This is a genomic window from Agromyces molybdatiresistens, assembly GCF_052748445.2.
Genome location: NZ_CM188258.1, coordinates 2,323,534 through 2,381,204, shown reverse-complemented (window position 1 = coordinate 2,381,204; position 57,671 = coordinate 2,323,534). Strand labels below are relative to the sequence as shown.

General features: G+C 73.0%; 48 protein-coding genes (2 of these 48 only partly in view). 34 read left to right on the top strand and 14 right to left on the bottom strand.

The window, feature by feature from the left end; genetic code table 11:
* The 13 genes from ACULK2_RS10995 to ACULK2_RS10935 all read left to right on the top strand — a co-directional run.
* Nucleotides 1-131: the final stretch of a serine/threonine-protein kinase gene (locus ACULK2_RS10995; protein ID WP_445967283.1), read on the top strand. The gene continues 1,642 nt to the left of window position 1, outside the view; the window shows 131 of its 1,773 coding nt (coding positions 1,643-1,773); its start codon lies beyond the left edge, outside the window; the stop codon is at nucleotides 129-131.
* Nucleotides 128-841, top strand: coding sequence for an FHA domain-containing protein (locus ACULK2_RS10990; RefSeq protein ID WP_445967282.1), 714 nt, complete (start codon nucleotides 128-130; stop codon nucleotides 839-841). Before ACULK2_RS10995 ends, ACULK2_RS10990 begins: the two co-directional genes overlap by 4 nt.
* A gap of 202 nt (nucleotides 842-1,043) precedes the next feature.
* Nucleotides 1,044-6,356, top strand: coding sequence for an Ig-like domain-containing protein (locus ACULK2_RS10985; RefSeq protein ID WP_445967281.1), 5,313 nt, complete (start codon nucleotides 1,044-1,046; stop codon nucleotides 6,354-6,356).
* Nucleotides 6,357-6,399: 43 nt separating this feature from the next.
* Nucleotides 6,400-7,368 carry an AAA family ATPase gene (locus tag ACULK2_RS10980; RefSeq protein ID WP_445967280.1) on the top strand — a complete coding sequence of 323 codons (969 nt, stop codon included), beginning with the start codon at nucleotides 6,400-6,402 and terminating at the stop codon, nucleotides 7,366-7,368.
* The gene (locus ACULK2_RS10975) at nucleotides 7,365-8,726 is read left to right on the top strand and encodes a DUF58 domain-containing protein (RefSeq protein WP_445967279.1); all 1,362 of its coding nucleotides are present in this window, start codon (nucleotides 7,365-7,367) and stop codon (nucleotides 8,724-8,726) included. The genes ACULK2_RS10980 and ACULK2_RS10975 overlap by 4 nt, the downstream gene beginning before the upstream one ends.
* Nucleotides 8,723-11,017: a transglutaminase TgpA family protein gene (locus ACULK2_RS10970; RefSeq protein WP_445967278.1), complete on the top strand. Its 2,295-nt coding sequence runs from the start codon at nucleotides 8,723-8,725 to the stop codon at nucleotides 11,015-11,017. The genes ACULK2_RS10975 and ACULK2_RS10970 overlap by 4 nt, the downstream gene beginning before the upstream one ends.
* Nucleotides 11,018-11,102: 85 nt before the next feature.
* The gene (locus ACULK2_RS10965; RefSeq protein ID WP_445967277.1) at nucleotides 11,103-11,705 is read left to right on the top strand and encodes an FHA domain-containing protein; all 603 of its coding nucleotides are present in this window, start codon (nucleotides 11,103-11,105) and stop codon (nucleotides 11,703-11,705) included.
* 121 nt (nucleotides 11,706-11,826) lie between these two features.
* Nucleotides 11,827-13,320 carry a 3-isopropylmalate dehydratase large subunit gene (gene leuC / locus ACULK2_RS10960; protein ID WP_445967276.1) on the top strand — a complete coding sequence of 498 codons (1,494 nt, stop codon included), beginning with the start codon at nucleotides 11,827-11,829 and terminating at the stop codon, nucleotides 13,318-13,320.
* 2 nt (nucleotides 13,321-13,322) lie between these two features.
* A complete protein-coding gene (leuD, locus tag ACULK2_RS10955) occupies nucleotides 13,323-13,940 on the top strand; it encodes a 3-isopropylmalate dehydratase small subunit (RefSeq protein ID WP_445967275.1) in 618 nt (205 codons plus the stop codon).
* Complete coding sequence (gene murA, locus ACULK2_RS10950) at nucleotides 13,941-15,311, top strand: UDP-N-acetylglucosamine 1-carboxyvinyltransferase (RefSeq protein ID WP_445967274.1); 1,371 nt, start codon at nucleotides 13,941-13,943, stop codon at nucleotides 15,309-15,311. It abuts the gene before it with no gap.
* Between the two features lie 7 nt (nucleotides 15,312-15,318).
* On the top strand, nucleotides 15,319-16,095 hold the full coding sequence (locus ACULK2_RS10945) for a lysophospholipid acyltransferase family protein (RefSeq protein WP_445967273.1): 777 nt from the start codon (nucleotides 15,319-15,321) through the stop codon (nucleotides 16,093-16,095).
* Nucleotides 16,088-17,224 carry an NAD(P)H-dependent glycerol-3-phosphate dehydrogenase gene (locus ACULK2_RS10940; protein ID WP_445967272.1) on the top strand — a complete coding sequence of 379 codons (1,137 nt, stop codon included), beginning with the start codon at nucleotides 16,088-16,090 and terminating at the stop codon, nucleotides 17,222-17,224. Before ACULK2_RS10945 ends, ACULK2_RS10940 begins: the two co-directional genes overlap by 8 nt.
* Nucleotides 17,124-18,224 (top strand): D-alanine--D-alanine ligase family protein, encoded by a 1,101-nt coding sequence (locus tag ACULK2_RS10935; protein WP_445967271.1) that lies wholly within the window; start codon nucleotides 17,124-17,126, stop codon nucleotides 18,222-18,224. Before ACULK2_RS10940 ends, ACULK2_RS10935 begins: the two co-directional genes overlap by 101 nt.
* A 66-nt stretch (nucleotides 18,225-18,290) precedes the next feature.
* On the opposite strand, the gene ACULK2_RS10930 is transcribed toward ACULK2_RS10935, so the two are convergent.
* Complete coding sequence (locus tag ACULK2_RS10930) at nucleotides 18,291-18,821, bottom strand: DUF3515 family protein (RefSeq protein ID WP_445967270.1); 531 nt, start codon at nucleotides 18,819-18,821, stop codon at nucleotides 18,291-18,293.
* A 25-nt stretch (nucleotides 18,822-18,846) separates the two neighbouring features.
* On the opposite strand from ACULK2_RS10930, the gene thiL reads away from it, so the two are divergent.
* On the top strand, nucleotides 18,847-19,845 hold the full coding sequence (thiL, locus tag ACULK2_RS10925; protein ID WP_445967269.1) for a thiamine-phosphate kinase: 999 nt from the start codon (nucleotides 18,847-18,849) through the stop codon (nucleotides 19,843-19,845).
* Here thiL and rsmD read toward each other — a convergent pair.
* Entirely contained in the window at nucleotides 19,815-20,417 is a 603-nt protein-coding gene (gene rsmD / locus ACULK2_RS10920; protein ID WP_445967268.1) for a 16S rRNA (guanine(966)-N(2))-methyltransferase RsmD, read from the bottom strand. The genes thiL and rsmD overlap by 31 nt on opposite strands.
* 48 nt (nucleotides 20,418-20,465) lie before the next feature.
* Between rsmD and ACULK2_RS10915 the strand changes: the two genes are divergently transcribed.
* The 10 genes from ACULK2_RS10915 to mutM all read left to right on the top strand — a co-directional run bounded on the left by ACULK2_RS10915 (nucleotide 20,466) and on the right by mutM (nucleotide 31,399).
* Nucleotides 20,466-21,347: a hypothetical protein gene (locus ACULK2_RS10915; protein ID WP_445967267.1), complete on the top strand. Its 882-nt coding sequence runs from the start codon at nucleotides 20,466-20,468 to the stop codon at nucleotides 21,345-21,347.
* Nucleotides 21,344-23,536 carry an ATP-dependent DNA helicase RecG gene (locus tag ACULK2_RS10910; protein WP_445967266.1) on the top strand — a complete coding sequence of 731 codons (2,193 nt, stop codon included), beginning with the start codon at nucleotides 21,344-21,346 and terminating at the stop codon, nucleotides 23,534-23,536. The genes ACULK2_RS10915 and ACULK2_RS10910 overlap by 4 nt, the downstream gene beginning before the upstream one ends.
* A gap of 51 nt (nucleotides 23,537-23,587) precedes the next feature.
* Nucleotides 23,588-24,079, top strand: a complete 492-nt coding sequence (gene coaD, locus ACULK2_RS10905; protein ID WP_400999166.1) for a pantetheine-phosphate adenylyltransferase — start codon at nucleotides 23,588-23,590, stop codon at nucleotides 24,077-24,079.
* A 35-nt stretch (nucleotides 24,080-24,114) separates the two neighbouring features.
* Nucleotides 24,115-25,089 (top strand): AAA family ATPase, encoded by a 975-nt coding sequence (locus ACULK2_RS10900; protein ID WP_445967588.1) that lies wholly within the window; start codon nucleotides 24,115-24,117, stop codon nucleotides 25,087-25,089.
* Between the two features lie 5 nt (nucleotides 25,090-25,094).
* Nucleotides 25,095-26,459: a DUF58 domain-containing protein gene (locus ACULK2_RS10895; protein ID WP_445967265.1), complete on the top strand. Its 1,365-nt coding sequence runs from the start codon at nucleotides 25,095-25,097 to the stop codon at nucleotides 26,457-26,459.
* Nucleotides 26,449-28,887, top strand: a complete 2,439-nt coding sequence (locus ACULK2_RS10890; protein ID WP_445967264.1) for a transglutaminase TgpA family protein — start codon at nucleotides 26,449-26,451, stop codon at nucleotides 28,885-28,887. The genes ACULK2_RS10895 and ACULK2_RS10890 overlap by 11 nt, the downstream gene beginning before the upstream one ends.
* An 11-nt stretch (nucleotides 28,888-28,898) precedes the next feature.
* Nucleotides 28,899-29,462 (top strand): YceD family protein, encoded by a 564-nt coding sequence (locus tag ACULK2_RS10885; RefSeq protein ID WP_445967263.1) that lies wholly within the window; start codon nucleotides 28,899-28,901, stop codon nucleotides 29,460-29,462.
* A gap of 9 nt (nucleotides 29,463-29,471) precedes the next feature.
* Nucleotides 29,472-29,675 (top strand): 50S ribosomal protein L32, encoded by a 204-nt coding sequence (gene rpmF, locus ACULK2_RS10880; protein ID WP_092669520.1) that lies wholly within the window; start codon nucleotides 29,472-29,474, stop codon nucleotides 29,673-29,675.
* A 76-nt stretch (nucleotides 29,676-29,751) separates the two neighbouring features.
* A complete protein-coding gene (gene rnc / locus ACULK2_RS10875) occupies nucleotides 29,752-30,414 on the top strand; it encodes a ribonuclease III (RefSeq protein ID WP_445967587.1) in 663 nt (220 codons plus the stop codon).
* Between the two features lies 1 nt (nucleotide 30,415).
* Entirely contained in the window at nucleotides 30,416-31,399 is a 984-nt protein-coding gene (mutM, locus tag ACULK2_RS10870) for a bifunctional DNA-formamidopyrimidine glycosylase/DNA-(apurinic or apyrimidinic site) lyase (RefSeq protein ID WP_445967262.1), read from the top strand.
* Here the strand turns inward: mutM and ACULK2_RS10865 are convergent.
* Together ACULK2_RS10865 and ACULK2_RS10860 are read right to left on the bottom strand one after the other, a co-directional pair.
* Nucleotides 31,341-32,426 carry a GNAT family N-acetyltransferase gene (locus ACULK2_RS10865; protein WP_445967261.1) on the bottom strand — a complete coding sequence of 362 codons (1,086 nt, stop codon included), beginning with the start codon at nucleotides 32,424-32,426 and terminating at the stop codon, nucleotides 31,341-31,343. The genes mutM and ACULK2_RS10865 overlap by 59 nt on opposite strands.
* On the bottom strand, nucleotides 32,423-33,526 hold the full coding sequence (locus ACULK2_RS10860) for a GNAT family N-acetyltransferase (RefSeq protein WP_445967260.1): 1,104 nt from the start codon (nucleotides 33,524-33,526) through the stop codon (nucleotides 32,423-32,425). Before ACULK2_RS10860 ends, ACULK2_RS10865 begins: the two co-directional genes overlap by 4 nt.
* A 195-nt stretch (nucleotides 33,527-33,721) precedes the next feature.
* Between ACULK2_RS10860 and smc the strand changes: the two genes are divergently transcribed.
* Nucleotides 33,722-37,258 carry a chromosome segregation protein SMC gene (gene smc, locus ACULK2_RS10855; RefSeq protein ID WP_445967259.1) on the top strand — a complete coding sequence of 1,179 codons (3,537 nt, stop codon included), beginning with the start codon at nucleotides 33,722-33,724 and terminating at the stop codon, nucleotides 37,256-37,258.
* A gap of 27 nt (nucleotides 37,259-37,285) precedes the next feature.
* On the opposite strand, the gene ACULK2_RS10850 is transcribed toward smc, so the two are convergent.
* Nucleotides 37,286-38,950, bottom strand: a complete 1,665-nt coding sequence (locus ACULK2_RS10850) for an alpha-amylase family protein (protein WP_445967258.1) — start codon at nucleotides 38,948-38,950, stop codon at nucleotides 37,286-37,288.
* A gap of 4 nt (nucleotides 38,951-38,954) precedes the next feature.
* Nucleotides 38,955-39,941, bottom strand: a complete 987-nt coding sequence (locus tag ACULK2_RS10845; protein ID WP_445967257.1) for a TIGR03885 family FMN-dependent LLM class oxidoreductase — start codon at nucleotides 39,939-39,941, stop codon at nucleotides 38,955-38,957.
* A 155-nt stretch (nucleotides 39,942-40,096) separates the two neighbouring features.
* On the opposite strand from ACULK2_RS10845, the gene ftsY reads away from it, so the two are divergent.
* From ftsY to ACULK2_RS10825, 4 genes are all read left to right on the top strand, one after another.
* Entirely contained in the window at nucleotides 40,097-40,972 is an 876-nt protein-coding gene (gene ftsY, locus ACULK2_RS10840) for a signal recognition particle-docking protein FtsY (protein ID WP_445967256.1), read from the top strand.
* A 16-nt stretch (nucleotides 40,973-40,988) separates the two neighbouring features.
* Nucleotides 40,989-41,477, top strand: a complete 489-nt coding sequence (locus tag ACULK2_RS10835; protein ID WP_445967255.1) for a DUF2004 domain-containing protein — start codon at nucleotides 40,989-40,991, stop codon at nucleotides 41,475-41,477.
* A gap of 67 nt (nucleotides 41,478-41,544) precedes the next feature.
* A complete protein-coding gene (ffh, locus tag ACULK2_RS10830) occupies nucleotides 41,545-43,128 on the top strand; it encodes a signal recognition particle protein (RefSeq protein WP_445967254.1) in 1,584 nt (527 codons plus the stop codon).
* Between the two features lie 88 nt (nucleotides 43,129-43,216).
* Nucleotides 43,217-44,650, top strand: coding sequence for a GH1 family beta-glucosidase (locus tag ACULK2_RS10825; protein ID WP_445967253.1), 1,434 nt, complete (start codon nucleotides 43,217-43,219; stop codon nucleotides 44,648-44,650).
* Nucleotides 44,651-44,704: 54 nt separating this feature from the next.
* On the opposite strand, the gene ACULK2_RS10820 is transcribed toward ACULK2_RS10825, so the two are convergent.
* The 3 genes from ACULK2_RS10820 to ACULK2_RS10810 form a co-directional block, all read right to left on the bottom strand.
* Nucleotides 44,705-45,856: a glutamate--cysteine ligase gene (locus ACULK2_RS10820; protein ID WP_445967252.1), complete on the bottom strand. Its 1,152-nt coding sequence runs from the start codon at nucleotides 45,854-45,856 to the stop codon at nucleotides 44,705-44,707.
* 69 nt (nucleotides 45,857-45,925) lie between these two features.
* Entirely contained in the window at nucleotides 45,926-46,909 is a 984-nt protein-coding gene (locus ACULK2_RS10815) for a proline racemase family protein (protein WP_501044917.1), read from the bottom strand.
* A complete protein-coding gene (locus ACULK2_RS10810) occupies nucleotides 46,909-47,865 on the bottom strand; it encodes an ornithine cyclodeaminase family protein (protein ID WP_445967250.1) in 957 nt (318 codons plus the stop codon). Before ACULK2_RS10810 ends, ACULK2_RS10815 begins: the two co-directional genes overlap by 1 nt.
* A gap of 254 nt (nucleotides 47,866-48,119) precedes the next feature.
* Between ACULK2_RS10810 and rpsP the strand changes: the two genes are divergently transcribed.
* The 5 genes from rpsP to ACULK2_RS10785 all read left to right on the top strand — a co-directional run bounded on the left by rpsP (nucleotide 48,120) and on the right by ACULK2_RS10785 (nucleotide 51,017).
* Nucleotides 48,120-48,533 (top strand): 30S ribosomal protein S16, encoded by a 414-nt coding sequence (rpsP, locus tag ACULK2_RS10805; RefSeq protein ID WP_445967249.1) that lies wholly within the window; start codon nucleotides 48,120-48,122, stop codon nucleotides 48,531-48,533.
* Between the two features lie 3 nt (nucleotides 48,534-48,536).
* The gene (locus tag ACULK2_RS10800) at nucleotides 48,537-48,773 is read left to right on the top strand and encodes an RNA-binding protein (RefSeq protein ID WP_092669556.1); all 237 of its coding nucleotides are present in this window, start codon (nucleotides 48,537-48,539) and stop codon (nucleotides 48,771-48,773) included.
* Nucleotide 48,774: 1 nt separating this feature from the next.
* Nucleotides 48,775-49,389, top strand: a complete 615-nt coding sequence (rimM, locus tag ACULK2_RS10795) for a ribosome maturation factor RimM (RefSeq protein WP_445967248.1) — start codon at nucleotides 48,775-48,777, stop codon at nucleotides 49,387-49,389.
* 9 nt (nucleotides 49,390-49,398) lie between these two features.
* Nucleotides 49,399-50,121 carry a tRNA (guanosine(37)-N1)-methyltransferase TrmD gene (trmD, locus tag ACULK2_RS10790; RefSeq protein ID WP_445967247.1) on the top strand — a complete coding sequence of 241 codons (723 nt, stop codon included), beginning with the start codon at nucleotides 49,399-49,401 and terminating at the stop codon, nucleotides 50,119-50,121.
* A gap of 161 nt (nucleotides 50,122-50,282) precedes the next feature.
* The gene (locus ACULK2_RS10785) at nucleotides 50,283-51,017 is read left to right on the top strand and encodes a sirohydrochlorin chelatase (RefSeq protein ID WP_445967246.1); all 735 of its coding nucleotides are present in this window, start codon (nucleotides 50,283-50,285) and stop codon (nucleotides 51,015-51,017) included.
* 78 nt (nucleotides 51,018-51,095) lie between these two features.
* Here ACULK2_RS10785 and ACULK2_RS10780 read toward each other — a convergent pair whose 3' ends face one another.
* The 5 genes from ACULK2_RS10780 to cobA all read right to left on the bottom strand — a co-directional run.
* Nucleotides 51,096-52,703, bottom strand: a complete 1,608-nt coding sequence (locus tag ACULK2_RS10780) for an NAD(P)/FAD-dependent oxidoreductase (protein WP_445967245.1) — start codon at nucleotides 52,701-52,703, stop codon at nucleotides 51,096-51,098.
* On the bottom strand, nucleotides 52,700-54,835 hold the full coding sequence (locus ACULK2_RS10775; RefSeq protein WP_445967244.1) for a molybdopterin oxidoreductase family protein: 2,136 nt from the start codon (nucleotides 54,833-54,835) through the stop codon (nucleotides 52,700-52,702). The genes ACULK2_RS10780 and ACULK2_RS10775 overlap by 4 nt, the downstream gene beginning before the upstream one ends.
* A 74-nt stretch (nucleotides 54,836-54,909) precedes the next feature.
* Nucleotides 54,910-56,352: an MFS transporter gene (locus ACULK2_RS10770; protein ID WP_445967243.1), complete on the bottom strand. Its 1,443-nt coding sequence runs from the start codon at nucleotides 56,350-56,352 to the stop codon at nucleotides 54,910-54,912.
* A 139-nt stretch (nucleotides 56,353-56,491) separates the two neighbouring features.
* Nucleotides 56,492-57,622, bottom strand: a complete 1,131-nt coding sequence (locus tag ACULK2_RS10765) for a uroporphyrinogen-III synthase (RefSeq protein WP_445967242.1) — start codon at nucleotides 57,620-57,622, stop codon at nucleotides 56,492-56,494.
* On the bottom strand, nucleotides 57,619-57,671 hold the 3' end of the coding sequence (gene cobA, locus ACULK2_RS10760; RefSeq protein WP_445967241.1) for a uroporphyrinogen-III C-methyltransferase. The gene runs 724 nt beyond the window's last position; only the last 53 of its 777 coding nucleotides appear in the window; the start codon falls outside the window, past its right edge — the gene reads right to left on this strand; its stop codon occupies nucleotides 57,619-57,621. Before cobA ends, ACULK2_RS10765 begins: the two co-directional genes overlap by 4 nt.

Genomic DNA, 57,671 nt, shown 5'->3' with positions numbered 1-57,671 from the left:
GGTCCACCGCGGTGGCCGACGGGCCCGAGATCGTCGTCGACGGCGTGGCCGCCGGGCAGAAGGTGTGCATCGAGGTGCAGGTGCAGCGGGGCAGCAAGACGTCCGAACCGGTGACGGGGTGCACGTCGTGAGGCCGCTGCGCGTCGAGTACTGCGGCGAGTGGTACACGGTCGAGGCGGGGAGCACGTTCACCATCGGCCGCGAGTCCGACCTCACGATCGACGACAACCCGTACCTGCACCGCACCTTCCTCACGCTCTCGAGCGAGTTCGGCCTGTGGTGGCTCGCCAACGTCGGCCAGCTGCTCTCGGCGACGGTGTCGGATGCCACGGGCAGCGTGCAGTCCTGGGTGGCGCCGGGCGCCAAGCTCCCGCTGGTGTTCAAGACGGTCCACGTCATGTTCAGCGCGGGCGCGACGACCTACGACTTCACGGTGCACGCCGAGGAGGACTTCTACAACACCTCGCTCACCGCGGCGCCCGTCGACGGCGGCACGACGATCCTCCCGGTGACGCTCACGACGAGCCAGCGCCTGCTCATCGTCGCGCTCGCCGAGCACGTGCTCTCGCAGCCGAGCGCCGGGCGTGCGACCGTGCCGTCCTCGGCCGAGGCCGCGGCGCGACTCGGCTGGAGCATGACGACCTTCAACCGCAAGCTCGACAACGTGTGCGAGAAGCTCGACAAGATCGGCGTCGACGGGCTCCGCGGCGGTCGCGGTCGTCTCGCCGTGAACCGGCGGGCCCGGCTGGTGGAGTACGCGGTGGCGACGCGCCTCGTGAGCGTCGACGACCTCGCGCTGCTCGAGGGCGACGACTCGGTCGTCGCTCGACACGACGCCTGACGGGCCGTCCCCGCGCCGGAGGCCGATCTCCGATTCGCCGCCCGACACGACGGGGGATCGACTCCGGATCGTGACGCGGTGGGTACTCCTCCCCATTTCGGGGGCCCTGAACGCGCGTGTTAGCGTATGCCCGACCCGCCGGTCTCTCCGGCGGTGAAATCCGACGCCCTACCGACGGAACGCACCCGGGGGAGACGAATCTGTGGTCACGTTGAGGTCCTGGGCGCGGTCGCGCCGGAACGTCGCGTCGGCCGCCGCGCTCGCCGTGCTCGCGGGTGTTCCCGTCGGACTCGCGGTGGCGCACCAGGGCTTCCCGGTGACCGACCCCGACCTGCGGGCGCGCGAGGTCTGGGTCACGAACGCCGAGGAACTCCTCGCGGGCCGGCTGAACCGGCAGATCGAGGAGTTCGACGCGGCCGTCGCGACGGCGTCGAACGAGATCGACGTGTTCCAGGACGGCGAGGACGCCTTCCTCTTCGACCCGAGCGTCGGCACGATCGAGCGCATCGACCCGTCGTTCACCACGCTCGTGCAGCGCATCGACGTGCCCCCGGCCTCCGAGGTCGCGTACGGCGGCGACGTGCTCGCCGTCCTGTCGCCCGAGGGCGAGCTCTGGCGCGTGAACGCCGACGGCGACCTCTCATTCGACTACCGCGGCACCGATCCCCTCGCCGAGCTCGGCACGGGCGCGCAGGTCGCTGTGACGACCGAGGGCACCATCATCGCGACCGCGCCGGGCGACGGCCGGCTCGTCACGCTCGAGCGCGAGGCCTCCGAGCCGACGACCGCCGAGCTGTCGACGGGTCTCGGCGAACACCAGCTCGCCGCGGTGGGCGAGCGCGCCGTGGTGTTCGACGCGGAGGGCGGGCGCGTCCTCGTCGGGGATCGCGCGATCGAGCTGCCGGAGACGGCGCTGCGCATCCAGCAGTCCGGGCCCGAGCACGACGAGGTGATGCTCGCGACCGCGACGGGCCTCCTCGCCGTTCCGCTCGGCGGCGGAGCGGTCCGGACCGTGCCGAACGGCGGCGACGCCGCGGCGACGGAGGCCGGCGAGATCGCCGCTCCCGTCAGGCTCGGCTCGTGCGCGCACGGCGCGTGGGGCGGTGCCGCCGGGCGCTACCTGCTCGCGTGCGACGACGCCGAACCGCAGTCGACGGCGATCGAGCAGCCGACGGCGGGCTCGCGCCTCGAGTTCCGCGTGAACCGCGACGTGATCGTGCTGAACGACCTGACGAACGGCAACGCCTGGCTCGTCGACTCCGACCTCCGGCTCGTCGACAACTGGGAGGAGGTCACGCCGCCCGAGGAGAGCGACGAGCTCGAGGGCGACGAGAAGTCGGCCCAGCAGACCTTCGAGGACACCCTCGCCGAACGCACCGACGTGAACCGCCCGCCGGTGGCGCGCGACGACGACTACGGCGTGCGCCCCGGGCGCACCACCATCCTCGAGTCGCTCGAGAACGACACCGATCCCGACGGCGACGTGCTCACCATCGCGAGCACGACCGAGGTCTCCGAGGCGGCCGGCCGGCTGGAGTCCATCGACGGCGGCCGGGCGCTCCAGTTCACGCCCGCCGAGGGGGCGGCGGGGAGCGTGTCCTTCCGCTACGGCGTCGACGACGGCCGCGGCGGCGTCTCGGAGGCATCCGTGAACGTGCGGATCGTGCCGGAGAGCGAGAACACGGCACCCGCGGCGCTCCGCCAGGCGGCGATCAGCGTCGAGCAGGGCCAGCAGCTCGCATACAACCTGCTCGCCGACTGGAACGACCCCGACGGCGACGACCTCTACCTCGTGAACGCCTCGCCCACCGGCGGCGACGCCGTGCGGTCGAGCCCCGACGGCCTGATCACCTTCGAGCACCGCTCGGCCGAGCTCGGCACCAAGGAGGTGCAGTACACGGTCTCCGACGGGCGGACGACGGCGGCCGGCACCCTCACGGTCGAGGTGAAGCCGACCGGAACCCTGAACCCCATCGGCACGCCCGACTTCGCGCGCGTGTTCGCCGGCGAGACGACGCTCATCGAGCCGCTCGCGAACGACCTCTCGCCGTCGGGTGCGGGACTCGAGCTCCTCGGCCTGGAGGAGGCCCCGGAGGGTCCCTCGATCACGCCAAACGTCGAGACCGGCACGATCGCGTTCTCGAGCGTCGAACCGGGAGAGTACGTCTTCCTCTACTCGCTCGGTGCGGGTGCCGCGACGAGCAAGGGGCTGGTGCGGGTGCAGGTGGTGGAGGCGCCGGCGGATGCCCCGCCCCCGATCGCGGTGAAGGACACCGCGTACCTCCGGGCGGCCGAGCCGCTGACGGTGCCCGTGCTGGCGAACGACGTCTCCCCGTCCGGACGGGTGCTCGCGGTCCAGTCCATCGACGACACGGCCGCCGACGGGCTGGTGTCGGTCGAGATCCTCACGAACACCGTGCTCCGCGTCACCGCGTCGCAGGCGCTCGACGAGCAGCTGCAGGTGGCGTACACGGTCTCCGACGGCGTGAACACCTCGACCGCCAGCGTGACGGTCGTGCCCGTGCCGCCGCTCGTGAAGCACCAGCCGCCGGTGGCGGTCGACGACGGTGCGATCGTGCGTGCGGGCGACATCGTGACCGTCGACGTGCTCGGGAACGACACGCACCCGGATGCCGCGACGCTGCACCTGCTGCCCGACCTCGTCGAGGTCGACGCACCCGACGGCCTCGCCTTCACCGACGGGGCCACCGTGCGCTTCCAGGCGCCCGAACAGCCGGGCGTCTACAGCGCGGTGTACACGGTGGGGGACGACTACGAGCAGACCGCCCGCGCCACGGTGCGGTTCACGGTCGTCGGTCGCGACGTGGGCGAGAACCGCGCGCCGCTGCCGACCCCGCTGACCTCGCGCACCTTCGCCGGCTCGGCCGTCAAGGTGGACGTACCGCTCGACCAGCTCGACCCCGACGGCGACTCGGTCGCGCTCACGGGCATCACGGTCGCGCCGGAGTTCGGGCGCGTCGTCGAGCGGACGAGCACGTCGTTCACGTACGAGGCGTTCGCCGGATCGGCGGGCACCGACGAGTTCCGATACGAGGTCCGCGACACCTTCGGCGCGACGGCCGAGGGCACGATCCGCATCGGCGTCATCCCCCGGCCCGAGGTGCAGCTGCCGCCGAAGGCGGTCGACGACGCCATCGAGATGAAGCCCGGGCGCACCGCCTCGGTCGAGGTGCTCCTCAACGACTCCGACCCGAGCGGGTACCGGCTGCACGTCGCCGACCTGCCCGAGGTCGACGACGACATCGAGGCCGAGATCCGCGACCGTCGGCGCATCGTGGTGACCGCGCCGCAGCAGGAGGCCGCGTACACGATCCGCTACGAGATCTCGAACGGCCACGGCGGCGCCGACACGGCGTTCCTGCAGATCGCCGTGACCGAGGACGCCGTGATCGATCCGCCGACGGCCGAGGACCAGGTCATCGAGCCCGAGGAGGTCGTCGACGGCGAGGTCGTCACGGTCGATCCGCTGGCGGATGCCACGAACCCCGGCGGCCTCGTCGAGGACCTCGCCGTGACGCTCGAGGGCCCCAACGCCGGCCGGGCGGAGGTCGCCGCGGACGGGACGATCGACGTGACCCCCGGTCGCGAGCGCTACGCGGTCGCGTACCGGCTCACGAACGAGCTCGACGACCTGTCGGCGATGGCGTTCGTGATCGTGCCCCCCGTGCCCTCCGGTGACGACACCGTCGAGGAGACGCAGCGCCCGAAGACTCCCGAGGAACTGCTCGCGGAGGAGAAGGCCAAGTTCCCCGCGCCGTACCTCAAGGACCTCGGCGAGATCGTCGTGCCGATGAACGGCAGCATCAGCTGGAACGTCGCCGACCTCGTCGTCGTGCCGTCGGGCAACCCGGCACTCATCCTCTCCGCGTCCTCGACGAATGCGGGCGAGCCCGCCTTCGTCAGCGGCACGGCCGTCCAGTACGTGCCGGCGGCCGACTACCGCGGTGCCGCGTCGCTGACGTTCGAGGTCACGGACGGCGAGAGCGCCGACGATCCCGTCGGGCGCACCGCCATCCTGACCGTCCCGATCACCGTCGGCGACCCGGACTTCAACGACACCCCGCCGACCTTCACGCCCCGCAGCGAGACTGTCGAGGCCGGCGAGGCGCCCCTCGACGTCGACCTCCGATCGTCGACCGACCAGCCGAACCCCGACAACATCCAGCGCGTCGAGTACCGGAACCTGCAGGGCACCGGCGCCGACGTCGCGGCGAGCATCGTCGAGGGCTCGATCCTCCGGATCTCCTCGCCGCTCGGCGTGCAGCCGGGCACCGAGGCGCGCATCTCGTTCGACGTCGTGTTCAACGAGTTCACGGTGCCGGGGTACGTCGACGTGAAGGTCGTCTCGTCGACTCGTGCACTGCCCAAGGCCAACGACGACGGCCCGGTCGAGATGGTGCGCACCGGCACGGCGACGGTCGACGTGCTCGCCAACGACTTCAATCCGTTCGCGCCGGATGCGCCGCTCACCGTGATCGACGCGCAGATCGACCAGGCGGATGTCGGGGCGAACGCGTCGGTGTCGCATACCGCGTCCGACGTGACCGTGAACGCGGGCGCGGCCTTCACGGGCACGTTGAGCGTCGTCTACCGGATCCAGGACGGCACGAAGGACCCGGCACGCGAGGTGCAGGGTCGCGTCATCGTCGTCGTGCGCGACGTGCCCGATCGCCCGGCCGCGCCCGAGATCAGGAACTCCGGAAACCAATCGGTGACGATCCGCTGGGCGGCGCCGGCGAACAACAACTCCGCGATCACGGACTACGAGGTCGACTACAACGGCCAGCGGAGGACTTTCGGCGCCGGCGCCGCGGGCGTGAACCAGGAGTTCACCGGGCTCGCAAACGGAACGGCCTACCGTTTCCAGGTTCGGGCGAAGAACGCCATCGGCTGGAGCCAGTGGTCGCCGCTGTCGGCGTCGGAGACGCCGTACGGCACGCCCGGCGCTCCGACGGGCGTGACGGCGCAGGTCAACGGATATGCCCCCGCGAGCGTGGACGTGACCTGGAACGCGCCCTCGAACACGGGCGGCGGATCGGTCCGGTACGACGTCCGGATCGACGGCGGGTCGTGGGTGAACTCCGGCCAGGACCGCAGCCACCGCTTCACGGGCGTCGGCGCCGGCTCCCACACCGTCTCCGTGCGTGCCGTGAACCTCGGAAGCGACAGCGCGGGGACCGCGTCGTCCGACTCGTTCGCCGTGCAGAACGAGCCGAAGGTCGTCACCCTGACCAAGGGCGCCCGAGTCGGCTACTACGACGGCCCCTACGGATACTGCAGCGGCGACTGCTGGCACTACAACGTGAGCGTGTCCGGGTTCCCCGACGGCACGGCCTCCGGCTACGCCTACTGCAACGGCGGCCGGCTGAACACGAACATCCGCATCAACGTCTCGGGCGGGCGCGGCAGCTACACCGGGAGGTTCCCGGACTCCTGGTGCGGCCACGCGAACGCGTACGTGATCATCGGCGGCGTCCAGAGCAACAACTGGTGACCCCGAGCCGACGACCGGACCACACAGGAAGAGGACTCCACGCATGACCGTGACCCAAGACCAGGCGAGCTGGTTCCAGGACGCCTTCTCCAAGCTCGTCGACAACGTCGACCGGGCGATCCTCGGCAAGCGCGAGATCATCGAGCTCGTCGTGACCGCGATGCTGTCCGAGGGGCACGTGCTCCTCGAGGACTTCCCGGGCACCGGCAAGACCGTTCTGGCCAAGGCGCTCGCGAACACGCTCGACGGCACGCACTCGCGCATCCAGTTCACGCCCGACCTGCTGCCCTCCGACGTCACGGGCGTCACGATCTACGACCAGGGCAAGGGGCAGTTCGAGTTCCATCGCGGCCCGATCTTCGCCTCGATCGTGCTCGCGGACGAGATCAACCGAGCGAGCCCGAAGACCCAGTCCGCGCTCCTCGAGGTCATGGAGGAGGGCAGGGTCACGGTCGACGGCGTCGGATACGAGGTCGGCAGCCCGTTCATGGTCATCGCGACCCAGAACCCCGTCGAGCAGGCCGGCACCTACTCCCTGCCCGAGGCGCAGCTCGACCGCTTCCTCATCAAGACCTCGCTCGGCTACCCCGACCACGACACGGCCGTGACGCTGCTGCTCGACTCGGCGAACCGTGCGCGCGCCTCGAAGGTGTCGCCGATCATCGCGTCGAGCTCCGTCACGACCATGGCGCGGCTGGCGGCGGAGGTGCACGTGGATGCCGCGGTGCTCTCCTACCTGAACCAGATCGTTTCGGCGACGCGCGACCACCGCGACTCCGCGCTCGGCGTCAGCATGCGCGGCGCGCTCGCCCTCGCCCGGGCGGCCAAGACGTGGGCGATCTCGCGCGGCCGCACGTACGTCACGCCAGACGACGTGCGCGAGCTCGCGGTGGCGGTGCTCGCGCACCGCATCATCGTCGACCCCGAGTCGGAGTTCGCGGGCGCCACGGCCGAGGACATCGTCCGGAAGGTGCTCGTCGAGATCGCGCCCCCGGCGTTCCGCGCGGCATGACGGCCGGCATCGACGCGCCCGCGTCGACGCCGCTCGAGCCCGCGGCGCCGGCCACCGGCGCACCGAGGCGATCGCCGCGAGCGGGCGCGCCATCGCAGTCGCGCATCGCGCTGCGGTCAGCGGGGCGTTCGCTCGCGGCATCCGCTCGTTCGCTCGGCGCAGGCCTGCGCCGCGCCGGCCGGGCGGTGGCGGCGTTCACCGCGCCGGTCACGGGCGTCATCTCCCCGGTCGGATGGCTCGTGCTCGTCGCGAGCGTCGTCGCGCTCGCGCTCGCGTGGCCGTTCGGCTGGATCGAGCTCGCGTTCGTCGGCGCGACCCTGCTCGCCGCGATGGTCGTCGCCGTCCCGTTCGTGTTCGGCCGGATGGCGTACCGCGTCGAGATCGAGCTGCAGCCGCGCCGCGTGGTCGCGGGCGAGCGCGCGCTCGGCCGGCTCGTCGTGCAGAACAGCGGCGACGCGGCATCCGTGCCGTCGCAGCTCGAACTGCCGGTCGGCAACGGCCTCGCCGAGTTCGTCATCCCCGCGATCCCCGCCGGCGGCGAGCACGAGGAGCTGTTCGCGGTGCCGACGCAGCGGCGCGCCGTGATCGTCGCCGGGCCCGCCGCGTCGGTGCGCGGCGACCAGCTCGGGCTGCTCCGGCGCGAGGTGCGGTGGACCGACCCCGTCGAGCTCTTCGTGCATCCCGTGACGGCGCGGCTCGCGCCGTCGGCCGCAGGGCTCGTGCGCGACCTCGAGGGCGAGATCACGAAGACGATCACCGACAACGACATCTCCTTCCACGCACTCCGCGCGTACGAGCCCGGCGACGCGCTGCGGAACGTGCACTGGCGCACGTCGGCGCGCACCGGCCAGCTCATGGTGCGCCAGTACGAGGAGACCCGGCGCTCGCAGCTGCTGCTCGTGCAGGCGACCGGCGCCGACCACTACGCCTCCGAGGCCGAGTTCGAGCTCGCGGTGTCGGTGCTCGCCTCGCTCGGGGTCCAGGTCATCCGCGACGCCACCCGGATCGCCGTGGCGGCCGACCGGCTGCACCTCGGCACGGCGACGCCCACGGCGCTCCTCGACGACACGTGCCGGATCGAGCCGGTCGAGGATGCCGCGGGCCCCGTGCGCGACATCGTCCGCGAGGCCGGCCGCCGGATCGCCGCGCCGAGCGTGCTCATCGTCGTCGGCGGATCGCGCGCTCCACTCGCCGAGTTCCGCGCCGCGGAGACGGTGTTCGGTTCGGACACGCAGGTGATCGTCTTCCGCGCGGAGGAGGGCGCCGCATCGCGCATCACGCGCCTGGGGGAGTCGACGATCGTCACCGTCGGTGCGCTCGACGAGCTGTCCCGTCTCGTGAGGAGGGTGCGCCCGTGAACCGCATCCCGCGCAGCGCGCTGGTTGACCTCGGCGTGCTCTCGGCGCTGTCGCTGCTCGCGATCGCCGGCTACGAGACCAGCTTCGGCGGGCTCGACTTCCTCGCCGCCGCCCTCGCGGGCATGGCCGTCGGCACCCTCGCAGCGGTGCTCGGCACGCTGCTGCGGCTGAACGTCCTCGTCACGGTGCTCCTCGGCGTGGTCCTCTACTTCCTCGTCGGCACGCCGTTCGTCATGCCGGGCGACGCGTTCCTCGTCGTGCTGCCCACGTTCACCTCGCTCGCCGGGCTCGCCGTCGGCGCCGTGCACGGGTGGGCGGACGTCCTCACCATCGGGGCGCCCGTCGAGGCGCCCGACTACGTCGCCGCGGTGCCGTACGCAGCCGCCGCGGTCGTCTCGCTGGTCGGCGGCCTGCTCGTGCTGCGCTGGCTGCCCGGGCGGCGCACGCCGCTCCGCGCGGCGTTCGTGCTGATCGGGCCGGTCCTGCTCTTCCTCTCGGGCATCCTGCTCGGCACCGACCAGGCGTTCCTCGCGGCGGTGCGCGGCGTGGCGTTCGCGGCGATCGCGCTCACGTGGATCGCGTGGCGTCGCGGCGCGAGCGTCGAGTCCCGCGGCGACGGAGCCGCGCGCCTTCGGCGACGCAAGCTCACCGGATCGGCGATCGTGGTGGCCGGGGCCGTGACCGTCGGCGCCGTCGCCGGCATCGCGGTCGCCCCCGTCGCGCCCGATCGGTTCGTGCTCCGCGACCGGATCGTGCCGCCGTTCGACCCGCTCGAGTTCCCCAGCCCCCTCGCCGGGTACCGCGAGTACACGAAGGAGCTCGCCGAGTCGCCGCTGTTCGTCGTCGACGGGCTCGAGCCGGGCGACACGCTCCGGCTCGCCGCCATGGACTCGTACACCGGCCGGCTCTGGAACGTCGCCGGTCCCGAGGAGGCCGCCGCCGACGGCGGCTACTCCATCGTCGGCTCGACCCTGCCCGCGCCCGGACTCGCCGAGCTCGGGAGCTCCCGATCGATCGAGGTGGAGGTCGAGGCGTACTCCGACGTATGGCTGCCGACCATCGGCTACGGATCGCAGCTCGAGCTGCTCGACCGCGGGTCGGTCGAGCGGGCCGGCGACGTGCGCTACAACGCCGCCGCGGGGACCGCGGTGCTCACGAGCGGAGCGGGGGAGGGCACGCGGTACCGCCTCGAGTCGCGCGTGCAGCTCCAGCCCGAGGACTCCGAGCTCGTCGAGGTCCCGGTGGCCCGACTCGCCCTGCCCGCGGTCGAGAACCTGCCCGACGTCGTCGCCGCGAAGGCCGAGGAGTACGCGGGCGAGGCGGTGAGTCCGATCGAGCAGTTGCGGGCCGTCGAGCGCGCGCTGAAGACGAACGGCTTCCTCAGCCACGGGCTGGCGAGCGACGCCGTCGCGTCGCGAGCCGGCCACGGCGCGGACCGCCTCATCGAGCTCTTCACGCGCAGCCGGATGGTCGGCGACGAGGAGCAGTACGCCGCCGCGATGGCGCTCATGGCCCGGCACCTCGGCTACCCCTCGCGGGTCGTCATGGGCTACGCGCCCGAGATCGCCGAGGGCGGCGGCACGATCGAAGTGCTCGGCGAGGACGTGACGGCGTGGGTGGAGGTGCCGTTCGAGGGCATCGGCTGGATCGCGTTCCATCCGACGCCCGACAACGTCGACGTGCCGCAGGAGCAGACGCCGAAGCCGAAGTCCGAACCGCAGCCGCAGGTGCGCCAGCCCCCGCGCGCCGAGCAGGCCGAGGACGAACTGCTCACGACCACGGAGATCGACGACACCGACGACGAGGACCGCGACCGTCCGTTCCAACTGCCCACCTGGGCGTGGGTCGTGATCGCCACGATCGGCATCCCCGCGGCGCTGCTGCTGCTGCCGATGCTCGTCGTCGCGATCGCGAAGCACCGTCGTCGGAGCCTCCGCCGCAGACGCGGCACGGGCGACCGGCAGGTGGCAGGCGCGTGGGAGGAACTCGTCGACCGGTACGCCGAACTCGGCTTCGAGCCACCCGAACGCGCATCCCGCCTGCAGACGGCGCGAGCGCTCGAACGCCAGCTCGACGAGCAGGGTCTCGGCGAGGTCCGCATCGCGGGCCGAGCGCCGCTGTCGATGATCGCCGCCACCGTCGACCGGGACGTGTTCGGGGGCGACGAGGTCGCGACGGCCTCCGTCGAGCGACGGTGGACCGAGGCGGATGCCGCGGCCGCGGCGGTCGCGACGGCGGCCGGGCGGATGCGTCGGCTCGTCGCGCGCTACCGGCTCCGCCGTCGCCGGTGACGAGCTCGGCGACGACGTGGACGGCACCGCGCGACGCCGTCGACGACGCCGCGTGCCGGCGCCGGCCGGGGTTAAGGTGGTGGGCGTGAGCGAGCCGGAGTTCATCGTGCCCCCGCCGGGGCTCGTGCCCGGTGCGCCCGAGAGCGACCGTCCGGATTCGGCGGAGGGCACCGAGCGAGCCGAGCGCGCGCTCCCGGGATTCCGCCCGCCGCCCGGCATCCGCCCGCCGTCGGCCCTGCCGATCGCTCCGCCCGCATCGGCCCTGCCCGTCGCGACGCCCGCGGCTGCTTCGCCGGCGTCGGTTCCGACCGCGCCCGCACCCGGTCGCGCTCCCGCCGCGTCCGGTCCGTGGCGCCTCCGGAGCGCCGACGGCGTCGAGTTCCCGGTCCTCGACCGGGTCGTCGCCGGACGCGACCCGAAACCGCCCGCGTGGCTGCAGGGCGCGACGGTGGTGACGATCGCCGACCACACGCGTTCGATGTCGAAGACCCATGCGCTGTTCGAGTCGCGGGAGGGCCGGCTCGTCGTCACCGACCTCGACTCCACGAACGGGGTGCGGGTCTGGCCCGAGGGCGCGGACCCCACCGATCTGGAGGCCGGAGTGCCGGTCGAGGTGCCCCTCGACGCGGTGATCCTGCTCGGCGACGTCGCCTTCCTCGTGGACCGGGCGCCCGCCGACTCGGTGTAGCCTGTCGGCATGCGTGCTCGGCGACTTCTCCTTCGGTGCCGCGGCGGGGCCCAGTCCTGAGGCCTTCCCCGCCGCGGAGTCCGTCGACGGCCGACCACCCTCCCGAAGGAAGACGAACCGCATGAACGACACGATCCCGAACCCGTCGCGTCCGCGCACCCTGGCCGAGAAGGTCTGGGACGCGCACCTGGTCACGAAGGGCGAGGCCGGCACCCCCGACCTGATCTACATCGACCTGCACCTCGTGCACGAGGTCACGAGCCCGCAGGCCTTCGACGGCCTCCGGATGGCGGGTCGCCCCGTCCGCCGCCCCGACCTCACGATCGCGACGGAGGACCACAACACCCCGACGCTCGACATCGACAAGCCCATCGCCGACCCGACGAGCCGCACCCAGATCGAGACCCTCCGCCGCAACGCCGCGGAATTCGGCATCCGACTGCACTCGCTCGGCGACAAGGAGCAGGGCATCGTCCACGTGGTCGGCCCGCAGCTCGGCCTCACGCAGCCCGGCATCACCGTCGTCTGCGGCGACAGCCACACCTCGACGCACGGCGCCTTCGGCGCGATGGCGTTCGGCATCGGCACGAGCGAGGTCGAGCACGTCCTCGCCACGCAGACGCTGCCGCTGAAGCCGTTCAAGACCATGGGGATCACGGTCGAGGGCACGCTCCGCGCCGGCGTCACCGCGAAGGACATCATCCTCGCCGTGATCGCGAAGATCGGCACGGGCGGCGGCCAGGGCTACGTGCTCGAGTACCGCGGCAGCGCCATCCGGTCGCTGTCGATGGAGGGCCGGATGACGATCTGCAACATGTCGATCGAGGCGGGCGCGCGCGCCGGCATGGTCGCGCCCGACGAGACCACGTTCGCGTACCTGAAGGGGCGCGCGCACGCACCGCAGGGCGAGGACTGGGACGCCGCCGTCGAGTACTGGCGGACGCTGCCGACCGACGAGGGCGCCGTCTTCGACGCCGAGGTGTTCATCGACGCCGACGAGCTCGAGCCGTTCGTCACGTGGGGCACGAACCCCGGCCAGGGCGTCTCGCTGAGCGAGACCGTGCCCGACCCCGCCGCCATCGAGGACCAGCACGAGCGAGCCGCCGCCGAGCGCGCGCTCGAGTACATGGACCTGGAGCCAGGCACGCCGCTCAAGCAGATCCCGGTCGACGCGGTCTTCATGGGCTCGTGCACGAACTCGCGCATCGAGGACCTGCGCGCGTTCGCCTCGATCGTCCGGGGGCGGAAGAAGGCCGACGGCGTCCGCGTCATGGTCGTGCCCGGATCGGCGCGCGTGCGGCTCGAGGCCGAGGCCGAGGGCCTCGACAAGGTGTTCGAGGAGTTCGGCGCCGAGTGGCGCTTCGCGGGCTGCTCGATGTGCCTCGGCATGAACCCCGACCAGCTCGCCCCGGGCGAGCGCTGCGCGTCCACGTCGAACCGCAACTTCGAGGGGCGGCAGGGCAAGGGCGGACGCACCCACTTGGTCTCGCCGCTCGTCGCGGCCGCCACGGCCGTGCGCGGCACGCTCTCGAGTCCGTGGGATCTCGAACGGGGGGGCGACCCGGGTCCCGGGACGTCCGTCCCGGCCTACTCGACCAGCGGAGAGGGGAACTGACCGTGGAGAAGTTCAGCACCGTCACCGGCGTCGCCGCCCCGCTCCGCCGCTCGAACGTCGACACCGACCAGATCATCCCCGCGGTGTTCCTGAAGCGCGTCACCAAGACCGGCTTCGAGGACGCGCTCTTCTCGGCGTGGCGGCAGGACCCGGAGTTCGTGCTCAACCGGCCGGCCTTCGCCGGGGCGCAGATCCTCATCGCCGGGCCCGACTTCGGCACCGGCTCGAGCCGAGAGCACGCCGTGTGGGCGCTGCGCGACTACGGGTTCAAGGTCGTCGTGTCGAGCCGCTTCGGCGACATCTTCCGGGGCAACTCGGGCAAGCAGGGCCTGCTCGCGGCCCAGGTCGCGTACGAGGACGTCGAGCGCCTGTGGGAGGCCATCGAGGCGCAGCCGGGAATAGCCGCGACCGTCGATCTGGTTGAGCGTACGGTGAGCATCGGGAGCCTCACAGTCGCCTTCGATATCGATGACTACACTCGGTGGAGGCTGCTCGAGGGGCTCGACGACATCGGGCTCACCCTCCGGGACGAGCAGGCCATCTCCGACTTCGAGGCGACTCGGGCGGGGTGGCGGCCGACGACGCTCCCCATCAGGGAGCCGGCAGAGACAGGGAACTGAGTGAACACACTCGTGGATGACGCGAAGCAGCACGGCACGGCGGTCGGCCTCCCGGTCGACCGCATCACGATCAACGGGGGCAAGCCGCTTCGCGGCCGGATCGAGCTGAAGGGCGCGAAGAACCTCGTCACCAAGGCGATGGTCGCTGCCATCCTCGGCGACACCCCCAGCGTCCTGAAGGACGTGCCGAACATCAGCGACGTGCGCATCGTGCGCGGACTCCTCGAGGTGCACGGCGTGACCGTGACCGAGGGCGCGAACGAGGGCGACCTCGTGCTCGACCCTTCGGCGGTCGAGACGGCCCACATGGCCGAGGTCGACGCGCACGCCGGTTCGAGTCGCATCCCGATCCTGTTCTGCGGGCCGCTGCTGCACCGCCTCGGCGAGGCGTTCATCCCGGACCTCGGCGGCTGCCGCATCGGCGACCGCCCGATCGACTACCACCTCGAGGTGCTCCGCAACTTCGGCGCGATCGTCGAGAAGCTCCCGAGCGGCATCCGGATGTCGGCGCCGAACGGACTGCACGGCGCGAAGGTCTCGCTGCCGTACCCGAGCGTGGGCGCGACCGAGCAGGTGCTGCTCACCGCGGTGCTCGCCGACGGGATCACCGAGCTGTCGGGCGCGGCGATCGAGCCCGAGATCATGGACCTCATCAACATCCTGCAGAAGATGGGCGCCATCATCTCGGTCGACACCGACCGCGTGATCCGCATCGAGGGCGTCGAGAAGCTGCAGGGCTACACGCACCGCGCGCTGTTCGACCGCAACGAGGCCGCGAGCTGGGCCGCCGCGGCGCTGGCGACCGAGGGCGACATCTTCGTCGGCGGAGCGCGTCAGGCCGAGATGCTCATGTTCCTCAACGTGTTCCGCAAGGTCGGGGGCGACTTCGAGATCGAGGACGACGGCATCCGATTCTTCCACCCGGGAGGCGAGCTGAAGCCGGTCATCATCGAGACCGACGTCCACCCCGGCTTCATGACCGACTGGCAGCAGCCGCTCGTCGTCGCGCTCACGAAGGCCAAGGGCGTGTCGATCGTGCACGAGACCGTGTACGAGCAGCGCTTCGGCTTCGTCGACGCCCTCGTCGAGATGGGCGCGTCGATCGAGGTGCACAAGGAGTGCCTCGGCGGCCGGCCGTGCCGGTTCGGGCAGCGCAACTTCAAGCACTCCGCGGTCATCTCCGGGCCGTCGCAGCTGCACGGCGCCGACATCGAGGTGCCCGACCTGCGCGGCGGCTTCAGCCACCTCATCGCGGCGCTGACCGCCGAGGGGCGCTCGACCGTCTCGAACGTCGGCATCATCGCGCGCGGCTACGAGAACTTCATCACCAAGCTGGAGCTGCTCGGAGCGGACTTCGCGCTCGAAGGATAATGGGTCAGTGCCCCATCGTGACCCCGCCGTCGTCCCCGCAGTGAAGCCCGGCGCCGAGAAGCGGCGACCCTCGTTCTTCTGGCTGCTCGCCGTCCTGGTCCTCCCGTTGTGGAGCCTCGGCGTGAAGTACCGCTTCCACCACCCGGAGCGGATGCCGCAGGCCGGCGCCTTCGTGCTGTCGCCCAACCACTACAGCGAGATCGATCCACTGGTCATGGGAGTCGCCTCGTGGCACCTCGGCCGGCTGCCCAGGTTCATGGCCAAGGCGTCGCTGTTCAAGAATCCCGTGCTCGGATGGATCCTGCGCACGTCGGGCCAGATCCCCGTCGAGCGCGCAGGCAGCAGCAGCCACGCGGCGATCCGCGCCGCGGAGGAACTCGTCGAGAAGGGCCGGATGGTCATCGTCTACCCCGAGGGCTCGCTCACGCGCGACCCCGGGATGTGGCCGATGCGCGGCAAGACGGGAGCGGTCCGCATCGCGCTCGAACGCGGCATCCCGGTGATCCCCGCTGCCCACTGGGGCACGCAGCAGATCATGCCGCGGTACGCGAAGAAGGTGAGCTTCTTCCCCCGCAAGACCGTCGACGTGATCATCGGCGAACCCCTCGACCTCTCGGCGTACGAGGGGAAGCCGCTCGACCAGGCGACCCTGCTCGCCGCCACGAACGACCTGATGAACGCGATCGCCGCGCTCGTCGGCGAGCTGCGCGGCGAGCAGCCGCCGGCCGAGCGGTGGGATCCGACCACGCACGGCCAGAAGGAGACGGGGCGCCTCGATGGCTAGGGGGGCGGCGCGCCGCGCACCCGGGAAGCGCGTGGCCGTGCTCGGCGCAGGCAGCTGGGGCACCACGTTCGCCAAGATCCTCGCCGACGGCGGGGCCGACGTCATGCTGTGGGCGCGGCGCCCCGAGCTCGCACGCGAGATCCAGGAGGCCAAGCGCAACAGCGACTACCTCCCCGGCATCAACCTGCCGATCGGGCTCAGGGCGACGAGCCGGCTCGACCTCGCGCTCGCGGGCGCCGAGCAGGTGTACGTCAGCGTGCCGAGCCAGACCCTCCGGCAGAACCTCATCGCCGCCGAACCGCACCTGCACGCCGAGGCGACGATCGTGTCGCTCATGAAGGGCGTCGAGAAGTCGACCGGCCACCGCATGAGCGAGGTCATCGCCGAGGTGCTGCCGATCGCCGAGTCGAAGATCGCCGTGATCTCGGGCCCGAACCTCGCCCTCGAGATCGCCAGGGAGCAGCCCACGGCCGCCGTGGTGTCCTCGTCGAGCCTCGAGACCGCGCAGTCCGTGGCCTCGGTCTCACGCAACCGCTACTTCCACTCGTTCGTGAACACCGACGTGATCGGCACCGAGTTCGGCGGCGTCCTCAAGAACCTCATCGCGGTCGCGATCGGCATCGTCGACGGTGCCGGCTACGGCGAGAACACGAAGGCGTCGATCATCACGCGCGGCCTCGTCGAGATGACGGACTTCGCCGTGGCCTACGGCGCGCACCCCGACACGCTCTCCGGGCTCGCCGGACTCGGCGACCTCATCGCGACCTGCCAGTCGCCGCTGTCGCGCAACAACACCGCGGGGCGCCTGCTCGGCCAGGGCTACAAGCTGCCCGAGGTCGTCAACCAGATGCAGCAGACCACCGAGGGGCTCGCGTCCGTCGGTCCGATCCTCGAACTGGCGCGCGCCAAGGGCGTCGAGATGCCCATCGTCGAGCAGGTCCGGCAGGTGCTCGCCGGAACGCTCGCGCCGAGGGACATCGCGCCGCACCTCACGACCGACGACGAGCCCCAGGGCGAAAGGACGATGGATGGACAAGCTCAGGGTGGTTCTGCTCTTCGGAGGGCGCTCCAGCGAGCATTCGATCAGCTGCGCAACGGCGGCGGGGGTGCTCCGGGCGATCGACCGTGACCGCTACGAGCTGATCCCCGTCGGGATCACGCGCGAGGGCGCGTTCGTGCTCGAGGCCGACGATCCGGACCGGTTCGCGCTCGACCCCGAGCACCTGCCAGAGGTGCACGACAACGGCACGCGCGTGCGCTGGCCGGAGTCGGCGACCTCCCGTGAGCTCCACGTGGTCACTGCGAGCGGCGAGGAGGCCTCGCTCGGCGACGTCGACCTGGTGTTCCCGATCCTGCACGGCCCGTTCGGCGAGGACGGAACGATCCAGGGCCTCCTCGAGCTCGGCGGCCTCCCGTACGTCGGGTCGGGCGTGCTCGCGAGCGCGCTCGGCATGCACAAGCACTTCACCAAGACCGCGCTCGCGGCCGCCGGCATCCCGGTGGCGCCGTGGCGCACCGTGACCGCGCGGCAGTGGGCGGACGACCCGGCCGCCGTGCGCGCCGGCGCGGCATCGCTCGGCCTGCCCCAGTTCGTGAAGCCGGCGCGCGCCGGCTCGAGCGTCGGCGTGAGCCGGGTGTCGGACGCCGGCGAGCTCGACGCCGCCCTCGAGGTCGCATTCGCCGAGGACGACACCGTGCTCATCGAGTCCGCGGTGATCGGGCGCGAGGTCGAGATCGGCGTGCTCGGCGGTGCACCCGGCGAGCGGCCGCGCGCGTCGGTCGCGGGTGAGATCGTGCTCACCGGCGACGGCTTCTACGACTTCGCGGCGAAGTACCTCGACGCGCCCGGCGTCGACCTGGTCTGCCCGGCCGACCTCGGCGACGGCCGGCTGGAGGAGATGCGCGACCTCGCGATCCGGGCGTTCCAGGCGATCGGCGCCGAGGGACTCGCACGCGTGGACTTCTTCCTGACCCACGAGGGATTCGTGGTCAACGAGCTCAACACGATGCCGGGCTTCACGCCGATCTCGATGTTCCCCCGGTGCTGGCAGGAGACGGGCGTCACCTATCCCGAGCTGATCGACGAGCTCATCCGCGTCGGGCTCGCGCGGGGCGTGCGCGTCGGCTGAGCGGCCGGCACCGCGCCATCCGCCGACGCGGGGAGCGGCGCGCGGTCGGGTGGCCGGCCGTGCGGCTCACCCCGCGGTCGCCGGCGCCTCGGTGGCGGGAGCGAGGTCCTCGAGGTCGGTGCAACCGCCCTCGGCCGGGATCGCCGCGACCGCCCCTGACAGGTCGGCGATGGCCGTCGAACCGGCGACCGCGTCGTTGTCGACGACGACCTCGACCGCGGGGGTGCGACCGTATGTGGTGAACCGATAGGTCGGGGCGTCGGACTCGTCGATGATCCAGTCGACCTCGTCGACGCTCACGCAGCGGAGCGTGGTCGGCCCGGGAGGCTCGACCCCGCAGCGGAGCAGCACCGACGCGGGCGAGCCCCACGCGCCCGTGCCCTGGGCGCTCGTCTCGCGCGCGTCGAGGCCGGCGACCTGGTCGGGCAGGCGCACCACGACCGAGGCGCAGTCGGCGTCCGCGGCATCAGGTGCCGGGTCGAACGGGACGGCCTGGCTGCAGGCGGCGAGCAGGGGCGCGGCCGAGGCGGCGACGAGGGCCGCGGCGGCGAGGCGCGAACGGCGGCGCCGGGGGCGGCCTGACGGGGGAGTCGACATCGTCGATCAGGCTACCGTGGGAGCCATGGAGCAGCCTGCACGCGAGCCGTCGCCGACGATCGGGGAACTCGGCGAGACCGCGACGCTCTCCCGCATCCTGCCGCGCCTGGAGCCGGGCGACGCGGCGCTCCTCGGCGCGGGCGACGACGCCGCCGTCGTGGCGGCCCGCGACGGCCGGTTCGTCGTCACCACCGACCTCATGGTGCACGGGCCGGACTTCCGCCTCGCGTGGTCGCGCCCGCACGACCTCGGCTGGAAGGCCGCGGCGACCAACCTCACGGACGTCGCCGCGATGGGCGCGCGCCCGACCGCGCTCGTCGTGTCGATCGCCGCGCCGCCGACCACGCCTGTGTCCCTCCTCGAGGGCATCGCCGACGGCCTGCGCGACGCGCTCGCCGCGCTCGCCCCCGGCGCCGGCGTCGTCGGCGGCGATCTCTCGGCGTCATCGGTGCTGACGATCGCCGTGACGGCGTTCGGCGACCTCGAGGGGCGCGCGCCGGTGCTCCGGTCGGGCGCCCGCCCGGGCGACGTTCTCGCGCACGCCGGCGCGCGAGGCGACGCCGCGCGGGGCCTTCGACTGCTCTTCGCCGAGGCGAGGGACGCCGAGGGCGAACCGGACGCCGCCCTCGCCGACGCGGTCAGGGCGCGGCATCCGCACCTCGTGGGCGCGCAACTCGCGCCGTCGCCGCCGGTCGGGGCGGGCGTCGTCGCCGCGCGGGCCGGGGCGAGCGCGATGCTCGACGTCAGCGACGGGCTCGCGCGCGACGCGCGGCGGCTCGCGGAGGCGAGCGGCGTCGGGCTCGACTTCCACCGGACCGTGCTCGGCGAGGACCCGATGACCGCGCTCGCCGGCGCCGAGGACCACGGCCTGCTCGCCACGTTCCCCGCCGGCGTGGTGCCGCCCGAGCCGTTCGACGTGATCGGGGCGGTGACCGGTGACGCCGGGCGGCTCACGCTGGACGGTGCGCCCGTCGACACGAGCGGCTGGGACCCCTACTCGGGCTGGGACGGCGGCGCGGGCTGATCCTCGTCCTCCGCCGCCGACGCCCACCACAGCGTCGTCTCGCCGTAGTCGCGGCGCCGCTCGGGGTCGATGCCGCGCGGCCACGTCGGTTCGGGGGATCGGCTGCTCCGCTCGACGACCACCGTCGCAGCGTCCGCGAGGAGCGGGGCGAGCAGCGCGAGGTCGCGCGCGAGCTCGGCCTCGCCGAGGTCGTAGGGCGGGTCGATGAAGGCGAGGTCGACGCCGCCGGCCGCGGACTCGAGGTAGGACGACACGCCCTGCGCCGCGACCCGGATACGCGGTGCGGATCCCCGCCCGGCCTTCGCGAGGGCCGCTGCGTTGCGCCGGCAGACCTCGGCGGCGGGTCGCGCCTTCTCGACGAGCACGACCTCGGCCGCGCCGCGGCTCGCGGCCTCGAGCCCGAGCGCTCCCGAGCCGGCGTACAGGTCGAGCACCGAGGCGCCAGCGATCGCATCGCGCGCCTCGAGCGCCGAGAAGATCGCCTCGCGCACGCGATCGCTCGTCGGGCGCGTGCCCGAGCGGGGCACGGCGAGGGTGAGCGAGCCGGCGAAGCCGGCGATGATGCGCGTCATGTCTCGGGAGCATAACGGCCCCTCCTCCGGCGCTGCCATGATGGAGAGGTGGATGACTCGACCGACGCCCTGCACGCCGATCCGTCCCACCATCGGGCCCAGGAGCAGCAGGCGATCGACCGGATATGGGACTTCGGCGACCCCGCCGCGAGCGAGGAGCGCTTCCGGGCGGCCGCCGCGGACGAGACGCTGACCGCGCACGGCCGCGCCGTGATGGCCACGCAGCTCGCGCGTGCCATGGGCATCCAGCACCGCGAGGAGGAGGCCCTCGCGGTGCTCGCCGACCTCGAGGCGCAGCTCGAGGGCGAGTCCGAGGCCGGGTCGAGCGTCGGCGACGGCGCCGACGGCGTCGGTGCCGACGCGGACGGCGGCGACTCCGAGGAGGAGATCGCCGAGCTGCGCGCGCGCATCGCGCTCGAGCGCGGGCGGATGGCCGCGGCCGGCGAGCGACTCGACGAGGCCGTCCCGCAGTTCACCCGCGCCGTGCGGGAGGGTGCGCTCGGCGGGTCGACGTTCCTCGTGCTCGACGCCCTGCACATGCTCGCCCTGAACGACGTCGGCCACGAGGAGGAGTGGGCGGCTGAGGGCTTCGACATCCTGGAGGGGGTGCGCGACCCGCGCCTGAAGCGCTGGGGCGTCGCGCTGCACAACAACCTCGGCTGGACCAAGCACGACGGCGGCGACGCCCAAGCGGCGCTCTACCACTTCCGGAAGGCCGTCGAGGCGGCCGACCGCTACGGCACCGCGGGCCAGCAGCACGTCGCGCGCTGGTCCGTGGGGCGAGCGCTCCGCACGCTCGGCCGCACCGACGAGGCGCTCGAGATCCAGCGCGAGCTCGCACTCGCCCGCCCGGACGACCCGTACGTGCGCGCCGAGATCGAGGCCCTCGCGCCGCCGCCGACGGAGGCGGAGCCTACGATCGAGGCATGACGGCCGATCATGTGGCGGAGGGGGTGCTCACCCTCGACAGCCGCCTCACCGGCGCGCTCGGCGGCCGGACCGCGCAGGCGCTCCAGCGCGCGTTCGGCTACACGACGGTCGGCGACCTGCTCGCCCACTACCCGCGTCGCTACGCCGCGCGCGGCGAGCTCACGGCGCTCGCCGAGCTCCCGCTCGACGAGAACGTCACGATCGTCGCCGAGGTGCTCGAGGTCCGGGAACGCACGATGCGCTCGCGGCGCGGGTCGATCCTCGAGGCGAAGATCTCGGACGGCACGGGCGTCCTCACGCTCACCTTCTTCAACCAGAAGTGGCGCGCGAACGAGTTGAAGCCCGGCGTGCGCGGCATGTTCGCGGGCAAGGTCTCCGACTACCGCGGCGCGCGCCAGCTCGCGCACCCCGACTACCAGCTGTTCGACGACGACGCGGCGCCGACGGGCGGGGCGGATGCCGCGGCCGTGCGATGGGCGACGGCGCCCATCCCGATCTACCCGGCGACCGGCGCGCTCTCGAGCTGGCAGTTGCAGACCGCGGTCGGCCTGCTGCTCGACGGGCTCGGCGCCGTCGACGACCCGATCCCCGACGAAGTGCGTCGGGCACGCGGCATCCGCTCGCATCGCGAGGCGCTCGAGGGCGTGCACCGCCCCGAGCGCGACGACGACTGGAAGGCCGCGCGACGCACCCTGCGCTTCACGGAGGCGTTCGTGCTGCAGACCGCGCTGCTCGAGCGTCGCGCGGCCTCGCGCGCCCACGAGGCCGTCCGGCGCGAGCCGCGCCCCGGCGGCCTGCTCGAGCGGTTCGAGGCGTCGCTGCCGTTCGAACTGACGGGCGACCAGGTGGAGGTCGGCGGCGAGATCCTCCACGACCTCGCCGCGCCCGTCCCCATGAACCGGCTCGTGCAGGGCGAGGTCGGCTCCGGCAAGACGGTCGTGGCGCTCCGTGCCATGCTCGCGGTCGCCGAGTCGGGCGGGCAGTCGGCCCTGCTCGCCCCGACCGAGGTGCTCGCCGCGCAGCACCTGCGCTCCATCGCGCGGATGCTCGGCCCCGAGCTGTCGGCGGAGCTCATGCCGACGCTCGTGACCGGCCAGCTGCCGACCGCCGAGCGGCGGAGGGCCGCGCTGCGGGTCGCCGCGGGCCAGTCGCGCATCGTCGTCGGCACGCATGCCCTGCTCGGCGACACCACGACGTTCGCCGACCTCGGCCTCGTCGTCGTCGACGAGCAGCACCGCTTCGGCGTCGAGCAGCGCGAGGCGCTGCGACTCAAGGGGCGGCATCCGCACGTGCTCGTGCTCACCGCGACGCCGATCCCGCGCACGGTCGCGATGACCGTGTTCGGCGACCTCGACGTGAGCACCATCCGAGAGCTGCCGGCCGGCCGGGCGGGCATCGAGACGCACCTCGTCCCGCTCGCCGAGCGGCCCGCCTGGCGGGCCCGCGTGTGGGAGCGCCTCGCGGAGGAGCTCGCGCAGGGCCGACAGGGCTTCGTCGTCTGCCCGGCGATCGAGCCCAAGGTCGCCGAGGAGGATGCGGAGCCCGCCGAGGGCGAGCCCACGCCGGGCGCCGCCCCCGCGGCATCCGTCGCCTCGGTCCTGGCGGAGCTGAGGGCGCTGCCTGTTCTCGCCGACGCCCGCATCACCCCGCTCCACGGCCGGATGTCGGCCGACGAGAAGGACGACGCGATGCGCGCGTTCGCCGCGAAGGAGCTCGACGTGCTGGTCGCGACGACCGTCATCGAGGTCGGCGTCGACGTGCCCAACGCGAGCACGATGGTCGTCGTCGACGCCGACCGGTTCGGGGTGTCGCAGCTGCACCAGCTCCGCGGGCGCGTCGGCCGTGGGAGCGTGCCCGGCCTCTGCCTGCTCGTCTCGCACGCCGAGGCCGGCAGCGTCGCGCGCGAGCGGCTCGAGGCGGTCGCCGCGACCCTCGACGGGTTCGAGCTCGCGCGAGTCGACCTCGAGCTGCGGCGCGAGGGCGACGTGCTCGGCGCGACCCAGTCCGGAGGGCGATCGTCGCTGAAGCTGCTCCGGGTGGCGCGCGACGGCGACCTCATCGCCGACGCCCGGGAGGCCGCGGCCGAGCTCCTGGTCGCCGACCCGAAGCTCGCCGGCCACCCCGCGCTCGCGGCCGCGGTGCGGCGCCGCCTCGACGACGAGACGAGCGAGTACCTGAGCAGGGGCTGAGACTCTCGACCACCCGTCCCGGAGCGCCGATCGCGCACTACGCTGGCACGTATGCAGCGGATCGCCGTCGTCCCAGGATCATTCGACCCCGTCACGCGCGGCCACCTCGACGTGATCGAGCGGGCCGCAGGCCTCTACGACCAGCTGCACGTCGTCGTCGTGCACAACCCCGACAAGTCGGCACTCCTGCCGATCGCGCAGCGCGTCGCGCTCATCGAGCAGTCGATCGCCGACGCGCACATCCCCGGCGACATCGTCGTCGCCTCGTGGAGCATGGGCCTGCTCGTCGACTACTGCACCGACGTCGGCGCGTCGGTCCTCGTCAAGGGCATCCGGTCGCAGGTCGACGTCGGCTACGAGACGCCGATGGCGATCGTGAACCGGCACCTCGCGGGCGTCGAGACGGTCTTCCTCCTGCCCGATCCGGCGAATGCGCACGTGTCGAGCTCCCTCGTCCGCCAGGTCTCCGCGCTGGGCGGGGACGTCGCGCCGTACGTGCCCCGATCCGTGGCCGAGTACCTCCAGGGGGCGATGCGACCGTGAGCGACACCGAGGGCGCCGTGGGCGTCGTGACCGCGATGGGGATCGACGAGGTCGGCGAACGCGCGGCGATCATCGTCCGCAACGTCGAGGCGGTCATCAGCGGCAAGCGCGACGCCGTGACCGCCGCCCTCACCGTGCTCCTCGCCGAGGGCCACCTGCTCATCGAGGACGTCCCCGGCGTCGGCAAGACGATGCTCGCCAAGGCGCTCGCGCGCTCGGTCGACTGCACGGTCAACCGCATCCAGTTCACGCCCGACCTCCTGCCGAGCGACGTCACCGGCGTCTCGGTCTTCGACCAGGTGTCGCGCCGGTTCGAGTTCAAGCCCGGTCCGGTGTTCGCGAACCTGGTCATCGGCGACGAGATCAACCGGGCGAGTCCGAAGACGCAGTCGGCGCTCCTCGAGTGCATGGAGGAGCGGCAGGTCACGGCCGACGGCACGACGTACCGTCTCGAGCAGCCGTTCACGGTCGTCGCGACCCAGAACCCCGTCGAGATGGAGGGAACGTACCCGTTGCCCGAGGCGCAGCGCGACCGGTTCATGGCGCGCATCTCGATGGGCTACCCCGCGACCGCCGACGAGCTCGCGATGCTCGCCCAGCGCGAGACGGCGAGCCCGCTGGACACGCTCGAGCCGGTGGTCGCCCTCGCCGAGCTCCGGGCGATGATCCAGGCCGTGCAGCGCGTGTTCACCTCCGAGCCGGTCAAGGAGTACGCCGTCGAGCTGGCGCGTGCGACGCGCGACGACCGCCAGCTGCGACTCGGGGCGAGCCCGCGCGCCACGCTCCAGCTCGTCCGCGCCGCGAAGGCGCACGCCGCCATGCACGGGCGCGACTTCGTGCTGCCCGACGACGTCGACGCGCTCGCCGTGCCCGTGCTCGCACACCGCCTCGTGCCGACCAGTCGCGCGGTCGGCGGGCACGACCACGACGGCGGTCCGCTCATCGACCAGATCGTGCGCCGGATCCTCGCCGAGACGCCGGTGCCGGTCGGCAGCGCCCGGAGGGAGTGATCCGGATGTCGCGGGCCGGCCGCGTGCGGCACCAGGCGCGTCCTCGCCTCACCCCGCGAGGGATCTCGCTCATGGTCGTGGGCGGCATCCTGTTCGGCGTCGCGCTCTGGTTCGACCTCCGCGACATCCTGCTGCTCGCCGCCGTCGGCATCGCCATGCCGCTGGCCGCACTCGGCTTCCTCGCCGCGCGGCCGCCCCGGCTCGCCGTGCACCGCACGTTCGAGCCCCCGGTCGTCGGCGCGGGGCACTCGACGACCGTCCGGCTGCGCGTGCACAACCGCAGCCGGCGCGCGTTCGACGGCGCGCACTGGCGCGACCTCTCCTCGCCCGCCCTGCGCCCACCGCCCGAAGCGATCCTGCCGGCCGTCGGCCGGACCGAGGGGCTGCTGCCGTCGGGCGACGACACCGTCGGGCTCGAGTACCGGCTCCGGACGCCGCGCCGCGGCGTGTTCGACGTCGGACCGCTCCGGATCTCGGTGACCGACCCGTTCGGGCTCGCACGGATCGATCGTGTCGCGGGCGGAGCACGGGACCTCGTCGTCACGCCGCGCGTCACGCCGCTCGAGCCCGCCGTCGGGCTGCTCGCGAGCGTCGACGGCACGGTGCACGCGCTGCAGCGCCGCACCCGGCCGAACAGCGACGAGCTCATCGCCCGGGAGTACCGCTACGGCGACCCGCTGCGCCGCGTGCACTGGGCGGCGACCGCCCGCCGCGGCGAGCTGATGGTCCGCGACGAGGAGCAGCGGGGCGACCCCGAGCTGCGGATCCTGCTCGACACCGCGCTCGGCGGGCGGGCCTCGCACCCCGGCGGCTCCCGCGACGCGGCCGACGCGCTCGACCCGGCGTTCGAACTCGGCGTCGAGCTCGCCGCGTCGCTCGGGGTCCACCTGCTCTCGCGCGGGTTCCGGGTCCGGCTGGACCCGATCGAGGATCCCGCGGCGCAGGTCGAGCCGATCGCGGCCGAAGCCGGCGGCTACCGCGCGTCGGGCGGCGACGTGTCGCTCCTCGAGGACCTGGCTCGGCTCGAGCCGCCGCGCCGCGAGACCGCGCGCGGCGAGCCGCGCGAACCACGGCGCCATCCGGTCGCCCCGCCGACGTCGGCACGTCGCGACATGCGGATGCCGGCGATCGCGGTGCTGATCGACCCCTCGGGCGACGCCGCCGAGACGCTCGTCGCGCTCCGCGCCTCCGTCGAGCCCGCGGTCGCCTTCGCGGCCGAGAGCGTCTCCGCACGCATCGTGGAGCGCCTCGAGGAGGCCGACTGGCGCGTGATCCGGGTCCGCCGGGCCGTGGACCTCCCCGCCGCGTGGCAGGAGGCCTGGCGGTCGGCGCGCGAGGCCGTTCGGACGGGAGGGCGCCATGGGGCCTGACCGCCTTCCGCTGACCCGCGCGCAGTCGCTCGCGCTGTCCGGGGCGAGCCTGCTGCTCCTGCTCGTCGCGACGACCGCGCTCGGGCCGCTCATCGCGAGCAGCGGATGGTGGTGGGCCGGCGCCGTCGTCGCCCTCGCGGTCATCGGCGGCGGCGCGGCGCTCCGCGCCATCCGCACGCCGCCGTCGCTCGTGCCGCCGCTCGAGCTCGTCGCGATGCTGCTCGCGCTCACGCTGCTCTTCGGCGGTGCGACGAGCATCGCGCTGATCATCCCGACCCCCGACACGTTCGCCGTCTTCGGCGAGCTCACCGAGGGTGCGCGCCGGACCATCGAGCAGCAGTCGGTGCCCGCGGTCCCCGTTCCCGCGCTCGTGTTCGCCATCGCCGTGGGCGTCGGCCTCATCGCCGTCTTCCTCGACCTGCTGGTGCAGACCGTCCGGGTGCCCGCGCTCGCCGCCATCCCGATGCTCGTGCCCGTGCTCGTTCCCGGACTGTTCGTGGCCGACGGCGCCGAGGCTCCTGCGATCGTCCTCACGGCCGCCGCCTACCTGCTCCTGCTCCGCGTCGACGTGCGCGTGCGCCGCGCCGCCGAACTCCTCCAGGAGGACGACCGCGACGACGCGCCCGTCGTCAGCGCGCCGAGGCGCGCGCCGATCGTGTCGACGATGGGCGCGTCGCTCGGCCTCGCCGCGATCGGCCTCGTCGCGGCATCCGTCATCGCGGCGGCGACGCCGAGCGTCAGCACCAGCTTCCTGGTCGGCACCGGCGGGCCGGCCACGCTCTTCGCGCGCGGCGTGAGCCCCTACGTCGACCTCGGTCGCGACCTGCGGCGGCCGGAGCCGGTGCCGGCGTTCTCGTACGTCTCACCCGAGGGCGAGCGCCCGTACTTCACCCTGCTCACCGTGGAGCGGCTCGAGGGGCAGGTGTGGTCGGCGAGCGAACGGGCCGTCGACGGCGACCACACGCTCGGCACGCTGCCCGGCCCCGACGGGCTCGCCGACGACGTGCTCGTGGAGCCGAAGCCGATCGCCGTGCAGGTCGACCAGGTGCGCACGGCGTGGCTGCCCGTGCCGTACCCCTCGAGCGAGGTCAGCGGTGTCACCGGTTCGTGGTTCTGGGACCAGGGCACGCTCAACGTGCGCAGCGTCGACTCGACCACGATGGGGCAGCAGTACCGCCTCACCCATCTCGACGTGCAGCCGGACGTCGCGCAGCTGCGCTCGGCACGCGCCGCGCCGGCCGACGCCGTCGCCGAGACGACGCGACGCCTGCCCGACGACCTGCCGCCGATCATCACCGAGACGGCCGCCTCGGTCACGGCGTCGGCGGCGACGCGGTACGACGCGGCCGTCGCCATCCAGGCGTACCTGCGCGGCTCGGAATTCGAGTACTCGGAGAGCGCCCCGGTCGCCGAGGGATACGACGGCGGGGGCTTCGAGTCGATCGCCGCCTTCCTCGACCAGCGCGCGGGCTACTGCGTGCACTTCGCCTCGACGATGGCCGTGATGGCCCGAGAGGTCGGCATCCCGTCCCGGATCTCCATCGGGTACACCTCGGGCACGCCCGGCGACGGCCGGGTCGACGGCGAGGTCGTGATCGAGGTCGACTCGCACGACCTGCACGCTTGGCCCGAGCTCTACTTCGAGGGCGTCGGCTGGGTGCCGTTCGAGCCGACGCCGGGCCGGGGGAGCGTCCCCGACTACACGCGGCCGAACGCCGGCCAGGACACCCCCGGCGTGGTCCCGACCGGCCCGGCGGCGACGCCGGGCGCGACCGGGCGCCCCGAGGGCGACCCGGACCGGGCGCTCGGCGACGGCGCCGCCGCGCGGTCGGTGGGCGAGCAGACCGCCCAACTCGCGATGATCGGACTGGCGGTCGCGCTCGTGCTGCTCCTGCCCGCCATGGTCCGAGCGGGCGTCCGGGTCGGCCGTCGCGGCCGGGTCCGGTCCGGCGACCGGCCGGCGGATGCCGCGTGGCGGGAGCTGCTCGCGACCGCCGTGGACCTCGGCCTTCCCGTCGATCCGCGGCGGACCGTGCGCGGGCTGACGGCGGAGCTCGCGGCGCGGCCCGGGTTCGCCGCGGACCCCGACTCGCCACCCGGCGAACGCACCGACGCGCTCGCGGCGCTCGAGCGCGTGCGCGACGCCGTGGAACGCGAACGCTACGGCCGGGTGCGCGGAGCGGGCTCGGGTGGAGCGAGTCCCGGCACGGCGAGGCTCGGGGCGGCCGCCGCGGCACCGACGGGCGGCGAGGTGGATGCCGTCGAGCACGCGCGCCGCGCGGCGCTCCTCGCCGATCTCGCGGCGGCGTCCGACGCGCTCCGCGACGGAGCGTCATCCGCTCGCCGTCTCGGTGCCGTGCTGCTCCCGGCGTCGCTCCGCCCGTCCGCGCGGGTCGCACTCGGACGCCCCGCACCGCCCGGCGAGTAGGATCGTCCTTCGTGGCCGTCCAGCATTCCCCCTTCAGCATCAACGTGCGCGACCTCGTCAACCGTCCCGGCGAGATGCGCGAGCAGCAGCTCGACGTCCCCGCGCCCGAGCAACTGGGCGAGGGACTCGTCTCCATCAGGCCCGGCTCCGAGCTCGCCGTCGACGTGCGCCTCGAGTCCGTCCACGAGGGCATCCTCGCGACCGCCGAGGTCGACGCGACCGCCGAGGGCGAGTGCGGCCGATGCCTCATCGACATCGCGCTGCCCCTCCGAGTCGAGTTCCAGGAGCTTTTCGCGTATCATTCCGGAGAAGCTTTCGAGTATGAGGTTCAAGACGACCACGTGGATCTTGAACCGCTCATCCGAGATGCGGTAGTGCTGGCACTGCCCTTCCAGCCGGTGTGCCGGCCCGACTGCCCCGGCCTCGACCCCGAGACCGGACAGCGTCTGGCCGAACATCCGGAACTCGTCACCCCCGTCGAGCACGACCCGCGTTGGGCTGCGCTCGCGGGGTTCACGGCTTCCGAAGACGAGGGCGCGGATCACGCATCCGACGCCGACCTGCAGAGAGATTGAGAGAGAGTCATGGCTGTTCCCAAGCGGAAGAAGTCACGCGCCAACACCCACGCGCGCCGTTCGCAGTGGAAGGCCGAGGCCCCCACGCTCGTCAAGACCGTCGAGAACGGCAAGGTCACCTACAGCCTCCCGCACCGCGCACGCGTGGTCGAGGACTCGGCGGGCACCCCGCTCTTCCTCGAGTACAAGGGCCGCAAGGTCGCCGACGTCTAAGTCGGCCGTGAACGACGAACGACCGGTCGTGAGGCGCGTCGAGCGCACGGACACCGGGGCGGATGAGCTCGTCCGATTGCAGCGCACGCTGCGAGTCGAGCTCGACCCCGATCTCCTGCTCCTCGCCCTCACGCACCGGTCGTTCGCGTACGAGAACGGCGGCATCCCGACCAACGAGCGCCTGGAGTTCCTCGGCGACTCGATCCTCGGGCAGGCGGTGACCGTCAAGCTGTTCACCGACCACCCCGAGCTCGACGAGGGCGAGCTGGCCAAGCGGCGGGCGAGCCTCGTCTCGAGCGTCGCCCTCGCCGAGGTCGCTCGGACCATCGGGCTCGGACCGTACATCCGGCTCGGCCGCGGCGAGACGATGACCGGCGGCGCCGACAAGCCGTCGATCCTCGCCGACACCGTCGAGGCCGTCATCGGAGCGGTCTACCTGTCGCGCGGCGGCGAGGTCGCGACCGATCTCGTGCTGCGGCTCATCACCCCGCTCATGCGCGACCCCGACCGGTTCGGCGCCGCGATGGACCCGAAGACGAGCCTGCAGGAGATCGCCGCGCGTCGCGGTGCCCCGGCACCGGTGTACACGGTGAGCGAGAGCGGTCCCGATCACAGCAAGCACTTCGTCGCGACCGTCACGGTCGGCGGCCTCGTGTCCGCGTCGGGTGAGGGCTCGAGCAAGAAGCAGGCCGAGATGGCCGCGGCGCTCGAGGCGTGGACCACGCTGAACGCTCGCTGACGTGCCCGAGCTTCCCGAGGTCGAGGTCGTCCGTGCCGGACTCGCTCCGGCGGTCACGGGCGCTCGCGTCGCCGCCGTCGAGGTGGTCGACGCCCGGTCGCTGAAGCGCCACGAGGCGGCATCCGGCGACTTCGAGACGCTGCTCACCGGCGAGCGCATCGAGGCCGCCGTGCGGCGCGGGAAGTTCCTGTGGATGCCGCTCGCGAGCGGCACAGCGCTCGTCGGTCACCTCGGCATGAGCGGGCAGCTGCTGCTGCGCACCCCCGACCACCCCGGCGACGACCGACACGCGAGGATCCGGCTGCACCTCGACCACCCGGGGCACGGCGAGCTGCGCGTCGACTTCGTCGACCAGCGCATCTTCGGGTCGATGGCGATCGACCGCATGCTGCCCACGGCCGACGGCGAGGTCGCCGGCTACTCCGCCGAGGTCGGCGGGCCGTGGGCGCGCTCGATCCCGTCCCAGGTGGCGCACATCGCGCGCGACCCGCTCGACCCCGCATTCGACGACGGCGCGTTCGTCGCGGCGCTGTCCCGACGGGCCGCGGGCGTCAAGCGCGTGCTCCTCGACCAGGGCGTCGCCTCGGGGATCGGCAACATCTACGCCGACGAGGCGCTCTGGGCGGTCCGCATGCACGGCGATCAGCCCGCGTCGAGCCTCGGCCGGCGTCGCGTGCGAGACCTGCTCGCAGCGGTGCGCGCGGTGCTGCAGAGGGCGCTCGCCGAGGGCGGCACGAGCTTCGACGCGCAGTACGTCAACGTGAACGGCGCGTCGGGGTACTTCGCGCACTCGCTGAACGCCTACGGGCGGACGGGCCGGCCCTGCCCGCGGTGCGGGACGCCGATCGTGCGCGAGGCGTTCATGAACCGCTCGTCGCACCGGTGCCCGCGCTGCCAACGGCTGCGTCGCACCGCGCCCGTCGGCGTCAGCCGCGCTGCCACGTCGCCTGGATCGAGTGCGGGCGGAACCCCAGCTCCCGGTTGATGGCCAGCATGGGCCCGTTCTCGTCGGCGTTCCAGGTGTAGACGTCGGTGCGCGCCGGTGCGGCGTCCGACAGCTCGACGAGGTTCGCCAGCTTCAACCGCATGCCGAGCCCGTTCCCGCGGTGCGGGCCGAGGACGAGCGTGTCGTCCTGGTACGCGCCGCGCTTGCCGGGTGCGAGGGTGAGGATGGTGAACCCGGCGACCTCGCCGCGGGGCGCGATCGCCGCGACCGTGAGGTGCGTGCGCCCTGCGGCGACGGCACGCGACTCCTCGTCGCGCACGCGGGCGGCGTCCCAGTGCTCGTCGGGGAAGTCGACCGCGCCGCTGGGCGCCTCGGCGACCATCTGCGACCGGGCCGCGGCGAACGCCTCGAGGTGCTCGTCGGGCGTGCGATCGCGCCAGCGCTCGAGCCGGTACCCGTCGGACCGTTCGGCCTGCTCGGCGAGCTCGCGGAAGTGCCGGCCGCGCCCGGCGACGGGGAGGGCGCTCGCGACGAGCAGCTGGCCGAGCTCGTACCCGCGCGAGCGCGCGAACCGGACGGACGGTGCGTCGGCGGGGAGCGAGGCCGAGCCCTGCGGCGGCCGCACCCGCTCGCCGGCGCCGTCGTCGGTCCGGTGCTCCGAAATGAGGAGGGTCGTGGTGCGCCCGACGTCGTGGGCGGCGGCCTCGATCGCGTCGAGCACCCGCCCGCCGAGGCCGCGGCGCCGGTGGGTGGGGTCGACGCCGACCATGGTGATCATGGGCGCGCCGTCGGCCTGCTCGCGTTCCCACCACGCCGCGGCGGCGGCGACGAGCCGGCCGCCGTCGAAGATCCCGAACCGGCGCCGTTCGAGGTACGGGTTGCCGCCGAGCACCGCGAGCTCGGCCGCCGAGTAGCTGAACTCGTCGGTGCCGATCGTCTCGACCTGGATCCGACGGGCGAGGTCGGCGTACGCCTCGAGGTCCGCCGACTCGGGGATGCCGACACGGTCGGGCGCCCGGATCGGCCGGAGGACGCCCGGGTCGCTCGGGGACGCGGCGGCGCTCACGGACGCTGCCAGACCGACTCGAGGGCGAACGGGCGGAAACCCAGGTCGATGTTGATGCCGAGCATGTGCTCATTCTCGTCGGCGTTCCAGGTGTAGACGCGCTCGCGCGAGGCATCCGTCTGCTCGAGCAGGAGGAGGTTCTCGAGCTTCAGTCGCATGCCCAGACGGTGACCGCGGTGCGCCGCGAGCACGATGGTGTCCCACTGCTCGACGGCCGGGGAGTCGGCGAGCAGCGAGAGCACGGTGAAGCCGGCGACCGTGCCGTCGGCGGCGATCGCCGCGGCGGTCGACGTGGTGCGCCCCATCGCGAGCGTGCGCCGTTCGTCGTCGCGCACCCGATCGGCGTCCCAGTGCTCGAGCTCGTAGTCGATCGCGCCCGACGGCGCGTCGACCGACATCCGCTCGTGCGCGAGGGCGAGCGAGTCGAGCAGGTCGTCGGGTGCGCGATCGATCCAGGTGCGCACCCGGTAGGGGGCGGATGGCGAAAGGCCGGCCAGTCGGGACCGGAACTCGTCACCACGGCCGGCGACGTCGAGCACGCTGACCCGGTCGAGCTGGCCGAGCGCGTAGCCGTGCGCCACGGCGAACCGGGCGGCGGGGTCGTCGGCGGCGATCACGGCCGCGCCCTGGGGGGCGCGCAGCACCGGCGCCTCGCCGTCGGCATGGGCGCCCGCGTCGCGGCCGGCGGTCGGGACGTGGTCGGCACGGTGGTCCGCCGACAGCACGAGCGTGGGGCGTCCGGCTTCGGCGACGATCCGTTCGGCCTGCTCGAGGAGCATCGAGCCGACGCCCTCGAGCCGTCGCTCCGGGGCGACGCCGAGCATCACGACGTATGCGGTCCTCGCGTCGTCGTCGCGTTCCCACTCGAGCTCGGCCAGTCCGATGAGCTCGTCGCCGTCGAACGCACCGAGTGGCACGCGCGCCCGGTACGGGTCGCCCGCGAATTCCATGGCGAGCTCCCGGACGGGCCGTGCGAGCTCGTCCGTGCCGAGCCGCTCGAGGTCGAGTCGACGGATCAGCGCGGCGTAGGCGGCCAGTTCGTCGGATGCCGCGGCCCCCGGTTCGGCAGGCACCCGGATCGGTCGGACCTCTGCTCCCATGCGTCCTCCCTCGGCTGCGGGCAGCCTGCCAGCCTAGCCCGCGATCGCGCCCTGCGGAACAGTCCGGCGTCGCGGGGACGGGCCGAAGCGGGCCCGATCAGCCCGAACCCGGCGTGCGGAGCCGGGCCCGCGGCATCCGCTCGGGTACGCTCTTCCGAGGCACCAGCACCATCACGCCGCGGAATCCGGGGGGACATGCACCTCAAGAGCCTCACCATGAAGGGCTTCAAGTCCTTCGCGCAGCCGACCACCTTCGCCTTCGAGCCCGGGGTCACGTGCATCGTCGGCCCGAACGGCTCCGGCAAGTCGAACGTCGTCGACGCGCTCGCCTGGGTGATGGGGGAGCAGGGCGCGAAGACGCTGCGCGGCGGCAAGATGGAGGACGTCATCTTCGCCGGGACCTCGACGCGCGGCCCGCTCGGCCGCGCGGAGGTCAGCCTCACGATCGACAACTCGGACGGCGCGCTGCCGATCGAGTACACCGAGGTGACCATCTCGCGCACGCTGTTCCGCAACGGCGGCAGCGAGTACGCGATCAACGGCGAGCAGTGCCGCCTCCTCGACGTGCAGGAGCTGCTCAGCGACTCCGGCCTCGGCCGCGAGATGCACGTCATCGTCGGGCAGGGCCAGCTCGACCAGGTGCTGCACGCCAGCCCCGAGGACCGCCGCGGCTTCATCGAGGAGGCCGCCGGCATCCTGAAGCACCGTCGCCGCAAGGAGAAGACGCTCCGCAAGCTCGACGCCATGCAGGCGAACCTCACGCGCCTCACCGACCTCGCCGCCGAGCTGCGCCGGCAGCTGAAGCCGCTCGGCCGGCAGGCCGAGGTCGCGCGCGAGGCGGCCGGCATCGCCGCCGTCGTCCGCGACGCGAAGGCCCGGCTCGTCGCCGACGAGGTCGTCGAGCTGCGCCGCGCGCTCGAGGCCGCCGGGCAGACCGAGCACGAGCGGCATGCCGAGCGGCTCGTCCTCCAGCAGGAGCTCGAACGCCACCAGGCGCACATCGACCGGCTCGAGCAGGCGCAGGGCGGCGACGACGTCGACCGCGCGCGGGCCGTGAGCTTCGCGCTCGAGCAGTCCGAGGCGCGGCTGCGCTCGCTCGACTCGCTCGCCCGCCAGCGCATCGCGCTGCTCTCCGCCGCCGACGAGGGCTCGGATGCCGCGCCCACCGTCACCCTCGTCGACATCGACGCGGCGCGCAGCGAACTCGACGGCATCCGCGCGGGCGTCGGCGACGCGGCATCCGCCCTCGAACGGGCGACCGCCACGACCCGCGACGCGCGGGCCGCGCTCGACGCGATCGACGAGGAGATCGCCGCGCAGGCGGCGCGCGTGAGCGAGTACGACCTGCGCGCCTCCCAGCTCTCCGGCCGCGCCGACGCAGCCGCCTCGAAGCTCGCCGCGGTGCGCGGCGAGGTGCTGCGGCACCGCAACGCGCTCGACGCGGCGCAGCTCCGGCGCGAGAGCGCCGGCGCCGAGCTCGCCCGCGTCGAGGCGGAGTCCGATGCCGACCCGGCCTCCGCGACCGACCTCGACGAGGCGTACGAGCTCGCCCAGGCCGCCGTGTTCGAGGCCGAGGGCGAGATCGAGCAGCTCCGCGAGGCCCTGCACGACCGCGAGCGCGAGCGCGACGCGCTCGGCGCCCGGGTCTCCGCGCTGTCCCTCGCGCTCGACCAGAAGGACGGTTCGGCCGCGCTCGCCGCGTCGGGCACCTCCGGCGTGCGGGGCCTGCTCGCCGAGCACCTGCGCGTCGAGCCCGGCTACGAGGCGGCCATCGCCGCCGCGCTCGGCCCGCTGGCCGAGTCCGTGCTCGTGGACGACCGCGACGCGGCGCTCAGGGCGGTCGCCGCAGCGACCGACGGCGACCTCGGGCGCGTGGCGCTCACGATCGCCGATCCCGGCGCCGGCGACGGCCCGGTCGGGGCCGAGGACCGCCTCGCCGTGGCCGGACTCGTGCCCGCCGCCGACGTCGTCACCGCGCCCGCCGGGATCCTCGCCCTTCTCGGCGAGGTCCTCGTCGCCGACGACCTCGACGCCGTGCGCGCCGCCGAACCCGCGGTGCTGGCGCTCGGCCGGCCCGCGACCGTGATCACGCGCGACGGCACGGTCGTCGGCCGCTACGTCGTGCACGGCGGCTCCGGGCGCACGCAGAGCCGGATCGAGCTCATCGCCGAACGCGACCGCGCGAGCGCGCGCCTCGACGAGGTGGGTTCCGCGATCGAGCGTGCGCGCTTCGACCTCGACGAGCAGCGCGGCATCGCCGAGCACGCGAAGGAACGGTCGAAGCTCGCACTCGCAGCGCTCCGCGAGTTCGACGCCCAGCTCGCGCAGCGTACCGAGGCGCTGAACCGCGCCCGCGTGCGGGCGGAGGCCGCCGCGGCCGAGACCGAGCGCCTGGCTGAGGCCCTGCGAACCGCGGAGGAGCGAATCGCCGAGGCCGAGCAGGCCGCGGCCGCGGCCAGGGGCGAGCTCGAGGCCGCACGCACCGAACCGCGACCCGTGCTCGAGGCCGACCGGCGCGACGGCGCGCTCGCCGCACTCGAACGCGCTCGCGAGGGCGAGGTCGAGGCCCGGCTCCGGCTCGAGACCGCGCGCGAGCGCGTCCGGGCCGAGGAGGCGCGCATCGTCGCGATGGAGCGACAGCACGAGGCCGAGGCCCGTGCCGCCGAGGAGGCCGCGCGCCGTGCCGTCATCCGCCGCGCCCAGCTGGAGGCCGCCTCGCGCGTGGCCGACGCCCTCCCGCCCGTCCTCGCGGCCGTCGGCCGGTCGGTCGCCGACGCGCGCGTCGCCCTCGCCGCTGCCGAGGCCGAGCGCGCGAGCCGCAACGAGGAGGTCCAGGCCGCCCGGCGCGCCGAGGCATCCGTGCGCGAACGCCTGCAGGCGGTCACGGAGGACGTGCACGGGCTCGAACTGCGGATCTACGAGAAGAAGCTCCACGTCGGTTCGCTCGTCGAGCGTGCCGAGAGCGAGCTCGGGCTCGGCGAGGAGGTCCTCGTCGCCGAGTACGGGCCCGACCAGCCGATCCCAGACGAGGACGACGCCGACGCCGAGCCGCGTCCGTTCGTGCGCGCGGAGCAGCAGAAGCGGCTGCAGGCCGCCGAACGCAAGCTCGCGCAGCTCGGCCGCGTCAACCCGCTCGCGCTCGAGGAGTTCGCGGCGCTCGAGCAGCGCCACCAGTTCCTCACCGAGCAGCTCACCGACCTCGCGAACACCCGCAAGGACCTGCTCACGATCATCGAGGAGATCGACGGACGCATGGAGTCGATCTTCCGCTCCGCGTTCGAGGACACGCGAGCGGCGTTCGCCGAGGTGTTCCCGGTGCTGTTCCCCGGCGGCGAGGGTCGCATCGCGCTGACGAACCCCGACGACCTGCTCTCCACGGGCATCGAGGTGAGCGTGAAGCCCGCGGGCAAGAAGATCGAGCGCCTCTCGCTGCTCTCCGGTGGCGAACGCTCGCTCGCGGCCGTCGCGCTCCTCATGGCGATCTTCAAGGCGCGCCCGAGCCCGTTCTACATCATGGACGAGGTCGAGGCGGCCCTCGACGACGCGAACCTCGGGCGCCTCCTCACGACCTTCGAGGACCTGCGCGAGGCGAGCCAGCTCATCGTCATCACGCACCAGAAGCGCACGATGGAGATCGCGGACGCGCTGTACGGCGTCTCCATGCGGCAGGACGGCGTCTCGGCCGTGGTCGGCCAGCGCGTCCGCGAGGAACTCGAGGCGAAGGCCAGCTGACCACCGCGGCTGCGCCGACCGGTCAGGTCAGGTCAGTCGTCGATCCCCAGGTGCGAGCACTCGGAACCAGCGGTACCCGTAGGCGTCGAGCTCGACGTCGACGCGACCGCGCTCGTCGATCTCGTCGGCGTCGACGGCGAACAGGTCGGAGAGCACCGCGCCGTCCGGAACCTCTCCGAGGTCGACGGTGACGCGCACCGGCCGGGGCGCGAAGTTGTGCAGCGCCACGAACCGCAGGTGATCCTCGGTGATGCGGTGGGCGAGCACCGCCGGCTCGCCGACGTCCAGCAGCTCGAAGCGCCCCCAGCCGATCTCGGGCGAGCTCCGGTACCGCGTGGAGAAGGCCCGGATGGTCGCGAGCAGCGAGTCGGGATCGTGCATCTGCGCCTCGACGCTGACGTGCTCGGGCGCGTAGCCGTCGGCGGGCGGCGACGCGGCGAGCCGGCTCGCGGCCGCCCGCGAGAATCCGCCGTTCTTCTCGCCGGTCCACTGCATCGGCGTCCGCACCGCCTGGCGCTTGTCCTGCTCGCCGTTCTCGCCCATGCCGATCTCCTCGCCGTAGAAGAGCACCGGGGTGCCGGGCAGCGAGAACAGCAGGCTGTAGGCCATCCGGATGCGGCGGGGGTCGCCCTCCATCATGGTCGGCAGGCGCCGCACGATGCCGCGCCCGTACACGCGCATCCAGTCCTCGGGCGCGAACGCCTCGAACACCTCCGCACGCTCCTCGTCCGAGAGCTTGTCGAGGGTGAGCTCGTCGTGGTTGCGCACGAAGTTCGCCCACTGCTTCTCCGGCTCGAGCTGCGGGCGGCGGGCGAGCGTGTCGCGGAGCGGCGTGGCATCCTGCCTCGCCAACGACAGGTAGAGCCGTTGCATCGCCTCGAAGTCGAACTGCAGGGTGAGCTCGGCCGGGTCGCCCTCGCGACCGAAGTACTCGAGCTGCTGCTCGTAGGGCAGGTTCACCTCGCCGAGCAGGATCGCCTCGCTCGAGCGCCGCTCCAGGTAGCGCCGGAGGTCGCGCATCAGCTCGTGCGGGTCGCCGACGTCCTCGCCGTCGGGCGGCTCGATGAGGAACGGCACGGCATCGACGCGGAAGCCCGAGAACCCGAGCTGCAGCCAGAACCCGATCGTCTTCGCGATCTCGTCGCGGACCTCGGGGTTCGCGATGTTGAGGTCGGGCTGGTGGCGGTAGAAGGTGTGCAGGTAGTACTGACCGGTCGGCTCGTGCCACTCCCAGACGCCGTCCTCCTCGCCAGGGAAGACGCTGGCAGGCGGGTTCGGCGGGATCTCGTCACGCCACACGTAGAAGTCGCGGAAGGGCGCGTTGCGGCCGCGCTTGGCCGACTGGAACCACGGGTGCCGGTCCGACGTGTGGTTCATGACCAGGTCCATGATGACCCGGATGCCGCGATCCCTCGCCGCACGCGTGAACGCGACGACGTCGCCGAGCGACCCGAGACGCGGGTCGACGCCGAAGAAGTCGACGATGTCGTAGCCGTCGTCCTGGTCGGGCGACGGCTGGAACGGCATCAGCCAGATGCACGTCACGCCGAGTTCGGCGAGGTGGTCGAGGCGATTCGCGAGCCCCTCGAAGTCGCCGGAGCCGTCGTCGTTCCAGTCCATGAACGTCTCGACGTCGAGGCAGTAGACGACGGCGGTCTTCCACCACAGGTCGCCGCGGGCGGTCGCGCGCATCGGCTCAGCTCGCCGTCCCGGCGGGCACGCCGGCGGCCTGGAGCTCGGGCAGCACGTGCTCTCCGAACGCATCGATGAACCCGCGCTGCTCCTGCCCGACGTGGTGCAGGTAGACGCGGTCGACGCCGATTTCGGCGAGTTCGAGCAGCGCGTCGAGGTGGCGCGACGTGTCCGACGAGGCGAGGAGCGTCTCGGCGACGTCGGACGGCGCGGCGTTCGCAGTGCGCTCGTCGAACGCCTCGGGGCTCTCCAGCTCCCACGCGAGGTGGGCGGGGACGAGGCTCTGGCGCCACTGGTCGTGGGCGATCGCGACGGCCTCGTCGTCGGTCGGCGCCCAGCTGAGGTGCACCTGCACGCAGATCGGCCCTCGGCCCCCGGCGCCGCGGTAGGCGTCCATGACGTCGCGGAGCGCGCTCCGGTCCTGGTCGACCGTGATCAGGCCGCCGGCCCACTCGGCGGTCTCGGCGGCGGTCTCGGTGCTCACGGCGGCGGCCATGAGCGGCGGCGCCTCGTCGGGCCGCGTCCACAGCCGCGCCTCGTGCACGCTGACGGTGCCCTCGTGCGTGACCGTCTCGCCGGCGAGGAGTCGGCGCATGACGTCGATGGTCTCGGCGAGCCGGCGGTCGCGCGTGTCCTTGTCGGGCCACGGGTCGCCCGTGATGTGCTCGTTGATCGCCTCGCCGCTGCCGATGGCGGCCCAGAACCGGCCCGGGTACATCTCGCCGAGGGTCGCGATCTTCTGCGCCGCGACTGCGGGGTGGTAGCGCTGGCCGGGCGCCGTGACGACGCCGAGCGAGAAGGAGGTCGCCTGCAGCGCGGCCGCGAGCCACGACCAGGCGTAGCCCGAGTGGCCCTGCCTGACGCTCCACGGCGCCCAGTGGTCGCTGCACATCGCGGCGTCGAAGCCGGCCTGCTCGGCCTGCACGACGTCGCCCAGGAGGGCGCTCGGCGGGATCTGCTCGTGCGATGCGTGGAATCCGACGAGGGGCATGGGGGATCTCCTTCCGTCCGAGCCGATGCTCTCGCGGCGACCTCGGAGCGGCAAGGCCTTGCGACCCCCGCGGTCGGCCGGTATCGCGCGGCCGCGAGGCGACGGCGCGGCCGCGGCGGCGAGCCGCGGCATCCGGCGGCCGTAGGCTGGGAGGCATGGTGGAACGCGCATCGTGGTCGCTCGGATCGGCCCTCCGCAACGTGTTCGGCGCGAGGACGATCGACGAGGACACGTGGGACGACCTCGAGTCCGCGCTGATCCGCGCCGACTTCGGGCCGACGGTCACCGAGGAGATCGTCGAGTCGATCAAGGCGCAGGTCGAGCGGTACAAGACGACCGACCCGCGCGACGTGCAGCGGATGCTGCGCGAGCTGATCGAGGAGCGGCTGGCGAAGTACGACCCCACGCTGAAGCTCACCGAGCGACCCGCGGTCGTGCTCGTCGTCGGGGTGAACGGCGTCGGCAAGACGACCACGATCGGCAAGTTCGCGAAGTTCCTCGGCAACTACGGCCGGAGCGTGGTCGTCGGCGCCGCCGACACGTTCCGCGCGGCGGCGGTCGACCAGCTCGCGACCTGGGCCGAGCGCGCGGGCGCGCAGGTCGTCCGACCCGAGCGCGAGGGCCAGGACCCGGCGTCCGTGGCCTTCCAGACGGTCGACTACGCCAAGCGCACCGGGACCGAGATGGTGATCATCGACACCGCCGGCCGGCTGCACACCAAGGGCGGGCTCATGGACGAGCTGGGCAAGATCCGGCGCGTGGTCGAGAAGCAGGCGCCGATCAGCGAGGTGCTCCTCGTGCTCGACGCGACGACCGGACAGAACGGGCTCGCGCAGGCCGAGGCGTTCATCCAGCACGGCGGCGTCACGGGCCTCGTGCTCACCAAGCTCGACGGCTCGGCCAAGGGCGGGTTCGTCATCGCAGTCCAGGAGAAGACGGGGCTGCCGATCAAGCTCATCGGGCAGGGCGAGCGCATCGGCGACCTCACGGGCTTCACGCCGCACGTGTTCGCACAGCAGCTCGTCGGCTGAGAGGGGAGAAGAGCGGATGTCGATGGAACACGACTACTTCGGACTCGTCGGCGACTACTGGTCGGAGGACGTCGAGTACGGCGACCAGCGCGTCGAGGTCGTCCTCGACGCGGAGGCCGACACCGTGTCGCTCGCGGCCCTGGATGTCGCGGCCACCCTCGTCGGCGAACTCGAGCTCGTCGACGACGAGCTCCGGTCGGCGTTCGTCACGCAGCTCGACTCGGGCTCGTCGCCCGTGACGCGGTTCCTCGGGACCGTGCTCGACCCGGACCTCGAGCAGGCCGAGGAGGTCGAGGCGGCGATCGGCCGCGACTCGGGCGACCGCCAGATCGACGCGCTGCGCTCGATGTCGCTGATCCGGGTCGACCTCCGACCCGACGCCGACGAGCCGGGCGACGCCTTCGCCGAGTTCGAGTACGGGCTCGCGCCGGAGGACACCGACGAGCGGCTCGTCGCGTCCATCGACCTCGAGCGCGAGGTCGTCGACGTGCGCTTCGAGGGCTGAGCCCGCCGACCTGCGGAGCGACCTCGGGGCGGATGCCGCGGCGTCGCCCTCTACACTTGAGGGCATCATGGCTACGTTCGGCACCCTCTCCGACCGTCTCACCGAGACGTTCAAGAACCTCCGCACGAAGGGCAAGCTCTCCGCCTCCGACGTCGACGGCACCGTCCGCGAGATCCGGCGCGCGCTGCTCGACGCCGACGTCTCGCTCGACGTCGTCAAGTCGTTCACGGCGACGGTTCGCGAGCGCGCGCTCGGCGACGAGGTGAACCGAGCCCTGAATCCCGCGCAGCAGGTCGTGCAGATCGTCAACGAGGAGCTCGTCGGCATCCTCGGGGGCCAGCAGCGGCGACTGCAGTTCGCGAAGACCCCGCCGACCGTCATCATGCTCGCCGGCCTCCAGGGCGCCGGGAAGACGACCCTCGCCGGCAAGCTCGCGAAGTGGCTGAAGAAGGACGGCCACACGCCCATGCTCGTGGCTGCCGACCTCCAGCGCCCGAATGCCGTGAACCAGCTCCAGGTCGTGGGCGACCAGGCCGGCGTGACGGTCTTCGCCCCGGAGCCCGGCAACGGCGTGGGCGACCCGGTCCGCGTCGCGAAGGACGCCATCGCGCAGGCGCAGCGCGCCCAGCACGACGTCGTGATCATCGACACGGCGGGCCGCCTCGGCGTCGACGCCGAGATGATGAAGCAGGCCGCCGACATCCGCAAGGCCACGAACCCCGACGAGGTCCTCTTCGTCATCGACGCCATGATCGGCCAGGACGCGGTCACGACCGCGAAGGCCTTCCAGGACGGCGTCGACTTCACGGGCGTCGTGCTCTCCAAGCTCGACGGCGACGCGCGCGGCGGTGCCGCGCTCTCCGTGGCATCCGTCACCGGGCGTCCGATCATCTTCGCGTCGACGGGTGAGACGCTCGACGACTTCGAGCCGTTCCACCCCGACCGCATGGCGAGCCGCATCCTCGACCTCGGCGACATCCTCACCCTCATCGAGCAGGCCCAGCAGGCCTTCGACGAGGAGGAGGCGATGAAGGTCGCCGAGAAGATCGCCTCCGAGCAGTTCACGCTCGAGGACTTCCTCGCGCAGATGCAGCAGCTCCGCGGCGCGGGCTCGATCAAGAAGATGCTCGGCATGCTCCCCGGTGCGGGCGGCATGAAGCAGCAGCTCGAGAACTTCGACGAGCGCGAGATCGTGCGCACCGAGGCGATCATCCAGTCGATGACGCCCGCCGAGCGCAAGAACACCAAGCTCCTGAACGGCTCGCGTCGCCTCCGCATCGCGAAGGGATCGGGCATGACGGTCACCGACGTGAACCAGCTCGTGCAGCGCTTCGAGCAGGCCGCGAAGATGATGAAGACCGTCGCGCGCGGCGGCGTGCCGCAGATCCCCGGCATGGGCCCGATCCCGGGCGGCGGCGGCCACGGCGGCGGCAAGCGCCAGTCGGCGAAGAACAAGCGGAAGTCCGGCGGTTCGCGCTCGGGCAACCCGGCGAAGCGCGCCGCCGAGAACGCGGCGATCGCGTCCGGCCAGGTCCCCGCGGGCGCCTCGAACGCGCCGGCCGGCTCGGGCTTCGGCCTCGGCGGCGCCGGTGCGCAGGGCGCGCCCTCCGAGGAGGAGATGGCGGCGCTCCAGAAGATGCTCGGCCGCTGAGGCGGCCGCATCGGCCGGGCGTCGCGGCGGACCAGCCGGGCGTAGTGTTGGACCCGCGGCGAGGGCCGCGGACGAGGACGGAGCGACGATGACGACCGGCGATCCCGACTACCGCGACTCGGGCCTCGAGTTCGCGCCCGACTTCCTGCTCGGTTCGGCCACCGCGTCGTACCAGATCGAGGGCGCGGCGAACGAGGACGGCCGCGGGCCGTCGATCTGGGACACGTTCAGCCACACGCCGGGCAAGGTCTGGAACGGCGACACCGGCGACGTCGCCTGCGACCACTACCACCGCTGGGAGGCCGACCTCGACCTCATGGCCGAGCTCGGGCTCGAGGCGTACCGGTTCTCCATCGCGTGGCCGCGGATCCAGCCGACCGGGCGCGGCCCCGCGAACGAGGCCGGGCTCGCGTTCTACGAGCGTCTCGTCGACGGGCTCATCGCCCGCGGCATCCGGCCCATCGCCACCCTCTACCACTGGGACCTGCCCCAGGCGCTCGAGGACGAGGGCGGATGGACGAATCGCGCCACCGCCGAGGCGTTCGCCGACTACGCGCGGATCATGGGGGAGCGGCTCGGCGATCGCATCGCCGTGTGGACGACGCTCAACGAGCCGTGGTGCTCGGCGTACCTCGGGTACGGCTCCGGCGCGCACGCGCCCGGGCTCATGGACGGCGCCAAGGCGCTCGCGGCGGTGCACCACCTGAACCTCGCCCATGGCCTGGCGGTCGCCGCGCTCCGGGAGGTCGTGACGAACGACCCCGGATTCTCGATCACGCTGAACCTGCACGTCATCCGCCCTTCGGGCGAGACGGGCCAGGAGGCCGCGCGACGCATCGACGGCCTCGCCAACCGCGTCTTCCTGGGGCCGATCTTCGGTGACGGTTACCCGTCCGACGTGATCGAGGACACCGCCGACGTCACCGACTGGTCCTTCGTGAAGCCGGGCGACACCGAGCTCATCGCCCAGCCGATCGACCTGCTCGGCGTGAACTACTACTCGACCGTGACGGTGCGGATGTGGGACGGCGTCTCACCGCGCGTGAACGCCGACGGCCACAAGGACATGGGTGGCACCCCGTGGCCCGGATCGCGGCACGTCGAGTTCCTCGAGCAGCCGGGACCGTACACGGCCATGGGGTGGAACATCGACCCGTCGGGGCTCGAGGATCTACTGATCGCCCTGCACGGCGCCTACCCCGAGGTGCCGCTGATGATCACCGAGAACGGCGCCGCCTTCGACGACGCGGTCACGGAGGGGCCGAACGGGCCCGAGGTGCAGGACCTCGACCGCATCGACTACCTGCGCCGGCACTTCACCGCCGCGCACCGCGCGATGGCACGCGGTGTCGACCTCCGCGGCTACCAGGTCTGGTCGCTGATGGACAACTTCGAGTGGGGCTACGGCTACTCCAAGCGGTTCGGCATCGTGCGGGTCGACTACGACACGCTCGAACGGCTGCCGAAGGCGAGCGCGCGCTGGTTCGCGGAGCTCATCCGGACCCGGCGCATCCCGTCGTAGGGCGGCGGCGAGGCCCCGGGGAGGGGAGCTCGCGACGGCCGAGGCGCCCGGCGCCTACTCGGCCGAGCGAACGTGCGTCCCCTCGCGCAACTCGCGCGCGAGGTGGGCGACGACCGCGGTGAGGTCGCCGCCGTGCTGTTCGGCGACCTTCAGCTGGCGCTGGTACCCGGCACCTTCGTCGATGGTGCGACGGATGCGCTGGAGCTCGACGGCGCAGCCGAGCCGTTCTGCGAACGGCGCCAGCGTCACCAGCAGGTCGCGGAGCGCGTCGACCACGGGCCGCTCGTTCCCCGCGGCATCCGTGATGATCTCGGCGTGCATGCCGTACCGGGCCGCGCGCCACTTGTTCTCGCGCACGTACCAGGGCTGCATGACCGGCAGCGTCTCGCCGTCGTCGAGCCGTGTCGACATCCACTCGACCAGGCACTGGATGAGCGCCGCGATCGCGCCGATCTCGTCGGCCGACGACACCCCGTCGCAGACGCGGACCTCGACGGTGCCCCAGCGCGGCGACGGCCGGATGTCCCAGCGCACCTCGGTGTGGTCCTCGATGACGCCCGTGCGGACGAGGTCGTCGACGTACCGCTCGTACGCGGCCCAGTCCGGCAGCTGGTACGGCAGGCCCGCGGTCGGCAGCTGCTGGAACATCAGCGCCCGGTTCGACGCGTAGCCGGTCTCGACGCCCGCCCAGAACGGGCTCGACGCCGAGAGCGCCTGCAGGTGCGGCACGTACGCGAGCAGGCCGTCGAGGATCGGCAGCGCCTTGTCGCGCTCCTCGATTCCGACGTGCACGTGGATGCCCCAGATCATCATGTTGCGGCCCCACCACCGTGTGCGCTCGATGAGCTTGCGGTACCGCGGCTTGTCGGTGAGGCGCTGGTCGTACCATCGGCTGAACGGGTGCGATCCGCTGCACATGAGCTCGTACTCGCCGAGCCGGTCGAGCACCGCGCGCACCTCGGCCACCTGGCCGGTCAGGTCGTCGACCGCGCCCGCGACGTCGTGGTGCACGCCACTGACGAGTTCGACCGTGTTGGTCAGCAGTTCCGAGGTGATGAACGGATGCGGCGTCCCGTCGGCACCGTCGAGGTCGGCGAGCACGCGGTCGCCGACCGAGGCCAGCTCGCCGCTCGACCGATCGACGATCGCGAGCTCCCATTCGATGCCCACGGTCGAACGCTCCGATCGCGCGAACTCGATCTGCATGCGGCACCCCCCGGGTCCTGCGCCCGAGGGCGCACGGCCATCATGACACGGCCCGCCGGTCGGCCCGGGTCAGCGGAGGCTGAATCCCTCCGAGAGCGGGTCGCCCGGATCGAGCTCGAACTCGGAGGCGCCGATCCGGTACGCCTGCCCCGCGATCTCGGGGATGACGCCCTCGGCCGTGCGTCCGGCGACGCGGCCGTGGAACCGCGTGCCGATGATCGAGTCGTGCACGAGGACCTCGTCGTCGGCGAGCAGGCCGGTCTCCGCGAGCAGGGCGACCCGGGCCGCCGTCCCCGAGCCGCACGGGCTGCGGTCGACCTCGCCGTCGGCGAACACCGTCACGTTGCGCTGCCACGGCCCCTCGGCGGCTCGGCCCAGGTCGTCCACGAGGATGGTCCCGTAGACGCCGGAGAGCCGGTCGTCGGGGAGTCGCGCGTCGGGATGGCCGTCGAGCGCCCACTTGATCTCGCGACCGAGCCGGATGAGCTCCGTCGTGTTCGCGGGCGTCACCTCGAGCCCGACCGCACCGGCGGGCAGCGTCGCGTAGACCGCGCCGCCGAACACGAGGTCGACCTCGACCGAGCCGCGGCTCGTCTCGACCGGGAGGCCCGTCGCCAGCACCCGCGAGGGGACGTTCCGGAAGACGACGCCGGTCGTGGCGCCGCCGCGGCGCTGCACGCGGGCCTGCACGCGACCGCTCGGCACGTCGATCGTGACGGTCGCCTCGCCGTCGTCGGGGGCGGCCACGCGACCGGTGCGCACGGCCCACGCCCCGAGCGCCATGGTGCCGTGGCCGCACGCGGTCGAGAACCCGTCCTTGTGCCAGAACAGCACGCCGAAGTCGGCGCCGTCGTCGTCGGGCGGCGTGATGAACCCGCCGTACATGTCGTCGTGTCCGCGGGGTTCGAGGCAGAGGAACCGGCGGAGTGCGTCGGCCCGTCCGGTCATCGCCTCGACGCGCCGCTCGGCGACCGTCCGGCCCTCCGTCGGCGCGTCGAGCACGATGCGGAAGGGCTCGCCGGCCGTGTGCCAGTCCTCGGTCCGCCACCGCATCATCCGGCCCGTCCGTCCCGGAGGGCGAGGGGCGCCACCGCGAGGTCCTGCCAGCCCATGCCGCACGTCTTCACGACCCGGGGGCGATCGGATGGCACGGGGTCGCCGCCGAACAGCCGGGACATCGGGATCAGCCGGTCGGCCGAGAGGTGCCCCTCGCCGATCGCGAGGATCACGTCGCCCGCCTCGGTCAGGGCGACGCGCTCGGACTCGACGATCACGTGCGCGCGACCGAGGAGGTCGCCCGGCAGCTCGCGCACCGAGGGCTCGTGGGAGCCGACGGCGACGACCGCGGCGCGCGCCGGCACGAGGTCGCCCGCGAAGAGCGGCTCGGCGGCGGTCGTGGCGCAGACGACGATGTCGGCGTCGGCGACATCCGCAGCGCTGCCGATCGCGACGTCCAGGCCGGGCGATGCGACGCTCGCGGCCGCGCGTCGTGCCCGCTCCGGATCCCGGCCGACGAACCTGACGCGCTCGATGGGGCGTACGGTGCGCACCGCCTCGACGTGCCCGACACCCTGGGGGCCGGTGCCGAAGACCACGAGCGAGGCGGCGCCGGGCGCGGCGACGAGGTCGAGCACGGCGGCCGACACGGCCGGGGTGCGGAGGCTCGTGAGCGCGGTGCCGTCGAGCACGGCGACCGGCGCGAGCGTCTCGGCGTCGATCAGGACGTACACGGCCCGGATCCGGTCGAGCCCTCTCGCCGGATTGCCCGGCGCCACGGTCGCGAGCTTCTGGCCGACCCAGCCGCCGAGTTCGGAGGGCATGAGCAGCAGCTGCCCGTTCCTGACGTCGACGATGCGCCGTGGCGGATCGAGGTCGGGATCGTAGCCGCCGCGCAGGACCCGCCCGACGGCGTCCACGGCGGCGCGCATCGGGACCCGAGCGGCGATCGTGGCCGCATCGATGACCTCGAGGAAGTCGGGGAGCCGGAGGGACTCGGGGGTGCCGCCCATGCCGCAATCGTACGGGCGCTCCGATCGCGGACGCGCCTCGGTCAGCCGACGTGGGCGGGCGGTCGCGCGACGAGCGGGCGGCGGCCACCTCGGGGATTCTCGTTTCGGCGCGGAATCTGCAAGAATGGTCAGTCGAGTTCTGTACCGCCCGACCCTCTATCCGGCGCGCAGGACACCCTTTGAGCTTCCGCCGAGTGTGCACCCCACGCTCACGGCTGTCAGTTCGCCTACCTCACAACACATCCAGGAGAATCGTGGCTGTCAAGATCCGCCTCAAGCGGCTCGGCAAGATCCGTGCCCCGTACTACCGCATCGTCGTCGCCGACTCGCGCACCAAGCGCGATGGTCGCGTGATCGAGGAGATCGGCAAGTACCACCCGACCCAGAACCCCTCGTTCATCGAGGTCGACTCGGAGCGCGCGCAGTACTGGCTCGGCGTCGGCGCCCAGCCGACCGAGCAGGTGCTCGCCATCCTCAAGCTCACCGGCGACTGGGGCACGTTCAAGGGCGACAAGAACGCCAAGAACACCGTCCAGACCGCCGCGCCGAAGTCCGAGTACGAGGTCGACACGGCCAAGAAGTCGGTCGTGAAGCCCAAGGCCGAGAAGCCGGCCAAGGCCGAGGAGCCCGCCGAGGCTCCCGACGAGACCGCGTCGGACGAGGCGTAGGCCTTGCTCACTTCCGCGCTCGAGCACCTCGTCAAGGGGATCGTCGATCACCCCGACGAGGTGAAGGTCGTCTCCGCGTCGAGCGCACGCGGCGAGGTCCTCGAGGTGCACGTGCACCCCGAGGACCTCGGCCGCGTCATCGGGCGGTCCGGTCGCACCGCGAAGGCCCTGCGCACGATCGTCGCCGCCCTCGCCGACGGCCGCCGGGTCCGCGTCGACGTCGTCGACACCGACGACTGACGTGGCCGCGGCGACCCGCCCCCAACAGCTCCGCGTCGGCCGGCTGACGAAGGCGCACGGCCTGAAGGGCGCCCTCAAGCTCGAGCTGTACACGGACGATCCCGAGCGGCGCTTCGTGCCCGGCGCGGAGTTCTCGCTGCAGGTGCCGGAGGACTCCCCGTGGCACGGCCGCACGCTCGCGTTCCGCGAGCTGCGCTGGTACAACGGCCAGCCCGTGGGCTTCTTCGAGGGCGTCGACGACCGCACCGCCGCCGAGAGCCTGGTCAAGGCGATCCTCTGGGTCGACCAGCCCGTCGACGAGGAGCCCGAACCCGACGCCTGGTACGACCACCAGCTCATCGGCCTCGCGGTGATCCGCGACGGCGAGCGCATCGGCCAGGTCGCGCACGTCGACCACCTTCCCGCGCAGGACCTGCTCGTCGTGAAGACGGCGAAGGGCGACGTCATGGTCCCGTTCGTCTCGGCGTTCGTGCCCGAGGTCGACGTCGACGCCGGCACGCTCACCGTGACGCCGCCGCCCGGCCTGTTCGAGGAACTTCCCGACGACGCCGCGGGCGACGGCCCTGCGGCCGACGACGACGCCGTCGACGCGTCCGACGAGACGCCCGCCGGATAGGCTCCGACGGTGCGCATCGACATCGTCACGATCTTCCCGTCGTTCTTCGACGTGCTCGACCTGTCGCTGCTCGGCAAGGCCCGGCAGACGGGCCTGATCGAGGTCGCCACCCACGACCTGCGCGAGTTCACCCACGATCGTCACCGCACGGTCGACGACACCCCGTACGGCGGCGGTGCGGGCATGGTCATGAAGCCCGAGCCGTGGGGCGAGGCGCTCGACTCGATCATCGGAGAGGACGAGACGGCGTCCGACGCGCTGCTGGTCGTGCCGTCGCCTGCCGGCGAACCGTTCACGCAGGCGACCGCCCGCGAGCTCGCGGCGGAGTCGCACCTCGTCTTCGCCTGCGGACGCTACGAGGGCATCGACCAGCGCGTCGTCGACCACTACGAGTCGCGCATGCGCGTGCGCCTGATCAGCCTCGGCGACTACGTGCTGAACGGCGGCGAGGTCGCCGTGATGGCGATGATCGAGGCTGCGGGTCGACTCGTGCCCGGCGTCGTCGGCAATCCGGAGAGCCTCGTCGAGGAGTCGCACGAGGACGGCCTGCTCGAGTACCCGAGCTACACGAAGCCCGCCGTCTGGCGCGGGCTCGAGGTGCCGCCGGTGCTGCTCTCCGGGCACCACGGCCGGGTCGCCGAGTGGCGCCACGAGCAGCAGGTGGAGCGCACGCGGCGAGTGCGTCCCGAGCTGCTGGGCGACGTCGCCGACGACGCTCCCGGCCCCGCCTGACCGACGCGCCCGATCGCTCCGCGTGAGGGACTCTTCACGCGCCGGAAACACGTGGGTGCGCTCGGCGAAACACGTCCTGAATACCGTCGGATCGGCGGGTGAGACCGGATTCCGCCGGAAGGTGCGGGCGTGAGATGGGTCGGACGAGCGATGCCGGAGTCGTGTCGGAACCGGTCCGCCGTCCTCCGCTGCGACTCGTCGCCGTCACCCACGGCACGCCTTCGACGGCCAACCGCGAGGCGGTGATCCGCCTCATCGACGGCGTCGCCTCGGCGCGACCCGACCTCGACGTCTCGATCACCTTCGTCGACGCGAGCAACGCCGACATCGGCGCCGCGCTCGAGGCGGCCGCCGAGCCCGACGCGGTGATCGTGCCCCTCGTGCTGTCGGCCGGATTCCACGTGCGCACGGGGCTATCGCTCGGCCTCGACCGCATCGGCGGCTCGGCTCGGCTGGCTGCCGAGCTCGGTCCCGACGAGCGACTCGTGGACGTGCTCGCCGACCGCCTGCTGGCCGCCGGCCTCGGCGACGGCGACACGGTCCTCCTCGCCGCGGCGGGTTCGAACGACCCGCGCGCCGTGCGGGAGTGCTTCGAGACCGCGCGCCGGCTCGGCCAGCGCCTCGGCCGATCGGTCACGGTCGGGTTCATCGCCGCCGCCATTCCGCGCCTGCCCGACGCGATCGAGATGATCCGCGAGGTCCACCCCGGTTCGCGCATCGTGGTCGGACCGTACCTGCTGGCGCCCGGGACCTTCTACGACCAGGCGGTCGCCGCCGGCGCCGACGCCATCGCCGACCCGCTGCTCGTGCCGGGATCGCCGCCGCCGTCCGCGCTCGTCGAGTTGGTCCTCGACCGGTACACGGCGGTCGAGCTGGACCAGCGCGAGCACGCCTGACGGCGGGCCCGCCACTGCGCGGCTGCCACGGCGCGGCTCGGACCGCGATCGACGCCGAGGCCTCAGCGGCACGCCCGATCAGGCGGTGAGGCTCGCCGCCCCGTCGGCCTCGGCGGAACGCGCCAGGACCTCGGCGATCCGCCCGCGGCATCCGCCGCACCCGGTGCCCGCCCGCGTGTCGCGGCCGATGCACTCGACCGTCGCGTTGCCGCACGCGTGCGACTCCTCGATGCGGCCGACCGTCACGCCGTTGCACCAGCACACGGTGGTCTCAGGGGCGAACGCGTCGGCGTTCACCGACGGGTCGTCGTCGGGGCCGTCGAAGCGCAGCAGCAGCGAGCGGTCCGCCGGCAGTTCGGCTCGGCGTTCGAACAGCAGGGTCAGCTCGGCCGCCGTCCGCGGCATCCCGACGCTCGCGAACCCGGTCAGGACCCCGCCCTCGGTGACCATCTTCACGTAGCGCAGGTGCTCGGGGTCGGCCCACTGGGCGACACGGCGTCGCGGCGCGAGCGCATCGTCGTCCCAGGGGTCGGACGAGACGTCGCCGACCGCGACGACGTCGACGTGCTCGGCCTTGAGCATGACGATCGCGTCGCGTTCGGGTGCCAGCGCGGCACCCGGTTCCCGTCCCTCCGCCTCGGCGGCGAAAACGCCCGCGAGCCACTCGGCCTGGCGCCAGCCCGGTCCGATCAGTCCGGACGGGGCGCCCGGCAGGGTGCGGCGGCCGGCGGTCTCCTCGGTGCGCTCGACGACCTGCGCGCAGTCGCCGACGGCGAACACGTCGGGGTCGCTCCAGCTGCGGAGGTCCGGACCGACGACGACGCCGACGGCCGTGCGGAGCCCGGCGAGGGTGGCCAGCTCGTTCCGCGGGCTGACCCCGCAGGAGAGCACGAGGAGGTCGCCGCGCACCTGCTTGCCGTCGGCCGTGACGAGCATGTCGAAGCGGCGCGTGCCGTCGTCGTCGGTTCGGAATCCGATGGCCTCGGCGCGGCTGTGCGCGATGACGGTGATGCCCGTGCGACGCAAGGCCGAGCGGAGCACGTGCCCGCCGCCGCGATCGAGGTTGCGCGGCATCGGATGGGGGCCGTGGTGGACCACGCACACCTGCGCGCCCGCGTGGGCGGCGGCGAGCGCGAGCTCGAGGCCGAGCACGCCCGCCCCGAGCACGACGATCCGGCGGCGCCCGCGGACGGCCTCGAGCACGCGCTCGGCGTCTGCGAGGTCGCGGAGGGCGGTGACCCCGGCCGGCAGGTCGTCGTCCCTCGCGACGAGCGTCGCCGGGTGGCGCTCGAGGTCGGCCAGGTCCCGCCGTGGGCGATCGACGCCCTCGAGCGTCGGCACGTTCGCACGCGAACCGGTCGCGAGCACCAGCCGGTCGTAGGGGAGGGCCTCGCCCGTCGACAGGTGGACGAGGTGCGCGTCGCGGTCGATCCGGGTCGCGCGGACGCCGAGGAGCACCGAAGCGCCCGCCGATTCCGCGGACTCGCGGTCGCCGACGAGCATCGTCTCGAGGTCGGCGTTGCCGACGGCGTACTCGGCGACGAGGACCCGGTTGTACGCCTCGACCGGCTCGCCCGCGACGACCGTGAGGGCGACCGCGCCGGATCGCACCGACGGCAGCAGCTCCTCGACGAAGCGCGCACCGACCGGCCCGTAGCCGACGAGGACGATCCGGAGTGGGCTCATGAGTCGGCTCCCGCTTCGACGAGGCGCGTCACGCGCACGAGGTTGGTCTTGAACTCGGGCATCGACGAGATCGGGTCGACCGCGTCGGAGGTGAGCAGGTTGGCGGCCTGTTCGTCGCCGTAGTGGAAGGGCAGGAAGACGGAGTCGGTTCGGATGTCGGTCGTCAGGCGTGCACGGCACCGCACCGTGCCGCGCTCGTTCGCGACCTCGACCGGCTCGTCGTCGGCGATGCCGAGCCGCGCCGCGGTGGCGGGGTGCAGCGCGGCGCGCGCCTCGGGCTGGGCGTCGAGCAGTTCGGGCACCCGCCGGGTCTGAGCGCCGCTCTGGTAGTGCTCGAGCAGACGCCCCGTGACGAGGGTGAGCTCGTCGGCGGATGGCGCGGGACGCGCGCCCGTGCGCGGCGCGACGGCGACCAGGCGGGCGAGTCCGTCGTCGTGGTGGAACCGATCGGCGAACAGGCGCGGCGTGCCGGTGCCGCCCCGCGGGAACGGCCAGAACGCCTCGGCGCCGGCGTCGAGCATCGCGTAGTCGATGCCCGAGTAGTCCGCGATGCCGCCCTCGGACGCGAGGCGCAGCTCGTCGAACACCGCCTCGGGGTCGGTGTCGAACCGGGCGGTCGAGCCGAGTCGCCGCGCGAGTTCGTGCAGGATCCAGAGCTCGTCCCGGGCGTCGCCCGGCGGCGAGAGGGCTGGACGACGACGGATGACGCGTCCCTCGAGGTTCGTCATCGTCCCGTCCTCCTCGGCCCACTGCAGGACCGGGAGCACGACGTCGGCCAGCGCCGCCGTCTCGGACAGGACGAAGTCGCACACGACGAGGAGGTCGAGGCGCTCGATGCCGCGTCGCACGTCGGAGACGTTCGGCGAGGACACGACGAGGTTCGAGCCGTGCACCAGGAGTGCGCGGACGCCGCCCGGCCGGCCGAGCGAGCCGAGCAGCTCGATCGCGGGGAGCCCCGGGCCGGGGATCTCGGCGGGGTCGACGCCCCAGACCCGCGCCACGTGCGCACGGGCGTCGGGGTCGGTGATCTTCCGGTAGCCCGGCAGTTGGTCGCACTTCTGCCCGTGCTCGCGCCCGCCCTGGCCGTTGCCCTGGCCGGTGAGCGTGCCGTACCCGCTGCCCGGGCGGCCGGGCAGGCCGAGCAGGAGTGCGAGGTTGATCGCCGCGGTCGCGGTGTCGGTGCCGTCGACGTGCTGCTCGACGCCGCGCCCGGTGAGGATGTACGTCCGGCCGCCCGCTGCGAGGCGGCGGGCGATCGCCCGGATCGTCGCCGCGGGCACGCCGGTCGCCGACTGCACGCGCTCCGGCCACCACGACGCGACGCTCCGGCGGAGTGCGGCGTACCCCGTCGTGCGCGACCCGATCCAGGCCTCGTCGACGAGCCGCTCGGCGATGACGACGTGCGCGAGGCCGAGGAGCAGCATGAGGTCGGTGCCGGGCGCCGGCTGCACGTGCAGGCCCTGCCCGTCGTCGGTGAGCCTCGCGGTGGACGTGCGTCGCGGGTCGACCACGACGAGGCCGCCCGCCGCCTGGGCGCCCGCGAGGTGCCCGATGAACGGCGGCATGGTCTCGGCGACGTTGGTGCCGAGCAGGAGGATCGTCTCGGCGTCGTCCAGGTCGGCGAGCGGGAACGGCAACCCGCGATCGATGCCGAACGCGCGGTTGCCGGCGGCGGCCGCCGACGACATGCAGTACCGGCCGTTGTAGTCGATGCGGCTCGTGCCGAGCGCGAGCCGGGCGAACTTGCCGAGGAGGTACGCCTTCTCGTTCGTGAGCCCGCCGCCGCCGAAGACGCCGACGGCGTCGGCGCCGTGGTCCGAGCGGATGGCGCGGAGCCGGTCGGCCACGAGGTCCAGCGCGGCCTCCCACGTGGTCTCGCGAAGTGCGCCGTCCGAGCCGCGCTCGAGCGGTGCGGTGAGCCGGGACGGCGCCGCGAGGAGCTCCGCCGACGTCCAGCCCTTCTTGCACAGCCCACCGCGGTTGGTGGGGAACTCGCGGCCCGCGACCGTGACGGGAGGTGCGGTGGCCCCTGATGGGGTGCCCGTGGCGGAGCCCGCCTCCGCGGCATCCGTCGCCGTCAACGACATCGCGCACTGCAGCGCGCAGTAGGGGCAGTGGGTGTCGGTTCCCATGTCGTCCTCCTGATGTGCTGCGGGTGCGGGGAGTGGGTGCGGGCCGGGCGGTGAGGTCGCCCGGCCCGCCCCGGTCAGATCCGGTGCCCTGAGCGCCTGGCGAGGGTCAGGTAGACGCCCGCGGTGATGAGCAGCATCACGGCGTAGGCCCACACGAACCAGCTGAGCCCCGTCGTGTAGTCGCCGTACGTGGTCTTCGACAGGCCGAGCAGCTGCGGGATCACGAAGCCGCCGTACGCGCCGACCGCGGAGATGATGCCGAGGGCCGCGGCGGCCTTCCGCTGCGAGCTGACGTCGCCGGCCGACTCGTGCGCGTTGTGCGCGCCGGCGCGGAGCGCGAAGACCGTGGGGATCATCCGGTAGGTCGAGCCGTTGCCGACGCCCGACGCGGTGAACAGCACCAGGAACAGGCCGAGGAAGAGCCAGAAGTTCGCGAGCGGGAGCGTCCAGACCACGGCCAGAGCGCCGGCCGCCATGACCGCGAACGCGGCCATGGTGATCTGCGTGCCGCCGAACCGGTCGGCGAGACGGCCGCCGTAGGGTCGGGCGAGCGAGCCGACGAGCGCACCCATGAAGGCCAGCTGCAGGCTCGCCGAGCCGACCTGGAACGTGGAGAAGTCGGGGAACTGGTCGGCGATGAGCTTCGGGAACACGCCCGCGAATCCGATGAACGAGCCGAACGTGCCGATGTAGAGCACGGAGAGGATCCAGAGGTGCGGCTCCTTCAGCGCGGCGAGCGAGGCCGCGACATCCGCCTTCGCGTTCGAGAGGTTGTCCATGCGGAGCGCCGCGCCGACCATCGCGATGAGGATGAACGGCACCCAGATCCAGCCCGCGAGCGGGAGGTTCAGCGTGACGGCCGCTCCGATCGTGATCGCGATCGGCACCACGAACTGCGCGACCGCGGCGCCCAGGTTGCCGCCGGCCGCGTTCAGCCCCAGCGCCCAGCCCTTCTCCCGCTGCGGGAAGAAATAGGTGATGTTCGCCATCGAGCTCGCGAAGTTGCCGCCGCCGAAGCCGGCGAGTGCCGCGATCGCGAGCATCACGCCGAACGGGGTCTCGGGGTTCGACACCGCGACCGCCAGGCCGATGGCCGGGATCAGGAGGAGCGCCGCCGACACGATCGTCCAGTTCCGGCCCCCGAAGCGCGGGACCATGAACGTGTACGGGATCCGGAGCGTCGCGCCGACGAGCGCGGGGATGGAGATGAGCCAGAACACCTGGCCGGTGTCGAACGCGAAGCCCGCCGCGGGGAGCGAGACGACCACGATCGACCAGAGCTGCCAGACGACGAAGCCGAGGAACTCGGCGAAGATCGACCAGCGGAGGTTGCGGGCGGCGATGCGCCGGCCCTCGCGCTCCCACTGGTCGGGGTTCTCGGGGTCCCAGCCGTCGATCCAGCGGCCGGGTCGGACGGCGAGGGCGCCCGCGCCGGCGGGGGGCGCGACGGGCGCGGCGCCCGCAGGTGCCGTGGGTGCGGGGCTCGTGGGCGGCGGGGCGGAGAGGGTCTCGGTCATCGGTGCCTCCAGGTGGTGTCGGTCACGGGTCGAGCTGGTGAGGCGACGCTATCCACGGCGTGTTTCCCCGACCGGCGCCCGGGGTGAACTTCGTGTTCCCACCTGCTCACCTCCCCGGTGCATCGATGTGAGGTCATGGTCAGACGTCGATCCGGTAGCCGCGCTTGACCACGGTCGAGATCAGGCCGGGCACTTTCAGCGTCTGCCGCAGGCGGCTCAGCGCGACCTCGAGCGCGTGCTCGTCGGCCGTGCCCGGCATGCCCGCGGCGAGGCGGTCGCGGGCGACCACGTTGCCGCGCGCCTGCACGAGCGGTCGGAGGATCGAGAGCGCGACGGGCGGCAGCGCCACGCGGCGCCCGCGCACCTCCACGACCGAGCCGCGGAGCGCGAGCCGGCCGTGCTGCGTCTCGAGGCGCACGACCCGTTCGGTCTCGAGGTGCTCGCAGACCTGGCGGATCATCGCGCCCATCCGGAACCGGTCCGGTTGGAGCGGCCGGACGCCAGCGGCGACGAGCGGCGCGGAGGTCACAGGCCCGACGGTCGCGGCGACGACCGGTCCGCGCATCGCGTCGACGAGGTCGTCGTACCGGCCCCGCGCCTCGGCGGCCATGAGCAGTGCGTGCACGGCGGGCGCGCTCGTGAACGTGATGCAGTCGAGGCCGCCCGTGCAGGCCGCCTCGATGAGGCGGTCCACACGCTCGTCGGTGAGGTCGGGATCGATCCATCGATACGGTTCGACGGTGAGGACGCGGTCGTGCGCGTCGCGCAGGCGGTCGAGCGCCTCCGGCGGCAGGTAGCCGTGCAGCTGCACGGCGACGGTGAGGCCCGGCGGGTGCGTCGCGAGCACCTCGTCGATGAGCGACTCGGTGGTCTCCTCCGCGCTCATGCCCACGTCGTCGAGGCCGGCGGCGCGGATCCCGCCGCGCGCCTTCGGCCCGCGGACGAGGATGGCGGTGCGCCCGAGGGCGTGCAGGAGGTCGTCGCCGAGCCCGGCGGCATCCGCGACCTCGAACCAGCGGCGAACGCCGTACGCGGTCGTCGCGAGCAGCACGTCGGGTCGCGCCTCGACGATCGCCCGCGTGTCGGCGATCACGGGTTCGTCGGAGCTCGCGTTCGCCATGCGGATCGTGGGCGCGTGCACCACCTGGGCGCCGCGGCGCACGAACGCGTCGATGAGGTCCGCGGAGCGGCGGTCGCTCGTCACACCGATCCGGAACCCCTCGAGCTGGTCGGGCCGGAACCCGATCGCGGCCTCGACCTGGTCGGTCACGTGACCACCGCCGCGAACCCGGCGGCGCGCTCCATGAGCTCGGCCGCGG

Bases quoted from the DNA above. Each gene is read 5' to 3' on its own strand.
- ACULK2_RS10810 (WP_445967250.1), bottom strand. From the start codon at position 47,865: ATGGGCGGCACCCCCGAGTCCCTCCGGCTCCCCGACTTCCTCGAGGTC.
- ACULK2_RS10890 (WP_445967264.1), top strand. From the start codon at position 26,449: ATGGGGCCTGACCGCCTTCCGCTGACCCGCGCGCAGTCGCTCGCGCTG.
- ACULK2_RS10780 (WP_445967245.1), bottom strand. From the start codon at position 52,703: ATGAGCCCACTCCGGATCGTCCTCGTCGGCTACGGGCCGGTCGGTGCG.
- ACULK2_RS10910 (WP_445967266.1), top strand. From the start codon at position 21,344: ATGACGGCCGATCATGTGGCGGAGGGGGTGCTCACCCTCGACAGCCGC.
- ACULK2_RS10835 (WP_445967255.1), top strand. From the start codon at position 40,989: ATGTCGATGGAACACGACTACTTCGGACTCGTCGGCGACTACTGGTCG.
- ACULK2_RS10815 (WP_501044917.1), bottom strand. From the start codon at position 46,909: ATGCGGTGGCGGACCGAGGACTGGCACACGGCCGGCGAGCCCTTCCGC.
- ACULK2_RS10775 (WP_445967244.1), bottom strand. From the start codon at position 54,835: ATGGGAACCGACACCCACTGCCCCTACTGCGCGCTGCAGTGCGCGATG.
- ACULK2_RS10820 (WP_445967252.1), bottom strand. From the start codon at position 45,856: ATGCAGATCGAGTTCGCGCGATCGGAGCGTTCGACCGTGGGCATCGAA.
- ACULK2_RS10980 (WP_445967280.1), top strand. From the start codon at position 6,400: ATGACCGTGACCCAAGACCAGGCGAGCTGGTTCCAGGACGCCTTCTCC.
- ACULK2_RS10895 (WP_445967265.1), top strand. From the start codon at position 25,095: ATGTCGCGGGCCGGCCGCGTGCGGCACCAGGCGCGTCCTCGCCTCACC.
- ACULK2_RS10860 (WP_445967260.1), bottom strand. From the start codon at position 33,526: ATGGGAGCAGAGGTCCGACCGATCCGGGTGCCTGCCGAACCGGGGGCC.
- ffh (WP_445967254.1), top strand. From the start codon at position 41,545: ATGGCTACGTTCGGCACCCTCTCCGACCGTCTCACCGAGACGTTCAAG.
- smc (WP_445967259.1), top strand. From the start codon at position 33,722: ATGCACCTCAAGAGCCTCACCATGAAGGGCTTCAAGTCCTTCGCGCAG.
- ftsY (WP_445967256.1), top strand. From the start codon at position 40,097: ATGGTGGAACGCGCATCGTGGTCGCTCGGATCGGCCCTCCGCAACGTG.
- ACULK2_RS10845 (WP_445967257.1), bottom strand. From the start codon at position 39,941: ATGCCCCTCGTCGGATTCCACGCATCGCACGAGCAGATCCCGCCGAGC.
- leuC (WP_445967276.1), top strand. From the start codon at position 11,827: ATGAACGACACGATCCCGAACCCGTCGCGTCCGCGCACCCTGGCCGAG.
- ACULK2_RS10930 (WP_445967270.1), bottom strand. From the start codon at position 18,821: ATGTCGACTCCCCCGTCAGGCCGCCCCCGGCGCCGCCGTTCGCGCCTC.
- ACULK2_RS10935 (WP_445967271.1), top strand. From the start codon at position 17,124: ATGGACAAGCTCAGGGTGGTTCTGCTCTTCGGAGGGCGCTCCAGCGAG.
- ACULK2_RS10900 (WP_445967588.1), top strand. From the start codon at position 24,115: ATGGGGATCGACGAGGTCGGCGAACGCGCGGCGATCATCGTCCGCAAC.
- rsmD (WP_445967268.1), bottom strand. From the start codon at position 20,417: ATGACGCGCATCATCGCCGGCTTCGCCGGCTCGCTCACCCTCGCCGTG.
- ACULK2_RS10850 (WP_445967258.1), bottom strand. From the start codon at position 38,950: ATGCGCGCGACCGCCCGCGGCGACCTGTGGTGGAAGACCGCCGTCGTC.
- ACULK2_RS10940 (WP_445967272.1), top strand. From the start codon at position 16,088: ATGGCTAGGGGGGCGGCGCGCCGCGCACCCGGGAAGCGCGTGGCCGTG.
- ACULK2_RS10770 (WP_445967243.1), bottom strand. From the start codon at position 56,352: ATGACCGAGACCCTCTCCGCCCCGCCGCCCACGAGCCCCGCACCCACG.
- coaD (WP_400999166.1), top strand. From the start codon at position 23,588: ATGCAGCGGATCGCCGTCGTCCCAGGATCATTCGACCCCGTCACGCGC.
- ACULK2_RS10975 (WP_445967279.1), top strand. From the start codon at position 7,365: ATGACGGCCGGCATCGACGCGCCCGCGTCGACGCCGCTCGAGCCCGCG.
- ACULK2_RS10825 (WP_445967253.1), top strand. From the start codon at position 43,217: ATGACGACCGGCGATCCCGACTACCGCGACTCGGGCCTCGAGTTCGCG.
- rpmF (WP_092669520.1), top strand. From the start codon at position 29,472: ATGGCTGTTCCCAAGCGGAAGAAGTCACGCGCCAACACCCACGCGCGC.
- thiL (WP_445967269.1), top strand. From the start codon at position 18,847: ATGGAGCAGCCTGCACGCGAGCCGTCGCCGACGATCGGGGAACTCGGC.